Source organism: Variovorax sp. J22R115 (assembly GCF_030317005.1).
Lineage (GTDB): Bacteria > Pseudomonadota > Gammaproteobacteria > Burkholderiales > Burkholderiaceae_C > Variovorax.
In genome coordinates, this window is record NZ_JASZYM010000008.1 from 1 (window position 1) to 55958 (window position 55958).

Consider the following 55958-nt stretch of genomic DNA (forward strand, 5'->3'; position numbering starts at 1 on the left):
AACGCCTCAGCGCCGATGATAGTGCGGGTTCCCGTGTGAAAGTAGGTCATCGTCAGGCTCTTACAGCCCAGAAAAGCCCAGCCCCTCAAAGGCTGGGCTTTTTTGCGTTTGCGACATAGACAGCCAGTGCATTGCTGTTGATCGCTGCGGTTGCGCTGTCGTTCGCGAAGCACTTGGCTGCGACCTGGTCACGGCTTTTTGGCACCCGCCCGTCCAGCTCAGCGCCAGGCCGATCGACGGCGCCCCTGCAAACAGGGTTCACCGCGACAGCATCCCGAACCTCCCAAACCTCCCAAACCTCCCGTCCAGCTGCCAGGGCGGTAGGGGTTGCGCCGTCAGCTGGAAGGCCGTCCTTCGATCGGGATCCTCTGGCGATCAAAGAAGGTCTTGCGCCAAGTCAGGATCTGGATCGCGCCGAACACGCCGCCCGTGGTGAAGGGGTCTTCGCCGACGAAGCGCTCCGCGGCGGCGCGATCTTCGGTGTCGACGATGATCATGCCGCCGATGGACTTGCCGTCTTGATCGAGCAGGGCGCCGCCCGCCAGCATCTGGCCCTTGCGAGCCGAAAGGTAGGCGAGATGCTCCGATCTCAGCTTGGCCCGCAGGCGCTCGGAGTTCGGCTTGTCGTGCGCAAGGATGATGAAGGGCATGGCGGCCGGTGCGCTCTCTCAGGTGGTCGTGATGTCGGCCTTCTTGATGATCGTGCCCCAGGTGTCCATCTCGCGCGTGATGAAGGTCCGAAATTCCGCGGGCGTGCTGCCAACCGGCTCGGCGCCATTGGAGACCAGCGCCTCGCGCGTGACGGGGATCTGCAGCGCCTTGCGTACTTCGGCGCCGAGTTGCTCCACGATCGAAGCGTCGGTGCCCGCGGGCGCGAGCAGGCCGGTCCAGGCGCTCACGTCGAAGGGCTTGCCCGTGATTTCAGCGACCGTGGCCACGTCGGGCAGCGATGGCGAGCGCCGCTGCGTCGACGTCGCAAGGGCACGCAGCTTGCCCGACTTGACCAGCGGCGCGGCCGCGACCACGTTGGCAAACATCAGGTCGACATGGTTGCCCATGACATCGGAGAGCGCCGGGCCGGTTCCCTTGTAAGGCGCGTGCGTCATCGAGATGCCTGACTCCAATGCCAGCAGTTCCATCGCCAGGTGATCGGCCGTGCCGCTGCCGGTGGAGGCAAAAGCCAGCCGCTTGGTCTTCGCCAGTGCGATCACGTCGGCCAGCGACCGAACCGGCGACACCGCAGAGGTGACCATGATGAACGGCGACTGCACCGCCAGGCTGATCGGGGCGAAGGCCTTGAGCGTGTCGAACGGCAGCGCCTTCATCAGCCACGGATTGGTCACGTGCGGCACGCTGGCCACCAGCAGGGTGTAGCCATCGGGCTGGGATTTGGCCACGTACTCGGAGCCGATCACGGTGCTCGCGCCGGGCTTGTTCTCGACGAAGAAGGTTTGACCGAAGGCCTCCGAAAGACCGGTGGCGAGCGCTCGCGCGACCACGTCCGTGCCTCCGCCGGCGGTGAACGGCACGACCACCCTCACCGGTCGGACCGGGTAGCGTGCCGCAGCGCGCGAAGGCAGCACGACACCCGACAGGCATCCGCCTGCCAGCAAACTCACCAGCTCGCGACGATTCATGCTGATCTCCTCGGTGGCTGCTCTCGACAGCCTGTGTGGTTGGGCGCCCCTCTAGGCGTTGAAGTGGAGTCGCTGGCCGCCGTGCGGCCAGGGCAGGGAGACCAGTTGCCCGCTGCCGGACAAGGTGACGAACGCGGTCTTGAGTTCGGGCCCGCCGAAACAGATGTTGGTCACGTACGTGTCCGGGAACGCGACCTGGGACCGCAGTTCTCCGCTCGTCGCGATGACCGAGATCGCCCCTGTGATCAGCGTCGCCACGCAGATCTGTCCCTTGGCGTCGAGCGCCAGGCTGTCGAAGCGCTGGAAGCCTGGCAGCCCGCACACCAGGCGCCCTCCGTGCGGCGAAGGAAAGGGCTGCTTTCGGATGCTTCCCGCTTCGACGAGGTCGAACGCCCACAGGCGGGCGGTCTCCGTTTCAGCCACATAGACCGTCATGCCATCGGGCGAGAGGCCGACGCCATTGGGGGCCAGCAAGGGATAGGCGACCTCGACGATGCGGGAACCATCGGGCAGCGCGTAATAGAGGCCACCGTGGTCCCGCGACCGTGCGTGCTTCTTGCCGAAATCGGTGAAGTAGAAGCCGCCGTGCGCATCGAACACGAGGTCGTTGGGCGACGATAGCCGATGGCCATCGCAATGGGTGTAGAGCACATCGCCTCGGCCGCTCGCGAGATCGAACTTCCGGATGCTGCCGCCGTCGTAGCCGGGTGCCGGACCGATCGAGGTGAAGCGCCCCGGCCTGTAGGCACTGCCGCCGTTGTCGCAGACATACAGAGCCCCATCGGGTCCGATGGCAGCCCCGTTCGGCCCGCCGCCGCACTCCGAGATCAGCTCGATACGACCCTCTGGCGTGACGCGGATGATCCTGCCTGCGCGCAGTTCGACGAGCACCACCGAGCCATCGTGCAAGGCGACGGGACCCTCAGGAAACTGCAGACCCTCGGCAAGGATTTTCATGAGCTTCGTGCGACCTGTCCCGACGCCGCGCGTCGGAAGAAGGCTTCTGTCTCCAATGAACTTGGAGCCGACGATATCGAAGTGTCCGCCGAGTCTCAATCACAATTAAGTCATGCGAGAAATGAGCAAAGCTCATCCATGCGGGTCCTCGGCCAACCCGGCCTCGGCGGCGATCCACGCTTCGAAGTCGCTCACGCGCTTCGGAACCGGCCGGTCGGCACGCCAGGCCATGAAATAGCCGCCCTCGGTGTCCACGCGCAGATCGAAAGGCGCCACCAGTCGGCCGCTCGCGAGGTCGTCCTGCACGAAGGCGAGCAGCGCCACCATGACGCCCAGCTGCTCGGCCGCCGCCTGGTAGGCCATGGCCGCGTTCTCGAACTTCAGGCCGCGATTCCCGTCGATGCCGTGCGTCCCCGCGGCAGCCAGCCAGGTCGGCCAGTCCTGCGGCCGGTTGAGAGAACACAGCAGCGCATGGTGCGCGAGGTCGGCGGGCTCGCGCAGCGGCGGGCCGCGCAGCAGCAGGCCCGGCGCGCAGACCGGCAGCAAGGTCTCCCGGAACAGGAGCCGGAAGCCCGCGCCGGTCGGCGGACGCGGCTCGGAATGGATGCTGACGTCCACGTCGTCGCGGTCGAAGTCGGCCGGCTTGTGCGAGGTAGTGACCTGCACATCGATCTGGGGATAGCGCGCGTGGAAGCGCGCCAGGCGCGGGATCAGCCAGCGAATCGCGAACGTCGGCGGCACCTTGATGCGCAGCAGCGATTCGTCCGGGCTCTGTAGCAACTGCCGCGTGCCGTGCTCGATCTGGTCCAGCGCGACGCGCGTGCTCGCGAAGTAGCTCTGGCCCGCGGGCGTGAGCCGGATGCCATGCCGTCCGCGCTCGAACAGCGCGACCTTCAACCAGCCCTCCAGCGTGGCGATGTGACGACTCACGGCGCCCTGCGTGACGCAGAGCTCCTGCGCAGCGCGCGTGAAGTTTCCGCAGCGCGCCGCAGCCTCGAAAGCACGCAAGGCGTTGAGCGGAGGCAGGCGGCGCGTCATAGGGGTTGAATTTTACTCATGCCTGGCATGCCTTAATTGTGTTTGCCGCACCCACTCTCCGTGCATAGGATTGCAGCCAGCTACCGACAACCGGAGACAAACATGATGAAGAAACTGCATGCCTGGCTGCTCGCCTCCAGCCTGCTCGGAGCGCACGCCGCAGCGCCGGCGCAGGACGCGGCAGCGTCCTATCCGAACCAGCCCATCAAGCTGATGGTCCCTTGGCCGGCGGGGGGCGGGGTGGACACCACGGCACGGATCGTGTCGGATCTCCTGAGTCATCGTCTCGGCCAGCCCTTCGTGATCGACAACCGGGGCGGCGCCGGCGGCAACATCGGCACCGAGCTGGCGGCACGCCAGAAGCCGGATGGCTACAACCTGCTGATGTCTTCGATCAGTCCCAACGCGGTCAACATCAGCCTCTACGGCAAACTGGGGTTCGACCCGGTCAAGGACTTCGAGCCGATCATCTACGTTTCGGCTGTCCCCAACATCCTCGTGGTGCCTGCGAGTTCGCCGTTCAAGACCGTCAAGGACGTGATCGACGCGGCGCGGGCCAATCCGGGCAAACTCAACTATGCATCCGGCGGCGTCGGCTCCTCGCAGCATCTGGCGGCGGTGCAGTTCGCGCAAGCTGCCAAGCTCGACATCGTTCACGTGCCCTACAAAGGGACCGCGCCGGCGGAGGCCGACGTGGCAGCGGGTCACGTTTCGCTGATGCTGGACACCACGACCTGCCTGCCTTTCATCGCCGGCGGCAAGATGCGCGCGCTGGCGGTGGCTTCCAAGACGCGCAACCCAGCGCTGCCCGATGTGCCCACCTTCGACGAAGTGGGACTGCCCGGCGTGTACGCCTCATCGTGGTACGGACTGTCGGCGCCCGCCGGCACGCCGCGCGCAATCATCGACAAGCTCAATGCCGAGGCCAACGCGGTGCTGAAGTCGCCCGAACTGCAAAAGCGCATGCTCGCGTTCGGTGCCGAAGTCGGCGGCGGCACGCCCGAGGACTTCGGCCGCTTCATGGCCAGCGAAACCAAGCGCTATGCCGAGATCGTCCGCATCTCCGGCGCCAAGCTCGACTGAACTCTCTTGACCCGGATCCTCACTTCCATGTCACCCGATTCCGCTGCACGCACGCTGTTCGACAAGATCTGGGAGCCGCACGTCGTCATGCAGCGCGACGACGGACAGAGCCTGCTGTATGTCGATCGCCACCTCGTGCAGGACGGCTCTGCACCTGCCTTCGAGATGCTGCGCCAGCGCGGCCTGAGCGTGCGCCGGGCGGACCTCGCCTTCGCCACGCCCGATCACTACGTGCCCACCGGCAGCCGTGTGCTGGCCGACGTCGCCGACGCGGAAAAGCGCGCCATGGCGCAAGCGCTGCAGGACGACAGCACGGCGGCGGGCATCCGCTTCTTCGGCATCGACGACGAGCGCCAGGGCATCGTGCATGTCGTCGGGCCGGAGCAGGGGCTCAGCCTGCCGGGTGCGGTGATCGTCTGCGGTGACAGCCACACCGCCACCCATGGGGCGCTGGGCGCACTGGCCTTCGGCATCGGTGCCTCCGAGGTCGCGCACGTGCTGGCCACGCAAACCATCTGGCAACGCAAGCCGCGCACGATGCGCATCGTGATCGATGGGCGGCTGGCCGAGGGCGTGTCGGCCAAGGACATCATCCTCGGCGTGATCGCGAAGCTCGGTGCCGCAGGCGGCACAGGCCATGTCCTCGAATACGCTGGCGAAGCGATCAGCAACCTCTCGATGGAGGGACGCATGACGGTGTGCAACATGTCCATCGAGGCGGGGGCACGTGCCGGCCTCGTGGCGCCCGACGACACCACCTTCCGATGGCTGGCAGGCCGTCCCCACGCGCCCAGCGGGCCGGAATGGGACACGGCGCTGTCGCGCTGGCAATCTCTGCGCACCGACGACGGCGCCGTGTTCGACAAGGAGGTCCGGCTGCATGCCGGCGAGATCGCGCCGATGGTCACCTGGGGCAACAGCCCCGAGGATGCGCTGCCGATCACGGGCCGCGTGCCCGACCCGGCGGATGCCTCGACCGGCGAGCGGCGCGATGCCTTGCAGCGCACGCTGGCCTACATGGGTCTCACGCCCGGTCAGTCGCTCACGGAGCTGCCGGTGGACCGCGTCTTTATCGGCTCCTGCACCAATGGCCGCATCGAGGACCTGCGCAGCGCTGCCGCCGTGGCGCGCGGGCGCCGCGTCGCCGATGGGGTGGAAGCCTGGGTGGTGCCCGGTTCGGGCCTCGTGAAACGCCAGGCCGAGGCCGAGGGTCTGGACGCCATCTTCCGCGCGGCCGGCTTCCAGTGGCGGCATGCGGGTTGCTCGATGTGCCTGGGCACCAATGGCGACCAGGTCGGGGCGGGCCAGCGCTGCGCCTCCACCTCGAACCGGAATTTCGTCGGCCGCCAGGGTCCGGGCTCGCGAACCCACCTGATGAGCCCCGCCATGGCCGCGGCCGCGGCCATCGCCGGGCGCCTCGCCGACGTGCGCGAACTGCCGCCCACACGCTGAAGACGAAGCCAACGGATCCGCCCACCCATGCAAGCCTTCAGACCACTCGAAGCCGTCGCGGCGCCGCTGGCCCAAGCGAATGTCGACACCGACCAGATCGTGCCCGCGCTCTACCTGCAGAAGCCGCGCTCGGAAAACTTCGGCAACTACCTGTTCCACGACGTGCGCCACGATGCGCACGGCGGTCGCCGGCCCGAATTTGTGCTCAATGCCGCCGTCTATGCAGAGGCGCGCATCCTGGTCGCAGGAAGCAATTTCGGCTGCGGCTCTTCGCGCGAACACGCGGTATGGGCGCTCCACGATGGCGGCTTCCGCGTGGTGATCGCGCCGAGCTTCGGCGACATCTTCTATTCCAACGCGCTGAAGAACGGCCTGCTGCCGGTGCGTCTGCCCGAGGCGTGGGTCGAGAGCATGCTGGCAACGCTCATGGCCGCGCCGGGCACCCGGCTGCGCGTGGACCTGGAAGCCCAGACTGTCACCGACCCGCAGGGCCGCGCCGAACCGTTCGTTATCGATCCGTTTGCTCGCCATTGCCTGCTCGCGGGCCTGGACGAGATCGACTACACGCTGACCCAGCACGCGCGCATCGAGGACTACGAGCGCCGCCATGCGCTGCGCTGACCCTGTCTCCCACTCATCCAGAAAGGTTCCCGAGATGAAGATTGCAGTGATGCCCGGCGACGGGATTGGCCGCGAGGTGACGCAGCAGGCCGTCAAGGTGCTCAAGGCGGTGGTGGGCCACGCCCAGCCGCTGGAGCTGGTGGAGGCCGCGATTGGCCAGGCCGGCATCGACGCCGCCGGTGATCCGCTTCCCGCCGCCACGAGCGAGATCGCACGCAAGGCCGACGCGATCCTGTTCGGCTCGGCCGGCATGCCGGGGGACGAGGCCGTTCCCTTCATGATGCGTCCCGGCGCCAGCCTGCTGCGCCTGCGCAAGGAACTCGGGCTGTTCGCCAATTTCCGGCCGGCCTTCCTGTTCCCTGAACTGCTCGGTGCCTCCACCCTCAAGCCGGAGGTGGTGGAGGGGCTGGACCTGATGATCCTGCGCGAGCTGACCGGCGACGTCTACTTCGGCGAGCCGCGCGGCTTCGGCGTCAATGCGAGCGGCGAGCGCGAGGCCTTCAACACCATGCGCTATGCCGAGTCGGAGGTCGAGCGCATCGCGCACGTTGCATTCCGAACGGCGCGCTCGCGGCAGCGCAGGCTGTGCTCGGTCGACAAGGCCAACGTGCTCGAGGTCATGCAACTCTGGCGCGAGGTGGTCACGCGCGTGGGCCGGGACTACCCGGATGTCGAACTCACGCACCTTTTCGTCGACGCGGCGGCCATGCAACTGATGCGAGCGCCCAAACAGTTCGACGTGATCGTCACCGGCAACATCTTCGGTGACATCCTGTCCGATGCAGCCGCCATGCTCACGGGCTCGATCGGCATGCTGCCTTCGGCATCGCTGGCGGCGGGCAGCTTCGGGCTCTACGAGCCAGTGCACGGCACGGCGCCCGACATCGCCGGCAAGAACCTGGCCAACCCGCTGGCGTCCATTCTCTCGATGGCGATGATGCTTCGCCTGTCGTTCAACCAGCCGGCCAACGCTGAGCGCGTCGAACGCGCCGTGCGCCGCGTGCTCGCCGATGGCCTGCGGACCGGAGACATCTTCCAGTCCGGAAGTACGCGCGTGGGAACCGAGGAAATGGGCGCAGCGGTGGTGGCGGCCCTGGACGCGCGCTAGGAAGGCCCTGAGCCTGTGGACTCGGGCCGACGGTACCGCAGTCAGTCGAGACAACGGCCCTCAGAGCGCCATCACGCGTGATGTGGGGCGGGGACGAAGTCCTGCTCCTGCTGCTCTTTTCGAGTCCAGAAGAGCTCGTGGAAGAAGAATGCGACGGTGTTCACGCACGGCTCGATGAGCGCTACCGCACCTGAAACGCGCCAGTCGCCTGTCAGCAAATACGTCACGGCGAACGCGACGCTGAAGTGCAGGGCAGCAAAGCTGATGGTCTTTTTGAGGTGGCGGTTCATGGCGACTCCTTGCATTCATTGTACCAACGAATGAGAGTCATTCGCATTGGCATGCGCTATCGAACCGATAGGGCAAGGGGGCTGCGGACCAAGTTCACGAACTCAACATTTGGGCCCAAGGTTCCGAACGAGCGGCCGGTCGGTACGGCCTGGTCGGAAAGCGGCCGCGCCCCCATTCATACTGTCGTTCGTTTCATCCTGAAAGGACGCCACATGAGCCGTTTCCGTTGCCCGAGGTTGAAGCTTGCCTGCACTACAGCTTTGATGCAGTTGCTTTGCGCATGCGCGGGTGCACCGGCCCCCGCGCCAGCGAGCCCGCCCGGCCTCGTTCATGACTCGCCCGACACAAGCAAAGGCTGCCAAGCTGACCGAGTGCCGGACGCAGCCCTTGTCGGGAAGACGGAAGCCGACGCTCTGGCCCTGCTCAAGGGTTGCCCTTGGCGCATCGGAGAACGGGACGGCCAGCAATTTCCCGGCACCATGGACTTCGAACCGACGCGGCGGACGTTGGGGATTGCCGCTGGCAAGGTGACTTGGGTTCGGCGCGGATAGTCCGGAGACGACCGCAGGATGCAAGCGCGAGCGGTGCGCAAACCGAGGTTGATAGCGTTGGCGGCGCCGTAGACCCGCAGGCGGGCATCAGCAGACGTTCGAAGCCCTGCCAGAATTCCGGCCTCAATTTCGCCTGGTTTCAGACCGCCACCCATGCGACGCGTGCTCTTCATCTGCAGTAGAAACAGGCTCCGCAGCCCGACCGCGGAGAACTTGTTCGCTGGCCCTGGTGTCGCGACGGATTCCGCTGGGCTCGCGCCCGACGCGGAATGCGTACTGAGCGCCGAGCAGCTCGAGTGGGCGGACCTGATATTCGTGATGGAGAAGCAACATCGGGTCAAGCTCAAGCAAGAATTCGCGTCGTCCTTGCAGGGCAAGAGAGTCGTGTGCCTTGATGTCCCTGACCGGTACCAGTTCATGCAGCCTGAACTCGTCGAGTTGCTGCGGCAGAAGGTCGGTCAATACCTGCGGTAGTCGGCCCCACACGTCCGTACAGGGAATTCTGTCGCGTACCGGCGGCATTCGGCCGCCGGAGCGAAACCGTTCATCGATGGCGCTGACACTGGCCGAGCGCCATCCACCATCAGCCGCGAGATCAAGCGAAATGCTGGTCCGGGATGCTATCGGGCGACCCAGGCCGACCAGGCAGCCTGGGATCGGGCTCATCGACCCAAGCCCTGCACGCTGCCTGAGAACCGGGACTTGGCGCGCATCGTCACGGAGCTCCGACTGCAATGGTGTGACGTCCGCTTCCCGGCGGCGTCGCGAACGTCGGCTTGTGGCAGCCGACAACGGCAGTTGGAATCTACCCCTGGTTGAGCGTCACAACTAATTCCTGCGCAGCCAGGCCAACGAATCGCCGACCGGGATTCGTTCCAGCAATCCAATCCTCGACGGGGAACAGGTCGAACAATCCGACCTCGATGAGCGTGGGTACCGAGAACTCGAGCTCCTTGTCGACCTCGCCTCTCTCACCACTGTAGCGAGCACAACCTGTGAAGAGGCTACCTTCTTCTTGAAGACCGGCCCGGGATCAACATGGATGGCAAGGGGACGGGGTGCCTTGTGAGCGACAGTGGTGTCACTGAACGAGGCAACGACGAACGCCATAGTCGCAACGGAAGCAGGCGTTCCCTGCAGAATGCCGAGCTTAGGCAGTCGGCCAGGGAACGGGCTTCCAGCTACAGGCGAGGATTGCACCACAAGGCAGACATAGGACGAATCCAACGTCACCTGGGGGAGTTGATGACCCGATCGAATCGTCTAGCACAGGTTTGTGTGTTGGGCAGTGCCGAGCCAGGCTCGCGCGCCTACGAATTGGCCGGTGAGGCCGGTGAACTTCTTGCCCGATTGGGCATTTCATTGATCAGCGGATGCGGCAGTCCGGCCACAAGGGTGGCGGCCGAGCGAGCCTTGGCTGCCGGTGGTTTGGTCATCAGCATCATTCCTAGCGGGGAGATGCCCGATCCGGACTGGCCGGCAACAGTCGTCATTCCCTCCGGCATGGGAGATGCGCGCAATCTCCTGATGGCGCTGGCCGGAGACGCCTGCATCGTGATCGGTGGCCGCGCCGGGACCATCTCGGAGGTCTGCCTGGCCTGGTTGCACAAGCGCCCGTTGCTACCTCTGGTGGGCTGTGGGGGTTGGTCCGAGGGCCTTCCCGACAATCCCCCTGACGAGCGGCAGAACTCGCCGATCTTGGCGTGGAGTTCTGCCGCTGATCTGCAGGCCCAGTTGCGATCCCTCGGGCTTGCACCTCCGGTGGTTGGGACGTAGCCCCATTGGTCGGGGGCGCACGAGCGATGGCTCGGCAAGATCGGCAGCGGCCGCTATGTCGGGCGCGGCGTATCGGGTTGGTTGGCAGCCGGACACTGCCGATCCGCACGGAGAACATGGACGGGCGTTGCGGCCACGCTCCGTGCGATCGCACGGATCGAACGCCGTCTTCTGCGCGCAATGCCGCGGCCTATGCGAAAACCGGATCGGCGAGGAATGCTGCAGGCGACCACCACGGCAGTGCGCGAGCAAGGTTGCGCTTTGGTGTTCGACTCGTTCGGCGAAGTCGGCGTGGCCGGCTTTGGAATCGCTTTCCGGATGGGCGAGCACGGCATGGGCGCGATCAGCATTGCCACGCTGACCGCGCGCTTTGCAAGATGCGCCAGATGTTCGAAACCGAACTGCGCGGCCTGGGTCTTGGCGCCTGACCCACGGCGCCGCCGAAGTCTCAGCCGGCGCGCAACGGACGGTAGAAGGCGCGGATCTCCGCCGCCAGTGCGTCCGGCTCTTCCATCGCCGCGAAATGGCCGCCGGCCGGCATCACGCTCCAGCGGCGGATGTCGGTGAAGGTGCGCGCGGCGAGCGAGCGCGGCGGCCGAACGATCTCCTTGGGGAATTCGCAATAGCCCATCGGCACGTTGACGGTTTCGCCGTCCGGAATCGGCCACGGCCCGTGCTGCCGCGCGTAGTACGGCCAGAACGATGACCCGATGGCGCCCGTGAACCAGTACAGCGAGACGTTGGCAAGAATCTCGTCCTTCGAGAATGCGGATTCGATGTCGCCATTGCAGTCAGACCAGGCGCGCATCTTCTCGACGATCCATGCGGCGAGCCCCACGGGTGAATCGGTCAATGCGAAGGCCAGCGTCTGGGGCCGGGTGCCTTGTTGGGTGCTGTAGCCGGTCTCCTCGCTGAGCCAGCGCTTGAGATCGATCCGATACTGACGCTCGGCGGCGTCGTCGCCTGTCAACGCCGCGGGATCGCGCCGCAGCGGCAGCAGATTCAGGTGCACACCGATCGTTTTTTCCGGATGCACCAGCCCCAACCGTGCCGACACCGATGCCCCCCAGTCCCCGCCCTGCGTGGCGAAGCGACGATAGCCGAGGGTCTCGCTCATCAGCGTCGCGAAAACGTCGGCGATCTGCTCGACCGAGAAGCGCGGCTGTCCGGGTGCGAAAGACAGGCCGTAGCCGGGCAGGCTGGGGGCCACGACCGTGAAGGCATCGGCCGGGTCGCCGCCGAAGCGCGCCGGGTCCGTCAGGTGCGGGATCATTTCCATGAACTCGAACACCGAGCCCGGCCAGCCGTGCGACAACAAGAGAGGCATCGGACGCGGGCCGACGCCTTGCACATGCAGATAACGCAGGTCGATGCCCGCCAGCGGCACGCTGAACAGTGGCCAGGCGTTCAGCCGCGCCTCCTGTGCACGCCAGTCGAATTCGTGAAGCCAGTAGGCGGTGAGCCCGCGCATCCACGCAAGGTCTGTCCCGTAGGCCCAGGGTTCGCCCGGCGCCTGGTCGGGCAGACGCGTGCGCGCCAGCCGCTCGCGAAGGTCAGCGATCGCGGATTCCGGTATGTGCAGGTGGAAGGGGGTGGGGGTCATGGCATCTCCGCGTTTGCTCTTGCCGTGGACAATCTTCCGGATCCGGGCCGCGTGCGGCCGCCAAGTTCGGCAATGCCCAGTATGTGAACTCCGGAGATTCCCTGGCAAGTCTGCGCTTCGCGGTGTTGCCGAGCATGCTCGTTTCCAGTTGTTGTCAAACCGGTGCTCCAGCGAGGCAAAGTAGGTCTGAGCGGTCGAATCCCAGCGCGCCCAATCGGCCGCGGTGGACTTCGAGCGCTCTCAGTTGGAGCGAAACCCCTCGCTGTACCAGACGGGCAGGCCGCCCCACATGGGGCCTCACTCATCCACACTTCCTGGGCCAGGTTTCAAAAAACTTGCCCTTGAGCTCCAGCCCTTGCTGCACCAGGTGGGTTGGCGCACAGGGCAAAGCGAATTCTGGTCTCTTGTCGTGATGGCTTCAAACACCTCGGCGCTCTCCCAGTAGGTCTCGGGAGCGGGCGGTGCCCATTTGTCAGAGGTTGTTTACGGAATCCAGCCTGCGTGGGCGGCTCGCGGGCGTCGAATCCGATCCTCTTGCCGGGTCCTCCGCTCCGTAGGCCAAGGGAAGGGCGGGCCCCTGAGGGACATTAAGCGAAGCCAGGAGGAACCGAACGATGAGCACGGTCCGGGACTCGCCCGGATCAGGAGGTCCAAGATCATGCTTTCGCGAGCCCCCGAACATCGTCAAAGTATGGTTTCCGCAACCCCCAGGAGATTCGACATGTTCAAACGCATTCTTGTGGCTACCGATGGTTCCACGCTTTCCGAACAGGCCGTTGCCAAGGCTATCGACCTGAGTTTGCTGACCGATGCGGAACTGCATGCGATCACTGTGGCACATCTAGAACCACACAGCTATTTCGAAGGTTCGTCCGTGCTGAGCCAGCGGCAAGTCGAGGAGTCGCATCAGCGGTCAGTCGCGGCGGCGCAGGCTTTGGTCGATGCAGTCAAGGGTATCGCGCTCGCAAAGGGCGTTCGGCGTGCGGAGGCCGTTGTCGCGAAGTCGAACCACGTGGCTGAATCGATCGTCGACTTCGCGAAGACTCACGACTGTGACCTGATCGTCATGGCGTCTCACGGGCGCCGGGGACTCACGCGACTGCTGATGGGCAGTGAGACCCTGCACGTCCTGACCCATTCGCACACGCCTGTTCTGGTGCTACGTTAGTGGTAGCAGGAGCCCGGCCGCTTTTCGGTTCGGCATCCCAGCGTGTGTTGATAGGGATCGGCACACGCGTGCCTGCACCGGATCCTTGCATAGTCCTCAAATCGGCAGACCGATGAAGGCGACCCTCCGCCGTGGGAACGAGTTGCGATGACAGCTACGCTGACGTTAGGAGACCCCGTTGCATCAAGGTCGCGGTGGACTGCTCAGCCACCGGCGTTGAGCACGCCTTCGAAGAACACCCGTGCCGACTGCATGCAATAGGCCGGCACGAGTTGCCCGTGGTACGCGAGGGCCACGGACTGGTCCTTGTCGGCGTCGGTTCCGGGCGAGGCTGCCCGCTCTTGCGCTTTGGCCTGCGCAAAACCCGCGCGCGCTGTGGCGTACGCATCGTTGACACCCATCGATTCCAGGTCCACCACGGTGAGCGACGACGCGGCCATGCCGCGCGCGCGGAAGTAGCCGGCCGTCGCCAGGCTGCTGTTGAAGTTGACCGTCGGGTCATTGGCACCGCCGCACATCAGCACGGGCCGCGTCGGCAGCCAGTTGCGCAGGTCGTTGGCCACGGCCGCCTTGCGCACGCCGGTGGTAGGTGTGCAGTCGAGCGGCGAAGTGGTGTTGAGCGAGGCCGCCGTCGCGGGCAGCGCATTGCCAGGGCAGGGGCGAGCCTTGACGTCGTCAGACCAGGTCGTCAGGTAGCTCTGGCGCACCAGGTGGTCTGCGCCGTAGTTGATGGCCACGCTGGCGTTCACGGGACCGGGTGTGGCATTCGCCGGAAAGAACGCGTACTTGGGCAGCTTGCCTGAGGAGATTAACTCGTCGCTCGACAGATAGCTCGGCAGCAGCGTGTCGATGCCCGAGGCGTACTTGTCTTCGTAGATGTCGCTCGGGGTCGCGTAGACGCTGCCGAACTGCTTCTGCCAACTGGTCGTGATCATCGGGAAGAACACGGTGCTGCCGAGCTCCGGCAAGCCGGCCGCGGAGTAGTCGATCAGCAGGCTGATTGCCGACGGCGCGGACAGCGGGGCCGAGGCCGTCACCGGCATCCCTGTCGCCTGCATCTCGCGATGCGCCGCCAGCGCCGCGTAGCCGCCTTCCGAATATCCGGTGACCAGCAACGTGCCACCATCCGTTGCCGAGATCGCGGCCAAGGTCGAGCGCGCAGCCCTCAACGCGTCGATCATCTCCTTGCCCTGCTGGTCGGCATTCAGGAAGGGGTGATACGGCAGCGGCGACTTGTCGTAGCCCGCGTAGTTGGGTGCCACCACGATGTAGCCCTGCGCCGCGAACATGGCCGCCACCACCACGCCTTCCGCCGCGGCCGGCTGGTTGGTGTTGGTCAGGTTGGAGATGTCGTAGTTGCGCTCGGTGGCCGTGCCGTGACCGTACAGCACCATGGGGCGCGGTCCGTTGCATGCCGGGTCGGTGCCGGCGGGAAGCATGATCGCGGCGCTGGCGGGGACCGACTCGCCTTGCGCGCCGACGGTCTGGTACTGCAGGTAGCGCACGTCGATGCCGCACTTGGGCACGCCCGCCGCGTTCAGAAGGGTCTTGCCGGTCGAATCGACGTCGAGCACGGTCTTGAATTCATCCACCGACCAGCGGACGACGCGCTCCGGGGCGGCCGTGAGCGCGGTGCCACGAGGCGGCGTCGTGACCGAGCCCGCAATGGCCGTGGCCAACGCGTTGCCGCCGCCGCTTCCGCCGCCGCAAGCCGAGAGCATCAATACGCCTGCAACGGCAAGAGTGGAGGCAAGGAAGTCGACGGTTCGGTTCATGGGCTACGGGTCTCCAGCAAAAAGGGTTGAATCGCGCGAGGATGCCCGCAACCACCCTTGCTGCCGTGCCAGCGACAGCCGACTTCGCGTGAAGCGTCGGGCCTACAGATGCCCAGGTTTTCCCGAGCAAGGGCTGGACGTTTCCAAACGCCCGCAACGAGCCAAAAGCGCAACGGGGTCTGCATCGATGTTCCGCGCGCAGTGCTGTTTACGGGATCAGACGCTCAGCGGCGACATGGGCCGAGGCAACCGCCATCGCTGGCGAGGCCATGGCGATGCAGTGGCGATCGGCGCGGGACCTACTTCGTAGCCGAGGCCGGTACGGGGGTGACCTTTTCGCGGATCAACCCTCCGCCCATCACGCTCCCGCCGGTAGTGCTGCCCGCACCGCCCCGCACGCGCGCTTCGCAATCGGCCTGGTCCGCGGCCGGTTGCTCCTTGCAGCGTGCCATTGCGTTGGCGTCGTAGTCCGCTGCCGGCGCGCTGGTGAGGCCGCCGCGGGCCGCCTCTTGTCGCGCGGCGCCGGCCTCGCGCAGGCATGCCGCCTTGTCCTGCTGCACGCCGTCGCACGTTGCGCGTTCGCGCTGTGCGCGGGCGTCGGCGCCGGATGTCGCCGACTGAGCCAAGGCCGGGCCGGCCAGGAGCATGGAGATCAGACAGAGGTTGGCGGCGGCGATTCTGTTGTTCATTGGTTCTTCCTTGTTCGATCAGACACCGCCAATGTGGCCGCAAGACCGCGCAGGGTCTGTCGGCCGAGACGCTTTCCGTCCCGTTCGCGCTCCGAAGGTAGAAAGCCAGCGATCCGGCAAGCGCCAGCAGCCAGCCGCGCACGAGCGGTCTAGCCACAGCATCGTCCGCCGGCGCAGCAACCTCACGGCGTAGCCCAGCATCACCGCAAAGTCCAGGGCCGCGAACGCAAGGCCGATCGCGACGTGCCGCGGCCATTGCGGCGCCGGTCGCATCGATGATGCGGCAGCAAGGCCGAACAGAACAGATAGCGCGGGCGGCGTGCTCATGGGCCGACTGGCCAACCGCGCCGCGTCCGCGACCCAACCCGTCACCTCACGGACCGGTGTGGCGAAATCTATGGAGGCGTGATGCGTCCCGGCGCTGCGAAACCGGTGCTTCTCCCAGCCACTTCTGCCGATGGGCGCGCTCACGCCGGTCCCTGCGCCACTGCTTCTTCCCCAGTTGAACCCACCTATGCCGATGGACGCGCCAGCGAAGCCGCCGCCGCCCACGACGCTCGGCATGAGCGCCACGACCACGACCGTTCGGGCGCCTGCGCTCGCGGCGTCGGCCTAAGCCTTCAGCAGTGCTGAGCGGAGCGCGCTCAGAGCGCCGCCGCGATGGCACGCGCGAGGAAATCGTAAACCGCGCGAATGCGGCGGTTGCTGCGGATCTCGCGATGCACCACCAGCCATACCGGCAGCGCCGGGATGTCGAGCATCGGCAGCAGCGGCTCGACCTCCGGATCCGTGCGCAGCATGTAGTTGGCGACGAAGCCGATCCCGAGCCCGGCACGCACGGCCTGCCAGTAGGCGTTGAGATCGTCGCTGCGAAAGGCGAACTGCTCGCGCGCGAAGGGAAGGCCCATCGCCTCGAAGCCGCGCAGGATGCTCTCGTCACGATCCAATCCCACGAGCTCGTGCCCCGCGAGGTCGCCGGGCTGGCGCGGAATGCCGCGCCGCCGCACATAGTCGCGGTGCGCGCAGGCGCTGAAGCTCACCTTGCCCACCCGCTTGATCACCAGCGAAGCCTGATCCGGCTGCACCATGCGCACGGCGATGTCGGATTCGCGGCGCAGCAGGTTCGTCACGCTGTTGCTGGACACCAGCTCGATCTGCACGGTCGGCAGCGCCTGGCGCATTCGCGCGATCAGCGGCGGCATCAGGTTCACCGCAACAGGCTCGCTCGCGCTGATTCGAACGGTGCCCGAGGCGAGCGCGTCTGCGCCTGAGACTTGGCGGGTCAGCGCGTTGGCCGCGGCTTCCATGGCACGCGCGTTGCCGGCCAACTGCAGCGCCATCGGCATGGGCAATAGCCCGCGGCCGGTGCGTTCGAAGAGCACCGTGCCGAGCTGCGATTCGAGCTCGGCGATATGGCGGCCCACCGTTGGCTGGCTCGAGCCAAGCGCACGGGCCGCGCCGAGCAAGCTACCGCATTCGAGCGCTGCGAGGAACGAGCGCACCAGGCGCCAGTCGAAATCCGGGTGCATTGACGAAACGGTGCTATTCAAAAATGCATAGCTGTTATGAAGACTCAGGCAATTGTGATGAGCGGCCGCGCTTCTGACAATGGGCATCACCCGCAACCTTCTAGCCCCGAGGAGCCTTCCATGATCCAGCGCCGCACGTTCGTTCGTCTACTCGGCGGTGGTATGGTCACCGCCACCGGTGCCGGCTCGCTGGCCCTGTGGTCGCTGTCCCCAGAGTTCCCCGCCGAGGCGGTCGAGATCTGGCGCGGCCCCGGCAGCGAACCCGACGTGCGAAAGCGCGCAATCGCGTATGCGGCGACTGCGCCCAACCCGCACAATCGCCAACCCTGGATGGTCGATCTCCGCACGCCCGACACGATCACGCTCTATTGCGACGTCGAGCGTCTGCTTCCGCAAACCGATCCTTTCGGCCGCCAGATCCTGATCGGTCACGGCGCCTTTCTCGAGCTGATGGTAATGGCACTGGCCGAGCAGAACGTCCGGGCGGAGGTCACGCTCTGGCCCGAGGGCGAGCTGCCGCGCACGCTCGCGCAATGGTCGCGCCGGCCGATCGCGCGACTCAGGCTCATGCCCGGTGCGCAACCGGACCCGCTGTTCGCGCAGGTGCTGTCGCGACATACGCCGAAGATGCGCTTTGACATCACGCGTCCCGTCACGGCGCAGACGCTTCAGCAGGTGGTCGCCGCAGGCGCCGCAGTCGACGTGACCAGCCGCGGAACAGTCGACATGGCGCTCGTGCAGCCCCTTCGTAAGCTGTGCCTGGACGCGGCTCGCGTCGAGCTGCTGACGCCCGCGACAGTCATGGAAAGCCTTCGCCTCATGCGCGTGGGGCCTGACGAGATCCTGAAGTACCGGGACGGCATCTCAATCAACAGTCGCGCGGCGCGCGTCTTCTCTGCATTGGGGCAGTTCGACCGCGGCCGGCCGCCCGCCGCTGACAGCCCGGCCTTCAAGCAGGCGTTGCAGATGTTCGACGACTACAGCAGTACGGCCATGGGCTTCGTCTGGCTGGGGACTGCGCGCAACGGGCGCACTGACCAAGTCCAGGCGGGGCGCGCCTATGTGCGCCAGCAGCTGCAGGCCACCGCGCTCGGGCTCGGCGTGCATCCGATGAGCCAGGCGCTGCAGGAATTTCCGGAAATGGCGGTGCCCTACGCGGCGGCTCATCGCTCGCTGCTGGATGTAGCGGCACCGCGCGGCGCTGAGGACCCGACACTTCAGATGATGTGCCGAATCGGCTATCCGGTCGCGTCGGTCCAGGCAACGCCACGCCGCCCGCTCGTGCAGTTCATCATCGGCAGCGCCGCGGCCTGATCAGGCGGGCCGGCGCTCCGCTTGAGACCCATGGCTGCAGGCGCGTAGCCTGCGCCCGGCGATTCCGCGTCACTCACCCGGCAGCCGGCCGTGCCAGGTCCGGGGTCGACATAGCCGGGCTGGGTCAGCGCCTTGTTGACGTTGATCGATCTGCTGTTGACAGGTCAGTGCGAGGTTGCCGCAGACTAGATGCGGCTGCATCCTTGGGATGCCGCAAGGGAGAAGGATTCATTGACCGCAATGAAGAGGGTCGGACAGCCGGGCTCCCGCACAGGGTATCGGTGCGCAAGATCCTGGCGGATTCGGCGTGGCCTACGATTCCACCCGCCGCGCGGTTCCTGCCTGACAACACGCTTTTTGAGAACCTACATTGAACCGCGAAAGCGGAGTATCAGAGATCCACTGCAGCGGTGGCCCCTTGCTGCGCCTTCCAGGCGCCGAGCAGCAGCACACCCCCGGAATTTCCAACCGACAGTTGCGCATCCGGGGACACCCATGCCCGGCTGGCCCCTCGTTCGAACGCTGGGGCCCCGTACTTCTGCGTGAGGGCACTCTGGACATGCACCCAATCGCCTGGGTCCTTCATGTCGATCCAGACGCTCACGAGCTTGCCGTTCTCGACTCGAAGGAAGGTCGCCTGAATCGGCCGAGAGGCCAGCTTGCCTCCATGCTGTATGCATGAGAAGCCAGCATCGTTGCGGTACTTCTGCCATTGAACAGGGCAGACGGCCATAGCCTGGCCGGGCGTGAACCCTTTCAGCGAGTACGGCTCGGCGGGAGCAGAGGTGTCTGCTAGGGAGGAGGCGAAAGCGACGGCTGCGCCCAGCAAGCCTGCGCCGAGCACGCCCCACCTGCAGCGAGGCAGTGCGAGGGACGACGAGGTGCGGAGACGGGGCTTCATGGGCCGGGATGGTAGGGCAGCAACAGCGCACCAGCAACAAAAGCTCCGGAAGATGGTAATAGTACCGGCCGGCCCTGCCCGCCGCCCCGCCCAAGGCGCCTACGAGACAGCCCGACGCCGGGCCGCCTGGGTCGATGGCAGCTTGGATACGCGACTCGGGTATGACACAGACCGCGTCGCCTTGGAAGGCCTACCGCCAGACGAAGCCCTGCATGCAGGTGTTCGGACCGTAGGGCCCGGATCCCGCAATACAAGCCTCGCGCGCGCATCTATCGGCATCCGAAAGAAGACTTTTATAGCGAAAGTCAAAAGGGTCGTGAAATACGCACGCGCGTCTCATTGCTAGTCCAAAAGTTGTCAATAGAATCGCGCCGCTTCCAACTCAGACAACCAAAGTATTCATGAGGCAACAACAATTGATCAGAACGCTCGTTGCTACTGCCGCCGTTCTGGCCCTCTCAGCCTGCGGAGGTGGCGGAGGCGGTGGATTCGCCGGCGTCCCTACCGGCTCCGCACCGGCCAACGCCCAGGCCCCTTCTTCCCCCTCGGGCCCGTCCGGATCTGAAGTCCCGACGCTCCCGACCTCAAGCAAGCTCAGCGGCCTGGCAGCCACCGGTGCGCCGGTGGCCAATGGAGACGTATCGGTGCGCTGCGCAACCGGCGCCGTGGCGACCACCACCAGCGATGCGAGCGGTGCGTGGTCGGCGACCATCACCGACCAGACGTTCCCGTGCCTGGTCACGGTCAGCGGCGGCAGCGTTCCCGCGGGACAGGGGCTTTACTCGCTGGCGCTGGACGCCACCCACCTCAATGTGACCCCGCTGACGGGCCTTGTGCTGGCGAGTGCACTCGATGCCGCGCCGTCAGCGATCAACGCAAGCAGTCTGAGTTCGTCGGTATCGACGGCACTCGCGCAAGGTCTGGCCAAGGTCAACGCCATCTTGACGGCATCGGGCTACAGGCCGACGAATGGCAATCCACTCACGGGCCCGTTCCAGGCGAACGCCGGCGACGAGCATGACGACTTGATCTCCACCCTTATGCGCTCGCTCGCAGATGAAAACATCGGCTATGACGCACTGCTCACGTCAATCGCGACCGCGGGCAATGGCAGCGTGCCCATTCCACTGACCCACGTCTACAAGGCGGCAGAGCTGACCCAGGCGGCCATGCCGCAACTGAACAACGCGAGCATTGCAGTAAGCAATGGCGTGCTGTCGATGGTGCTCGGCGGCTCAGGGGCCGCATCCAATGTCGGGGCCTACGTCGGGCCGGGGACAGGGAACAAGGCCATCCTTCAACTGCCAGGCCTGAACGGCGTGAAGCTGAGCACCTTCAAGGACATGACCCTGGACGTGAAGGGCGAGAGCAACTACTACAACGGCTCGGGACTTCCCAACCTCTACACCTACGTGAACTTCGTGGTCGATCTCCAATGCACAGGACAGCCTCTTGCAGCGGGCACGACGATCGATCAGGCGCGCGCCCAGCGACGGATCGTGATCTTTGATCCGTTCTACAAGTTTATCCAGCGGGACAACTCGATCTCGGCCACCGACTTCTTCAGTGCCAAGTTCGATTTCGGGACTGGCGGGTGGCGCGCTTCGGCCGGAACGTCGCTGGGCAGCGGCGTGTTCGTGCCCAACCTTCAGCCCCAGGGCTACAACGGAAGCGAGACGCTGCAGACCTTCGACTTCCAGACTTACCCCAACGCGTGCATCGTGGACGGCACCTCGGCCGATGGTGGCCTGTACCGCGACACCACCGACCCGCAGTGCGTGACCTCGGGTGGCTTGACCGGCAACATGCCAGCCAGTTGCGGGAAGGCCCACAGTGGCGCACTGGTCGTCCTGGGCGGCAGCACCATCCTGACGGTGAGCGATTGGAAGGTGAAGAAGGTTCGCTTCAACGGCACGAACGTGCGCAACTTCGTTTTCCAATAGGTCGACGCACCTCGAAATGAAGCCCCGGCGCTCGACGCGGGGGCTTTTTTTGTCCCGCAGCCGAAGTGACTTTGCCATCTCCACCACGGCCTGCTTGTCGAAGGCGTTGATCTCATCCACCCGTCGAGATCCAGTCTGGCTGTCACTCGCCAGGAACCACCCACGAGCAACGAATCGCAGACGATAGGCCAAGCCCGGCGGACAGGACCGCACGCGCATCAACATTCATGAGGACTTGAATTCGGGAGTGGTCAAGTGACTTCAATCATCGCGAAGCTGCAGGGCCAGCGTCGATAAAGTCCACCACGTCGTCGACGACGGGCGCCACCCAATGCAGCGGCCAGGCAAAAGCGCCTATCAGACTCGTGTGGCTCGCGCGTTCGTACAGCTTCAGCGTTGTCGGCACGCCCGCCGCCTCCAGCTTGCCGGTCAGCTGAAGCGTGCTGCGCCGCGGGCTGACCAGACGGTCGTCAGTGGCGGTCCCGAGGAAGCTTCGAGGTGCATTGGACGACGCGAACTCGATCGGCTGGGCCTGCTTCGGGTAGTTGGGATGAAAGAAGACCGGCTGTACCTCGGGGTTGTCGGTCGGAAAGAAGTCGTACGGCCCCGCCAGCCCGATCCAGCCGGCGAGCTCGGCCGGCGAATGGCCGGTCGCCCTCAGCCACCGCGGATCCAGCGCCAGCATGGCAGCGTTGTAGCCGCCGGCGCTGTGGCCCATGACGAATACGCGATTCGGGTCGCCCCCCAGGCTGGCAGCCTTTTCCAGGCCGTAGGCAAGCGCCTCTGCGCTGTCGCGCAGGAAATCCGGGTAGCGCACCGCGGGGTACAGCCGATATTCGGCGATCAAGGTCAGCACGCCACGCGCGGCCAGAGCCTTGCCAACGAAGCGGTAATCCGCGCGCGCCCCCGAATTCCACGAGCCGCCGTAGAAGAAGACCACGACTGGCCATCCGGCGTGCAGTGCGGGCGTCGTGGGGCGATAGATGTCCAGGCGCTGCGCGGGCAGGGCGCCGTAGGCCACATCCGCCTGAACGATGGCGGAACCGTCCGCAGACAAGGCGTTGAGCGTGCCGACCGCCGAGCAGCCGCCAATGCACAGGCCGAGCGCCGCCAGCGCCGCCGCATGCAAAAAGTTGTTCCCAATCAATGGCATCTCCACGAAGGGCGGTCGAGAAGAAGGCACCGCATCCTGGGCAGTTTCTCAGTTCGCAGCGCCAACCAGATCGGCTTGGAGCGCTTCAACAACAGGTGAAGTGAGATCCGCCCAGACGCGAACTTGCCGCCAACCGCCAAAGCGACGATTCGAAATGTTTGGTCTCTCCGGTGGCCGACGGCCAAGATCGGCGGGCGGTGAATTCGGAGGTCATCGCGGTGTCTGCAACGCGACTCATCTGGGCAGCCAGGCAGCCGAGGGATCGAGACCATCGGTGGGGTATGCAAACATCGAGGCTTCGGCGTTGATGCGCCACTCGAGCATGCGCTGTTTCATTCTCGCGAGTTCTTCAACGTCAACATCGCGCAGCGATGCCAGCTCTTTGGGGTCCTTGTCGAGGTCGAAAACCTCCATCGGCTCACGGTCGAAACTGTAGACGTATTTTCGATGGCCGTGTCGAGCACTCAAGAACGACCAGTCGATGCTGCTCGTGTAGAAGAGCTCCCGCTCCGGATCGACAGCGTGAAGCAGCGACTGGCCAGGCAGTTCCGCGCCTTCGATCTGCAGGCCAAGCAATTCGGCAATCGTCGGAAAGACGTCGATCTGCTGTCGTGGGCCGCGCACTCTGCCGGGCGCCAACGCCATGCCAGGCGCGTAGATCAGCGTCGGCACATGCAGGCCCTCTTGATAGATCGCGTTGTGGATCTGCTTGGCCCCGTGTTCGTCGAACATCTGTCCGTGATCGCCCACGAACACGAATATGGTGTCTTTCAACACCCCGAGCCGCCGGTAACCTTCCATCAGAGTCGAGAGCACGCCATCGATGTAACGCAGGCAGTTGTAATAGGCGTCCAGCTTTGGATTGGAAACACCTTCGAAGACAAGCTTTCGCCATGTCGAGGGCGTCTCGAAGTTGTGGTGGCCAACGTTGGTCATCACCGCAGTGAAGAAGGGACGCTTGGCGCGGACCTGGATCGCCGTCCAGTCGAGGATGGGCTGGACCATCCACTCGTCCGCGATGCCGAAATAGGTCACTCGTTCGGCCCCCGGGCGTGCGAGTTCCTTCTCGGTCTGGATGAATTCGAAGTTGAAGATGTCGACGACGTCGAGGTCGTTCTGGAAATGCAGATCCGTGGGCGTGAAGAAGCTGGTTGCATACCCCGCTTGGCGCAGTACCGACGGCAGCGAACGGATGCGAGGCTTTTTGCGATTCTCGCGCGCCCAGTTTTGGGTTCCCTCGTTGGCCAGTGGGTACTGTCCTCCAAGAATAGCGACCCACGCGGCAGCGGTGCGCGGAATGACCGCTGTCATGTCCTCGACCACGAGGCTGTCGCTGGCCAGAGATGCCATGAATGGGGTCGTCTGAAGCGTCGGCGTGTACATCGTGGTCGACACCGCGCGCATCGACTCCAACATCACGATCACTACGTTCTTGCGATCCGTAGCCTCCGTCTGTCTGGCCAGCATTTGAGCGCTATGCCAACGTGGCCTGCCGGTCCGCACAAACTCCGCGGCCACACTCAGCTGGATGTCATGCGCAAGCGTCGGGGCCGCGGTCTTGGCCAGCGTGATCAGCGTCCCCTCGGTGTGCCGCAACAGCGGCAGAAAGCCATGGGCCGGTGCCGGCAGGAGAATCCCCAGCGCAAGCGCCAGCGCCAGCACGCCCTCTCCCCACCCCTGCCGACCGGCGAGCATCGGCAGGGCAGCAAGCCTGCGATGGTGCCAAGCCCACCCTGCTGCGACGAAGATGCCGCCCCCGATTGCCAACGCGCGGAAGGAGGTCGCCTCCGGCGCAATAAGGGGAGCCACTTCCTTCACGTTCAGCGCCGCAAACAACAGCACCCTTGAACTCGTGGGCTGGCCGGTGGCGAGCTGATAGGCCAGATCGATGCCGACGAGGGCGCACAACGCGATCACCACCATTTGCAAAAGGAGCACCATGCCGGCCCTGGCCCGGGCGGGCGTGAACTTGAGGACCAGCCCCAGCGCGAATACGACGACGGCGATAGAGACAATGTCGCGCCACAAGCAAGCGACCAGCCCTGACACCTGGCCCGCAGCGGTGATGGTCCAGACCTGCAGCGTCCGAGCCACGGTGTGATCGTCGCCCGTCATCGGAAACATCAACGCGAGCAAGATCAGCACTGCGACAGAGATCGGCACAAACGTCCATCGGCGTCGTGGCAGAACAAGCCTTTGGATCGCAAGGCCCGCAAGCATCGCCAGGAGGAAGTGCAAGGAAGTAAACCACCAGAGCCATTGCAACAATGCGACCCACCGGAACGCGTCTTCCGGAGCGGCGAAGAGCGCGTTCATCACCAGGGCGGTCTTGGCGAGTCCCAGCCACAAGCCCAACGGAATCAGCAACACCCATGCGAGCCGCCACGGACCTTGAGCAGACCGAGGCGCTGGGGTAGAGCGGATCATGATGTCCGGCACTCTTCTCGAGCAGACAGCTGCTGCCCGTTCAGTGCCACAGAGTTTGTCAGATGCGCGCTCGGTACTCATAGCGGCGCTTTCGCCAGACTGCGGTGCGCTTCGCGCGAGTCGTTCTCGATGTTCTCGAAACGTGGCGCTTGAGGTCCGATTCTCTGACCAATGCAGAGGTTGATTTCCAAGCGCGGCCTTGTCCTTGACGTGCGCGTCAAGGGCATCGGAAGTTCGCCCTCGACTGCGAGGATGCCGCTGTCAATCTCGGCCAAGGTTCCGTGCGGCAGGACTTTCCAGTCGTGGTTCGGTTTGGGCATGGAAACTCCTTTCCGCTCGACATCGCCCCTTTCGTTGCGGATCGTGCCCACGGCGGCAACCAGCGAACAATAGGTCGCCTTCCATCGTAGGCGCGACGACCAATTGGAGTGCGAGTGTTTCCACTGTCAGCAAGTAGCTACTGGGACAGCATCAGGCCGTCGCCGACGCGGTTCCAAGGCCACCCCCCATTCGGCTTGTCTCGTGGGCTTTCCGGTCCAGCGCAGGGCGTCGATCCAGGTACGCGGGCGCCTGTGGTCACCCGCAGCGCAGGCGTGGAGGCTGCGCAGGCTCGCGATGGTCAGCGGCGATGCCTCGCGCGCTTCGGAGAGATACCGCAGCAGATTGCGCGGCAGCACGGAAAGCGGTCCATCGGCCGGCCGCAGGTACGCAGGGAACAGCACTGCAGCACGCCTGCGACCCTCCGGTCTGACCGGAACCGTTGGCGAATCGCCTCGACGTCACCGGTGCCGAACTGGAAGACCACGGAATGGAACGCGACCGACCAATGCCTTCGCGATGCCCTCCGCGGGCAGTAGACATACTCCTTCCTCACGCGCCGCGCAAGACGCATCCTAATGATGCTGGCACCACGCCCCAGTGCGATTCTTCCGATGGCTGACTTGCAGTCGACGGAGGTACCAAATGCTCAGATTTCCAATAGCAGTATTTGCGCTCGCTTTGGCGAGCCCGTGCTTCGCTCAATCCGAATTGGAGGGCGTCTGGACGGTCAAGTTCGCTGCGACCAATGGAACACAGCGAGAGGCCCGCGTTGCCATCAAAGGCGAGGAGGGCACCTGGAAGCTTGCTGCGGCCAGGACAAACCGCGAGGATCCATGCATTGGCTTGGCGATCCCCTTCACCGTTTCGAAGTCGGAGGAAGCGTACGCGCTTGCGATGTCGCCCTCCAAGGCGATGGCCGGCTGCGGCGCTGACTACACGTTGCGGGTTCAAAAGGTCGACGAAAAGACCCTGAAGGGCAACTTCCGCGATGGCCGTGAGTACGTCCTGTCCCGCCAGTGAAAAGCTTCGGCCTCGTGAAGCCTTGCCGAATCGCAGAACCGTTCAGTCCGCTGGCCGGGGACGGCGCGGTCGGCAACCTCAGGCGGTGACTCAGCCCTTGATTGCCTCAGTAGCGGTACGGGTTATCCGGACGGCGGTCGTAGCGGTCCGGCACACCATCGCGGTCGTAGTCACGCCGCTCGCCACGCGGCGGCGGCGGCGGAGCAGGGCGGCTGTAGTACGCGCCCGGCGGCGGCCCGGCGTCATAAGGAACGGCTACGCATCCCGCGAGGGCGGCACCGGCCAAGAGCAAGGGAATGAGTGCTTTCATATTGGCCAAGTTGCTCTTGTCCAAGCCGCGCGACCAGCGGCGCGTCCGCCCGTCTTCAAGTAGGCGCATGCCGCGTCAAGCCGCGTGTATGACGAGCACGCTAAGGCTTTTAAAGCGAAGTCCGATATCGGTGTCGCGCATCGACGGCGGCTGCGCCTCCCGCGCCCTCGGCCAATGCGCAAGTACTCAGAGACTCACGGGCGGTCCCGGCGGGCGCAGTCGCTGCTGGCGGGAAGGTCGCGTTCGTCGGCCAATCTTCTTCGGCCGCCTCGTCGAGCGCTTGGCCGGTGGCTTTTCGTCTTTCTCTTCGTAGGCTTCAGGCTGGCGCAGCGGAGGCGGTACCAATGTGGCGACTCATGATCGGCAAGGTAGACGCAGAAGGTCTGACGATGTAAGACTGAACCCGCTGCACTGCCCGCCAACTTGGTCAAGGTCGCATTGGAGTTGTCGAGGCCTCTTTGAGTCGCTGGCCAGTCAACTGCCCCACGCTGCTCAGGCTGGGCACGCCGGGGCTACCATGGACCAATAGCAAACCAGAAGGTAGGAAGGTAGAAATGTCCCACGACTCAATAGAGGCCCTGATCCTCGAGCAGGCGGCGGAAGCCATCATCTATGCCAATAAGGCGGGCGTGATCGAGCGGTGGAACGCCGCGGCAGTTGCCATGTTTGGCTACACCGCATCCGAGGCGCTGGGGCAGCACCTGGACCTGGTGATTCCCGAGCATCTGCGCAACGCGCATTGGCGAGGCTTCGACGCCGCGATGGAGAAGGGAAAGACCCGGCTGGGCGGGCGTCCGACGATGACGCGCGGGTTGCACAAGACCGGCCAGAAACTCTACGTAGAGATGAGCTTCGCGCTGGTCACAGACTCCACCGGTTCGGCACTGGGATCGGTCGCTGTGGCACGGGATGCGACCGAACGGGTCGAGCGCGACAAGGCGGCAGCGGCGGGCCAGCCGCGTTAATCAAGGCAATCCAGTGGCCGGCACGACCACCATGCGACTCGCGAGAAGCGGGGCCGGCGATTGGTAGCGAAGCCACCACTGAGCTTTCTCAACGATCTCGATGGGTCATTTGTGATGACAAGCGTTGCGTTGAGGTCCGCGGAGGTCAATGGGCTTACCGTCAGCTACAGGAAAACCGGGCAGGGTGCCGAGCTGGTGTTACTCCATGGATTCCTGTGTGATTCCCGTTGTTGGATGCCCCAACTCTCGGGGATGTCAGATTCTTTCACCGTCGTGGCATGGGACGCGCCGGGGGCGGGGGCGTCTTCGGATCCGCCGGACACGTTCACGACATCCGACTACGCCCGTTGCCTCGCAGGCTTCCTTGACACAATCGGGATCGATCGTGCGCATGTGGTTGGCTTGTCGTGGGGCGGAATACTGGCGCAGGAGTTCTATCGCCTGTATCCCGAACGTCTGCGCTGTCTCGTTCTGGCCGATACATACGCCGGCTGGAAGGGGTCGCTGCCCGAACCGGTGTGGAAGGAACGGCTGGCGGCCTGCCTCGCGGGCGCCGCCGGGCCGCCCGACGCACTAGTGGCCAAAGTCATGCCCAGCATGTTCTCCCATCTCGCCCCAGAAGACCTCCGGGCAGCGCTCTCGTCCATCATTTCCGAGTTCCATCCGGCTGGCTTCCGACTGATGGCCTCGTCGTCTGCGGAAATGGACACGAGGGACGTATTACCCCGTATCGAGGTGCCGACGTTACTGCTCTGGGGCGAAGAAGATCCTCGCAGCCCCATCCACGTTGCAGAGCAACTCCACGCCGCCATACCGGGCGCCGAGTTGGCGATCATTCCGAGCGCCGGTCACGTGAGCAATATGGAGCGGCCGGAGGCGTTCAATCTTCACGTTCGACGCTTCTGCACGGAGCACGACGCGGCCTGAAACGCACCCGAAACGCGCGATTGAACGCTCGCCGCCGGAGAGTATGTGGCGTCTGCGCCAAGGAGAAATATCTGCGCTGAACCTCGTTCATTCTTTGGACATTCGTGTTACCCACGTTGACCGTAGAAGAAAACCAGCGCCAACGCGCCCGAGGAAGAGAACCTCGCACTTATTGCCTGTGAAAGTTGTTCTCGGTTGCTGCTCACTGAGCCCGGGCCATTTGTCAAAGGACCCGCGACGGCCTTTAATGAAACGCATGGACAGCAAGCAATCCGCAGCAGGTGCGGAATGCTGATGCCGGCGTCGATCGCATAGCGCTCGAAGCGCAGGATGATCCACGCTGCACGGCGCGGCAGGAAGCGGTCGGACCACGCGTTGGTCACCCGCCCTCGTTCGTTCGGCCAAGTGAAGTGGCCGTACACCGACGGAATCGACTCGCGCAGTTCCTTGACCACCATGGGCACGACGGAGCGACTTGGCAGGCCCGCGCAGCAGATCTGGCGGATCCGCGCGAAGAGCCACGTGCCCACGCCGATAAGTCGCGTTTGATCACCGACGACAGCATGGCCATTCCGAGGAAGACCGCACCGCAAGGGCTGTATGCGGCGGAGGCAAAGTGACAAAGGTCACAACCGTCCTGTGCGTCACGTACTCGACCAAACAGAGGCGGATGCCTAAATTCCTTCTTACTGAAATTGCGCACCCGGCGCGATCCAGTCCTCGGGGAGCACTTGCCATGAAACTCTCTTCGCGTTGCCTGTTCTGGTTGACGAGCGCACTGTCACTGACGGCGATGGCCGTCGCGCTGCTTCAACCAAACCCCGCATTCGCGGCTGACCGCGCATACCTGAGCGAGCCCGATATCCGGGTCTTCCTTTTCGGCAAGAGCATTGTCGGAGAAGCCGCAGAGCCGGGCTAGGTCGCATTGAGAACTCGAAAGTAGCCGAGATGCTTGCATTTCGGTGCTGGATACCACGGCACACAGTGGGTCTTCGCGTGCGGCCCACTCAGCTTCGGCTGCCAAGCAGTCACCCTTACCAGGACGATTGCTCGCTGGCGTGCATTGCGCCTTCGGGTGATCGACTACTGCAGGATTCTGCAATTGCCGGTGCGTGCCCTCAGGTCGCTTTTACCGGCCATAGACGCGCATTGCCGCGTGTCGCCACCCAGGAGCAGGCATGAACTACCTCCGCATCTTCCATGTTCCAGTGCTCATGGCACTCGGTGCGATTGCCGCCGGGTGCGGCCAACAGAGCAACCAGCCGTCGGCGCGTTTACAGGCTGCAATCGCCAGTGGCGGCCAAAAGGTCGACGCGGGATTCGTTCATTCGAGAGACGCCAGGACAGCGGGCGAGCGCCTGGACGTGTACATCGGTGAAGTGTTTGCTCCCGAGCAAAAGGCCCTGTCCGTGAAAGACACAGAGCCGGATGCTCCGACCTTCTGACTCTTATGCGACTGGCCAGCGGCCATGCCATCTCGGTGAAAAGGTCACGCGGGAAAAGTGACGATCCATGACCGGTCCCTCCATTCAGGTTGAACACAGCGCCGGAGGCGTCTCCAGCGCTTGCGATCAACCAAGTAGGAACCGCCCATTCATCTTCAAGCCCCGCGCCATGCTATCCGCCATAGGATCGGCACAGGTCGAAAAAGGCTTCCAGTTCAGTCGACTTGTCAAAGACGCCATCCGCCCCGAGGGCTAGACACCTTCGGCGAATTTCGGCTGTGGGATAGTTGGTCAGGACGAGCATGTGTTGATGCGGAGATCGGTTCCTCGCGGCACGAAGAACGCTGAGCCCGGAGCCCTCCTTGAGGAAAAGATCCACGATCGCCAGATCCCATTCTTGCTCGTGCAAATCGAGTGCCTCAATGGCCTCCCCGGCCCCTTCCGCGATCGCGATCACGCGCGCGTTGGCCAATTCTGACAACGTCGGGACCAGATTCTCGCGAATCGTTTGGTTGTCCTCGATGAGGATGGTTTTGAGCGGCATCGTCGTGGTACGCCAGAGGCGCTCGGTCATAAGCACTCGCCCGCCAAACCTGCGGACGCCAGCGATTAGCGCAGCCGGTCCGCGGTCCGCCTGTAGGTCAACCACTCATATCTGCATGGTGCGGCGCCGACCTGCCATCCCGCCCTTCTTCAGTCGCTTTCTCGCCTTTCGCAACCTGCTCCAGGGATTCATTCACTTCGTCCAGCAGTGCTGCTGACTTGGTAAGCCGCTTCTCGAGTTCGCCCGCCTGCTCAACCGCCCGGTCGACCAGCTCCGTGGCACAGTCCAGCGGGGACTCTTCCTTCAGGACCGTATGGACCACCAGGAGGTCGTCAGCTACTCTCTTGACCTCCTCGGCGGCCTCTTTGTTCTTATCCAGAACTTCAACGATCGTTGCTGCTTTGGTATCACCCATCTTTCCTCCGTGGTACGGCTATGCGGCCGCGACGATCCGCGATCGGATTCCGACTGTACGCCAGATGCTGTCGGTCGGATCGGTGCCATCGGCTGCGCGCTGCGAAGCGCCGACCACAGCACCTGATGGGAGCCTGCAGGGACTTGACAGGGAGACCGACCTGCATCGCAGCGGACTCTGCCATAGGGCGTCCCCCCACCTCAGCCAAGCGGACTCACACCCGCGTAGGAAATACGCCTACATGCGGGCGCGCACGTCAACTCTCAAAGCGGTACTCCCAGTGACATAGATTCGAGCTTCACCCATTCGATACTGAGATGCAACCAGAGTGCCGTCGCCATGATGAGTCAACGCACCCCCCCGCAACCGCCGATTCTGGAGTGCACAGGTGTACCAGGCCTCGACGAGGTGCTGGCAGGCGGATTGCCCGCCGGCCACCTGTATCTTGTTGAAGGAACCCCTGGCGCCGGCAAGACGACTCTGGGCCTGCAGTTCCTTCTCCAGGGGAGGGCGCTTGGCCAGAAGGGCCTGTACGTCACGCTGTCCGAAACTTCCGATGAGTTGGCGCAGGGGGCGTTGTCGCACGGCTGGGACCTGGAGGATATAGAAATCTTTGATCTCGTGAGCGACGAGGGCCTGAGCGCAGACGCTGAGCAGAGCATCCTTAACCCCTCCGACTTCGAGCTGGGCGAAACGATCCGCAGCGTCATGGCGTTGGTGGAACGCGTGCAGCCAGAGCGGGTCGTTTTCGACAGCCTCTCAGAGCTGCGCTTGCTGTCCCAGAACCCGCTGCGCTATCGGCGGCAAATCTTGGCGCTCAAGCGCTTCTTCCTTACACAACGCTGCACTGTGCTCATGCTAGACGACAAGTCGGCGAGCGAGGGGGATATGCATCTGCACAGCATTGCGCACGGCGTGATCCACCTCGAGCAGAACACCCATACCTATGGCCCCGACAAGCGTCGGCTACGGGTGGTGAAGTTGCGCGGCGTGAAATTTCGAGAAGGCGAGCACGACTTCAATCTAGACCGGGGCGGACTCAAAGTCTTTTCGCGGTTGGTGGCCAACGAGCACGGTCGCGAGCATGCGAGCGCGACCGTGAGCTCCGGCAACGCAGAACTAGACCGGCTTCTGGGCGGTGGCCTCACGCCCGGCAGTAACCTGCTCTTCGCCGGCCCCGCCGGCGTTGGCAAGACCACGACCGCCGTGTGCTGCGCGCGCGCCGACATTCAGCGCGGTGGCAAGGCGGCATTTTTTCTTTTTGACGAAGGCATCAAGACCCTTTTGATGCGGTCGCGGGCACTGGGGCTCGACGTTGAACAGGACATCTCCGCCGGGCAGCTGATTCTGCACACCATCGACCCGGCAGAGATTTCCGCGGGCCAGTTTTCTCATCGCGTGCGCGATGCAGTGGAGCGCCAGGGTGTGAGCACGGTGATAATCGATACGCTGAACGCCTACCTGGTCGCCATGCCCGGCAGCAACTTCCTGATGCTGCAGATGCACGAGTTGCTCACATACCTCAATCTCCAGGGCGTGACGACCATCCTGGTGCTCTCTCAACATGGCCTTTCTGGCGACGTTCCAAACGATGTTGACCTGAGTTACTTGAGCGATTCAATGCTTCAGTTCCGGTACTTCGAGGCCCGTGGACGACTCCTTAAGGCGATGACGGTGATCAAGAGTCGCGCGAGCGCGCACGCCTCCACGATTCATCAGTTTCGGCTTGGCCCGAGCGGCCTTGAGATCGGTGAAGCGCTTACCGATTTTGAGGGCGTCATGGCAGGCCTGCCGCGCTATCGCGGCCGGACATCGCTGCTCGGCGACGCGGAACAGGCGTGACGGCGTGGAAAATCGAATACTCGTCCTGGCGCCATTCGGTCGCGACGCTCGAGTCATCCGCGAAGTTCTTGGCGCACGTCAGGTCATTGCACACATTTGCGAAGACGGCGATGCGCTGATCGGCGAAATTTACAAGGACTCGGCAGCGACGATTCTCACCGAAGAAGCGCTCGGCGATGGCATCTTGGACGCCCTGCGCGAGATGCTCGCAGCCCAGCCGCCGTGGTCCGACTACCCGTTTGTCGTCCTGGCAGCGCGCCAGACCGTACACCGTACCGATCGCGCTCGATCAGCGTTGCAGGAGCTCAGTAATCTGGTGCTGCTCGAGCGCCCGGTCAATCCCGACACATTGGCGAGCGCGGCCGAGTCCGCATTGCGCGCACGGCAACGTCAATACCTCACGCGCAAGCATCTTGCCGAGTTGGAAGCATCCAAGCTCAGCGTCGAGCAGCTCAACAACAAGCTGGAGACACGGATCGCCGAGCGAACCGAAGACCTTGCCAGCGCCAACGATCGGTTGATGCGCGAGATCCTGGAGCGCGAACGCGTCGAGAGTGCGCGCGTTCAGAACCAGAAAATGGAAGCGCTGGGGCGTCTGACCGGCGGGATCGCTCACGACTTCAACAACCTCCTGCATGCCGTCAACCTGAACTTGCAGTTGATCGAGCGGTCCACGGTCAACGAAGACCGCATTCGCCACTACGCGCGCCGGGCCAAGGAAGCCGTGGACCGAGGTTCGCGCCTGACCGGTCAGTTGCTGTCTTTTGCGCGCACGCAAAGCTTGGTACCCAAGCTGCACGACGTGAATGATCTCATCCGCAACATGGCGGAGTTGATTTCGATTTCGGTGGGCGCTCACGTCAAGCTCTCGCTGGCGTTGTGTACCGAGCCTGCCTATGTCATCGTCGACGCAGCCCAGATGGAAATGGCCATCCTCAATCTCTCGGTGAATTCGCGCGACGCCATGCCGCAGGGCGGCATGTTGGAGATCCACACAGAGATTGTGTCGGCCGACGCCGACGCCGACGCCAAGGCCGGTGCCGATGACCCCGGCTATTCATTGGGCTCGATCAGTGTCGCCGTGCGCGACACCGGTGAAGGGATCGCAGACAACCTGCTCGGCAAGGTTTTTGATCCGTTCTTTACGACCAAGCAGCACGCCGGCACCGGGCTCGGTCTGAGCCAGGTCTACGGATTCACGCGGCAGTCGGGAGGCAGTGTGGAGGTGCAAAGTGAGGTCGGCGCAGGAACGACGGTCAAGCTGCGCTTTCCGCTGTCGCCGGCGCCGAAGGATGCTGCTGAGGTCTCGCTTGGCGGGCAGAACGCCGCGATAGCTTGGCAGGCGGAAATCCTTGTTGTGGAAGACGACCCAGCCGTTCGCCGTAGCATGGTTGAGTGCCTTCAGGTGCTTGGATTCCACGTCCGCCAGGCAGCGGATGGCGCTGCGGGCTTGAGTGAGTTGAAGAAGGCGAAGCCGGATCTGCTGCTGGTCGACTACCTGATGCCACGCATGAATGGCGCGGAGCTGATCGCTCATGCACGCGCGATGTACAGCGATCTCCCGATTCTGATGGCGACGGGGTATGCGGACATGAACGCCGTCGAGCGTCTCATTGGCCCGCACTCGGTGCTCGCGAAGCCATTCGATCTCGACACTATGGGTAAGGCGGTGTTGGCGGAGCTTCGGCGCAACGTCTCGCCGCTGCCGTAGCAGCTCCTTGGATCCGTTTCAACACTATCTGCGCGGGCTAAGCTCGGGGAGCGGCCCGCGAGCAGTACCGGATGCGTCGCGTGGAAGGCGAGGCCAGGCCGTACCATTGCGGTCTGGAGTGAATCACCTTGGCGCGCATCAAATCAACGACCTTCGTCTTCCAGCCGGTTCAACTGGTGCGCCCCTGCGAGATCGTGGCGTTCCGGATCGCGGAAGCCATTCGCGCCGGCGATGTCAAGGTCGGTGAGCGGCTGCCTTCCGAACAGAACCTGTCGGACCAACTGGGCGTCAGCCGGCCGACGCTGCGCGAGGCCATCAAGCTGATGGTTCAGGCCGGCGTGCTGAATGTCAGGCCTGGGTCGTCGGGCGGTATCTTCGTCATCAGCCAGGCGGTGCCACAGGAACTGTGCGGCCTGCCTCTGCCCGAACTTCCGATGAGCGACATCGCCGGCGTGCTGGAGGCGCGCCGCCTGTTCGAACCGCACGTCGCGCGCATGGCGGCGACCTACGGCACCGAGGCCGACTTTCGGGCCATGCGCGACGCCGTGGCGCTGAGCGAGGAGACCGGCGCCCCCTATCGGCGCCGTCGCATCAGCCAGGAGGGTGTCGAACTCATGACCATCGCCAGCACGCGCTTCAACATCGCCGTCGCGCGCGCCACGCAGAACAGCGTGATCGTGCAGATGATGGAGATCCTGCTGCGGCGCATGGAACCGGTGCGGATGCTGGCCCTGAGCGAGCTGCCCGACATCACGCTGTCGACCCGCACCTTGGCCAATTCGCTGGCCGCCATCGAGAGCGGCGAGCCGGACCTGATCGACAAGGCGACGCTCGAACGCATCGGCTTGCTCGAGGTGGCCTGGGAACGTGCCACGGGCCGCCGGCTGCGGCGCCGGCCTCTGTTGCGACTGGTGGCCGACGAAGGCACCACACCTCCCCCAACGCCGAGCAGCCCGCCAAGGAAGCGCAGCCGCAGCCCGTGATGGTGCACGGCGCCTGAAAAAAGGCGGGCATGCATGTTGCAAGTTGATCGGTATCAAAATATACTGAATTCAGTTGGAATTTGGATATTTGGTTTTGGGTCCTCGAGGCCGAACAGGAGTCCGATACCGTGCTGGAGCTTGAAAATGTGGTTCGAACCTTCGGTGCGCTGCGCGCCGTCGACGGTGTCAGCCTGCGCGTCCGCAAGGCGAGCATCACCGGGCTCATCGGCCCCAACGGTGCGGGCAAGACCACGCTGTTCAATACCATCGCGGGCAGTCACGGACCTGATGCGGGCGTGATCCGCTTGAACGATGCGCGCATCGACGGATTGCGACCCGACCAGGTGTTCCATCGTGGCCTGGGCCGCACCTTCCAGATTCCGCGGCCGCTCGGCACGCTGACAGTGCTCGAGAACATGCTGCTCGTGCCGGTCAACCAGAGCGGAGAGAAGTTCTGGAACACCTGGCTGCGTCGCGGCTGCATCCGCGTGCAAGACGCCGCCAACCTCGAGAAGGCGCGCGAGGTGATCGACTTCGTCGGCCTGTCGCACCTGGCCAATGAACCGGCGCGCGTGCTTTCGGGCGGCCAGCAGAAGCTGCTCGAGCTGGCGCGCATCCTGATGGTCGACCCCTCGATCATCCTGCTCGACGAACCCGCCGCCGGGGTCAATCCAGTGCTGCTCGAAAGCCTGGTCGAACGCATCCAGGCATTGCACCAGCGCGGCGTCACCTTTCTGCTGATCGAGCACAACATGGACATGGTGATGCAGCTGTGCAATCCGGTGATCGTGATGGCGCAGGGCAGGGTGGTCATGGAGGGCACGCCCGAGGCGGTGCGCACCGATCCGCGCGTGATCGACGCCTACCTGGGAGACCAGCCATGAGCGCGGCCGGTGCCCATCTTCTGGAAGCCGAATCGGTCGTGGCGGGCTACGTGCCCGACCTGCCGATCGTGCACGGTGTGAGCCTGGGCGTGGCGACGGGAGAGATCCTCGTCATCCTCGGCCCCAACGGCGCGGGCAAGTCGACGCTGGTCAAATCCTTGGCGGGCGTGGTCCCGATGTTCGGCGGCCGGGTCCGCCTGGCAGGCGAAGAGATCACCGGCACGCCGGCGCACCGCCTGTCCGCGCGCGGCGTCGGCTTCGTGCCACAGACCGGCAACGTCTTCACCTCGCTCACTGTCGACGAGAACCTGCGCATCGGCGGCTACCTGCTCAAAAGCGGTCTGCGCGAGCAACTCGACGCTGCCTACGCGCGCTTTCCCGACCTGGCCCAGCGTCGTCGGCACGCGGGCCATGCCCTGTCGGGCGGACAGCGGCAGATGCTCGCGATCGCCCGCGCGCTCATGACGGCACCACGGCTGCTGCTGCTCGACGAGCCCAGTGCCGGCCTGTCGCCGCTGATGGTCAGCGAGGTGTTCGCACAGGTGCGCAAGATCGCCGACAGCGGCATCGCGGTCCTGATGGTGGAGCAGAACGTCAAGGCCGGCTTGCGCATCGCCGATCGCGGCCTGATCCTGGTGAACGGCCGAGCGGCCCATACCGGGGCGGCGGCGCAGTTGAGCAACGACCCGCTGATCGCCCAGCTCTACCTCGGCAAGCATGCGGCGCCTCCGGCGGCTCATGCAGCGGCGGGAGTGGCGTCATGATCGCGCAGGCCATCGTCGACGGCTTCCTGAGCGGCGCGGTGGTGGCGCTGGGCGCCATCGGTGTCACCTTCAGCCTCGCCATCCTGCGCTTCGCGAACTTCTCGCATGGCGATCTGCTCTCGGTGGGCGGGTATGCAGCGCTGTTCGTGCTGCTGATCACGGGCAGCACGTTGCCCGGCGCCACCGGCGCCCTGAGCACGCCCATCGGTCCGTTCTCCTTCGGATGGGGCTTGCCGTTGGCGGTCGTGTTCGGCATCGCCGTGGCGGTGTCCATCTCGCTGCTGCTCGACCGGCTGGTCTACCGGCGACTGCGCAAACGCAGTGCCGATCCGTTGACGCTGGTGTTCGCCTCGTTCGGCCTCGCGCTTGTTCTGCGCAACATCCTGCTGCTGCTCTTCGGACCCGACCCCCACAACTACAGCAGCGAAATCCAGATGGCACTGCGCCTGCCGGGTCGCGTGCTGGTGATGCCCGACCAGGTGCTGGTGTTCGGTGTCACGCTCGCCGTGCTGGCGGTGCTGTGGCTCTTCCTGCAGCACACGCGCTACGGTATCGCCATGCGCTCGGTGGCCGAGAACCCGACGCTGTCGAGCATTGCCGGCATCGACATTGCCAGCACCGTGCGGCTCACGTGGATCGTCTCAGCCGCGCTGGCCGCGCTGGCCGGCATCTTCTATGGCGTGACGGTGCAGGTGCGCCCCGAGATGGGGCTCAACCTGCTGCTGCCACTCTTCACCGCCGCCATCATCGGCGGGGTTGGCAGCGTCACCGGAGCGGTGCTGGGCGCGCTGCTCATCAGCCTCTGCGAAAACCTGTTCACGCTCGTGATACCCAGCACCTACAAGCCGATGATCGCCTTCGTGCTGCTGCTGCTGGTGCTCTACTTCCGGCCGCAGGGCCTCATTGCGCCCAAAGGGCAAAGGTAGCGTACCGCCATGCTGTCGTACCTGATCTTCTTCGTCACCGTGGCCTCGATCCTCTCGATCGCCACGCTGGGGCTCAACCTCCAGTGGGGTGTCTCCGGCCAGTTCAACGCGGGCGTGGTGGGATTCGTCGCAGTGGGGGGCTACGGGATGGCCATCCTGACCATGCCGGTGAGCGAGCAACTGCTGGTCCGTCTTCACCTGCCCTTCGGCGTCGGCCTGGCCGCGAGCCTGGTGGTGTGCGCCCTGGTGGCGCTCCTGGTGGGGTTGGCGACCTTGCGCCTGCGCAGCGACTATCTGGCCATCGCGACCTTCGGCATCGCCACATCCATTCAGCTGCTGGCCAACAACCTCGAGCCGCTCACCGGCGGCTCACGGGGACTGGTCGGCATCCCGCGTCCGTTCGAGAGCCTCGGGCCTCGCGGCTTCGCGCTCGGCTACCTGGCGATGGTGCTGGTGCTGCTTGCAGCGGTGTACGCGGGCTTGCAGGCGCTCCTGAATTCGCCCTGGGGCCGGGTGCAGCGCGCGCTGCGCGAGGACGAGACCGTGTGCGCCGCGCTGGGCAAGAACGTGGTGCGCTTCCGGCTCACGGCCTTCGTGCTCGGCGCCATGCTGATGGGGCTGTCGGGAGCGTTGTACGCGGGATTCGTCGGTACCACCAGCCCCTCGGAGTTCATGCCGATCATGACCTTCCAGATCTGGGCCATGCTCATCGTCGGCGGCAGTGGCAACAACCGCGGGGCCATCGCGGGCACTTTCGTCATCTGGGGTCTGTGGACCTTCTCGGGCATTGCCATCGTCTCCTTGCTGCCGCCGAATCTGCAGGCACAAGGCGGCGCGCTGCAGGCAATCTTGATCGGGTTGATCCTGGTCGCGACGCTGCTGCTGCGGCCACGCGGCCTGCTCGGTGCAAGGCACGCCACGTGACGGCGCGCAAGCAGGTTTCTTTTTCTCTCACAGCAACCCAGGAGTTCGACATGAACGCTCTCAAACGATGGTTCGCGACCGGCGTCGCCCTGTGCGCGATGCTCGGCGCTGCAAACGCCTCGGCGCAAGACTGCCCCAAGCTGGGCGGTGTCCTGGCCCTCACTGGCGCTCAAGGCGCGATCGGCAAGGTGATCGCGGACGCCGGGAAGCTGGCCGTCGACCAGGTCAACAAGGCCGGCGGCGTCAAGGGCTGCCAAGTCGACTTTGCCTTGCGTGACGACACGAGCCAGCCCTCGGTCGGCGTCGATGCGGCGCGTTACCTGGTCGACGTGCAGAAGGTCTCGGCCGTCGTCGGCCTGGTCGGCAGCGGCACGGCGCTGGCGGTCGTCAACTCGGTGTCGGTGCCCAACAAAGTGCCGACCGTCGCCTGCTGCGCCGTCACGCCGTCGCTCACCAAGATGGCGCAGGAAGGCAAAACCGACGGCTACTTCTTCCGCACCATCCCGACCGCGCGCACCATGGCGCTGGCGCATGCGCAAGCGGTGATGGACAAGGGCTACAAGAAGACGGTCATCATGTACATCAACAACGACTTCGGCACCGGCGTGGCGCCGGACGCCAAGAAGGCCATCGAGAAGCTCGGCGGCAACGTGGTCGGCATGGTGGCCTACAACGAGAACCAGCCGTCCTACCGCTCCGAAGTGAACAAGGCGCTGGCGCTGGAGCCCGATTCCCTGGTGCTGGTCGGCCTGTCGCAGGACGGCACCATCATCCTGCGCGAATGGTTCTCGCTGGGTGGCACGCCCAACGTGATCCTGCACAACACGCTGCGTTCGATGGACGTCGTCAAGGGGATCGGCGAGCGCTTTCTGACCAAGGCCGTGGGTGTGGACAACGGTCAGGCCTCGGGCCCGACGGCCGATGCCTTCAACAAGGATTTCACGGCCGCCTACAACCGCCCCGCGGTCGGCCCCGGCCTGCACACCATGTACGACGCGGTGGCAGTGACCCTGCTGGCGATGCAGGCCGCGCCGAAGCTCGACGGCCCTTCGATTCGCGACGCTCTGCGGGCCGTGCAGGACCCGGCGGGCCTCGAGGTCGGCCCTGGCGTCGAAGGCCTGAAGAAGGGTCTGGATGCGCTCAAGGCCGGCAAGAAGATCCGCTACGTCGGCGCGACCGGGGGCTTCCGCTTCGACAAGAACGGTGACGTGACCGGCCCGATGCTGATCTGGAAGATCAGCAACGGCGAGATCGTGACCGAGAAGACCCTCACGCTCGAAGAGATGAACGCGCTCGAACAAAAGGTCGGGCTCTGAGCCCGGCACAGCAAAGGCCTTCCATGACCATCGAAACCATCACCCTGGCGCCGGGCTACACGGTCTCGCGCGTCGCCAAAGGCAATTGGCAACTTGCCGCCAAGCACGGCGCACCCTACGCGCAGGACGACGCCGTCGAGGACATGCGCCGCTATGTGGAAGCGGGCATCAATGCGTTCGACTGTGCCGACCACTACGTCGGCGTCGAGGACACCATCGGCCTGTTTCGTCGGCGCTATCCGGAACTCGGCAAGGCGTTGCGCGTGTCGACCAAGTACACCCCCGACATCGAGCTGATCCCGCATCTCACGCGCAAGGACGTCGAGACGGCGGTCGACACCTCGCTGCAGCGCCTGGGCGTCGAGCAACTCGATCTGGTGCAGTTCCACTGGTGGGACTACGAGGTGCCGGGGTGCCTGCAAGCAATGCAGTGGCTGCAGGAGTTCCAGAAGGCCGGCAAGATCGCGCATCTGGGCACGACCAACTTCAACGTCGCGCGGCTGCGCGAGATCGTCGACGGCGGCGTCACGCTGCTCACCAACCAGCTGCAGTATTCGCTGCTCGACCGCCGGCCTGAGAACGGGATGGTCGAGCTATGCCGCGAGCACGGCATCCAGCTGCTGTGCTATGGCACGGTGGCCGGGGGCTTCCTTTCCGACAAGTGGCTCGGCCAGCCGAGCCCGCCACCGCCGTTCGCGAACCGTTCGCTCATCAAGTACCGGCTCATCATCGAGGAGTTCGGCGGCTGGGAGGCCTACCAGGCCTTGCTGCGCACGCTCGACACGATCGCGAAGAAGCACGGCAGCAACATCGCCGCGGTGGCGGCGCGCTACGTGTTGGACAGGCCGCAGGTGGCGGCGGCGCTGGTGGGCGCGAAGGACTCACGCCATCTCGACGACACGCTGGCGATCTTCAGCCTTCGCTTCGATGCCGAAGACCTGGCAAGCCTGAGCGCGCTCTCGGACGCTGCACCCGGACCCGCCGGCGACTGCTACGACATCGAGCGCGACAAGGATGGCACCCACGCCAAGATCATGCAGATGAACCAGAACACGCACGGTGCGCCCGCCCACATCGACATGTCGCCTCCGATCGCCGCCATCGGCGCGCGTTCTTGATCCGCAACCCGAAGGAATCGCCATGAGCTCACTGAAGCATGACCCGACGCAGCAGGATGAATTCGAACTCTTCGATCTGCGTGTGGAGGTGGTGGAATCCGACAAGCCTTTCATCATGCATGTGAAGAAGGGCGACTATTTCGATGTCATCGGCGGGCGCGTGGTGCTGCCGCCGGACAACCCGAGCTTCTCGCTCTACGGTCTGCTGGCGGTGTTGCCCTTCATACCCGCCAAGCAGCGACCCACGCACCCCAACGACTGGATGACCTCCGACTGTCTGATCGCCAGCACGGACCCGGCCTGCGGTGCGCGCTTCAAGATCACGCGACTCGGAAAGCGCTCGTTGCACCACGGCGATTTCAGCGTGGTGCCGCTGGGCGAAACGAATGCCTGACACCTTGGGCTCCGTGTGACTGAGGCCACGCTCCAACGCAAGGTCGGCTTCTGTGCGCTGTGTCGGTCGCGTTGCGGCGCGCAGTACCTGGTGCAGGATGGACAGCTGGTGGGCGTGGAGCCGTGGGCAGAGCATCCAACCGGCGGCGCGCTGTGCGCCAAGGGTCGCGCGGCTCCGGAGTTGGTGTACCACCCGCAGCGCCTGCGCAAGCCCCTCAAGCGCACGCGGCCACGAGGCGATGACGAGCCGGGCTGGGTCGAGGTCTCATGGGACGATGCGCTGGCCGACATCGCCGCGCGGCTCGACGCCATCAAGCGCGAGAGCGGCGCCCACGCTGTTGCCTTCTCGAGCGCATCGCCCGGTGCCACTGCGCTGTCCGACAGCCTCGACTGGATCGAGCGCCTGATCTTCGCCTTCGGTAGTCCGAATTTCCTCACAGGCGTTGAGATCTGCAACTGGCACCGCGACTACACGCACGCCTTCACGTTCGGCGCCGGCATCGGCATGCCCGATTACGCGCGCTCGGACCTGATCCTGCTCTGGGGCTTCAACCCGGGCAACGTCTGGCTGGCGCAGGCGAATGCCGTTGCTGCGGCGCGCGCGCGCGGCGCACAACTGCTGGTGATCGACCCGGCGCGCACGCGTCACGCGCGCGACGCCGACCTCTGGCTGCGCCTGCAGCCTGGCACCGACGCCGCGCTGGCGCTCGGCCTTGCGCGCGGCCTGATCGAAGGCGGCCTTTACGACGATGATTTCGTGCGGAAGTGGAGCAATGCGCCACTTCTCGTGCGCGAGGACAACGGCGCCATCCTGACCGAGCGCGACCTGAACCCCTCGGCGCCGACCGACCTGCCGCTCGGATGGAGCCTCGCCCACCGATGCACGGTCCCGATCGACACCGCTGCAGCACTGCCGGGCGATCTGGCGCAGCAGCTTGCCTTGCGCGGCCGCTTCGAGGTGCCGTCGCCCATCGGTCCGCTCGGCTGCAGCCCCGCCTTCGAGCACTATGCGGCCGCCTGCAGCGACTACACGCCCGAGCACGTCGAGCAGGTGACCGGCATTCCTGCCGCGCAGGTCGATGCAGCCATCGCGGCCATCGGCAAGGCGCGTCGGATCAGTTATTTCTGCTGGACCGGCATCAGCCAGCACATCAACGCCACGCAGACGGACCGCGCCATCGCGCTGCTGTATGCACTCACCGGCAGCATCGATGCGCCGGGTGGCAACCTGCTGCTGGAGCGACAGCCCGTCAACCGTGCCAACGACCGCTCGTTGCTGCCGGACGCACAGGCGCGCCTTGCGCTGGGACTCGCCGAGCGTCCGCTCGGGCCGCCGGCCTACGGCTGGACATTGGGACGCGACTTCCACGATGCCGTGCTGACCGGTCAGCCGTACCGGGTGCGGGCGCTGGTCGGCTTCGGCGCCAACCTGCTGATGTCGCAAGCCGATACGCCTCGTTCCCGCGCCGCCTTGCAGGCGCTGGAGTTCCAGGTCCATTGCGACCTGTTCGAGACGCCGACCGGTCGCCATGCGGACTACTTGCTGCCGGTCAACACGCCGTGGGAACGCGAAGGGATGCGCGTCGGGTTCGAGATCGACGGTGCGGCCGAGGAGTTGATCCAGTTGCGCCAGCCGATCGTTGCGCAGGACAGCGGCAACGAGGCGCGTTCGGACCTCGAGATCGTGTTCGCCCTGGCCACGCGCCTGGGTCTCGGTGCGCAGTTCTTCGACGGCGACATCGAGCGCGCCTGGGACCACATGCTCTCGCCGATCGGCCTCACGACCGCGCAGCTGCGGAGCCGGCCCGAAGGCATCCGGGTGCCGGTGGCGCAGCCGCCGCGCAAATACGCCGAGGCGCTGGCCGACGGGTCGGTGCGCGGCTTCGCGACGCCGAGTCGTCGCATCGAGTTCTATTCGTCGCAATTGCGGGCCAATGGGTACCCCGCGGTGCCGCACGCGCGGGAGCCGCTTCGTACGGTGGCGCTTGACGCCCGAGAGTTGCAGGACTTTCCGCTCACGCTGAGTTGTGCCAAGAGCGGCTACTACTGCCAGAGCCAGCATCGCGGCCTTGCGTCGCTTCGCCGGCGAGAGCCCGAGCCACATGCGCGCCTGCATCCGGCGCTGGCGGCTGTGCGCGGCTTGGCCGAGGGCGACTGGTTCTTGGTGCGCACGCGCAACGGCCAGGCGCGCTTTCGCGTCCGATTCGACGAAGCGCTGGAGCCCCGCGTGGTCATGGCCAGCTTCGGCTGGTGGCAGGCCTGCGAAGACCTGGGCCTTACAGGCGGCGATCCGCTGGCTCATGGTCACAGCCATTTCAACGCGCTCGTCAGCACGGAGCACATGGATGCGCTATCGGGCTCCATTGCGCTGCGTGCATTCCCGTGCCAAATCGAGGCGGACCGCTCCGTTCGGGGCCGCGCCTGGACGGGCTGGAAGGTCTTCGAAGCACGGGCGATCGGGCGCACGGGGGGCGATGTGCTTGAGCTCGAGCTCACACCGCAGGACGACAGCCCGTTGCCTGGGTACCTCCCAGGGCAGCATGTGCCATTGGTCTTCGAGACCGGGCCTCTGCGGCTCGAGCGCAGCTATTCCCTCATCGGTGCAGCAAACGTGGACGGGGTGCGCAGCTATCGCATCGGGGTCAAACGCAATTCGCTGAATGACGGGTTGTCGGTGCGCCTGCACGACGCGCTCGCCGACGGTACCGCCGCGTCGGTGACCGTGGCGCTCCAGACACCGCGCGGCCGCTTCCTGCTCCCATTGGCGCATTCGGTGCCGGTGGTGCTGGTGGCGGCTGGCATTGGCATCACGCCGTTTCTTTCGATGCTGGAGACGCTGGCGGCAAGCGGGGTTCCGCCGCAGTCACCGATCGTGCTCCTCTACGGCAGCCGCGACGGCGCAAACCACGCCTTTGCGTCCCGCCTGGCCGCGTTGGCAGAACTACTGCCGAACCTGCGCATCGTCAATGTCTACAGCCGGCCGCGCGAGGTGGATCTGGCAGGGCGCGATTTCGAGCATGCAGGCCGCATTGGTGCGTACCTGGTGCCGCCGTCGTTGATCGAGCAGCAAGCCCGCTTTTACATGTGCGGTCCCGAAGCGATGATGAGCAGCATGAAAGCCGACCTGCTGGCTCGCGGCGTGCAGCGCTTCGCGATCTTCCAAGAAAGCTTTCAGCCGTCCATCCTGCTCGATGCGCTGGCCGGACCCTTCGACGTTTCCTTCATGCGCACCGGTCTGACCGTGCAGTGGACGGCGGTCGACGGCAGTCTGCTCGACCTGGCAGCGCGGCACGGCCTGTCGTTGCCCCGTGGCTGCCGTGTCGGCCAATGCGAGAGCTGCATGCTGCGCGTAGTCTCTGGACTCATTCAGCATCCTGTCGACGTCGAGCTCGCGGAGGAGGGCACCTGCCTGAGCTGCGTCGCCACCCCCCTGAGTGACGTGGTCATCGATGCCTGAATACAAACCGCAGCCCGAACGGCGTCTCGGCATGATCGGGTTCGGCCGCATAGCATCGCCCGTCATCGATTGTTGGAACGACGGTGGCCTGCCGGGCTGGACTGTCGCCGGTGTGCTCGCGCGCCGATCGCGGCAGCGCGGCTCCGTATGGAGCACTGACGATGCGGATGCTTTCTTCAGCAAGCCCTTCGACCTGATCATCGAAGCGGCCGGCCCGTCTGCGCTGGCTGCTCACGGCGAACGGGCGCTGCGGTTGGCCGATGTATGGACCGTCAGTGCCGCGGCGCTCGCCGATGTCACGCTGTTCGATGCGTTGCACGTTGCCGGCGTCCGGACCGGCCATCGCCTGCGGGTGATGCCGGGCGCCATCGCGGGCCTCGACGGCGTCGCCATGGCCTCGGTGGACCCGGCGGCCGAGCTACGGCTCGACATCGACCTGCTGCCGGGGCCGGGCCCACGCGCGCTGGTGTTCTCGGGCAGCGTCCGCGAGGCTGCCATGCGCTTCCCCGACAGCGTCAACGTGGCCGCGGCCGCCGCGCTGGCCGGCCCTGGCCTTGATAGGGCGCAAATCAATGTCTACCACCCGGGTCCGGTGCCGCGACACCGTCTGACACTGAGCATCACAAGTTGCTTCGGCATCGTGCATGCGTCGGTCGAGCCGCTGCGCGGCCCCGGCGTTCACCCCGTTGCGGCCTGCCTGATCGCCGCCTTGCGCGCCGAGTCGCGGTCGATCTGGAGCGGCTGAGTCAGCTGTTCGCGTTTGGATGGTGGGAGATGGCTCAGGAGCGGACACTTGATACGCGGTGCCGCCAGCTTCTGAGCGCGCCTCGCTCCCCGTCGTCACGCAGCCGAGTCCAAGGTTTGGATTCGTGGGTAGCTGCGTGGGCGGTCGGCATTCGTAGGCCGAGGCGCCCCATGGGAAAGTCGACGGGTTCGTAGGCCACAAACAGACTGATTGCTGTCCCTCAATGCCGTTCGGTCCATGCGCATCGAGGGAGACCAGCGCCGTCGAGTGCTTCATGCAGACGAATCGACGCCGTTCCGGAGAGAGGGCCGCTCGACCTCGCCAAGACCCTTGTTCGTGGACGAGTGCCCGCACTACTCATATGACTCATGCAGCGCATGTAGGTGTTCGATGCATTTCTCGCGTTAGCACCATACCGCACCCCTATCGGGCCCGATGCACGCGCGACCCGCGCGAGGTCGGTCGGCCCGGCGCGAGCTCAGGACTTCAACCCGCTGGCGGTCGCCCGACGTTGTTTTTGCATGGCCTTCATGCGCTTGTCCGCGAAGACACCGAGGGCGGTCATGACACCCAATGCGGCGAGCTTGGGGAGAAGAGCGGAGAAGGCTCTGGACACGCGGAGGTCAACTTCTTGCTGCATCTCGGCGGAACGTGCCAAGCCCGCGTAATCGGGCAGCGGTGCCGATGGAAGTCGCTTCGCTTCTGCTTCAACCCGTGATTCCGGTGCAGTCGGTCCGGAGGCTGCCGATCCATGCTCCATCGCATAGACCTTGGTGAACTCTGCGCCCAGGAGAAATATCTGCGCTGCATAGTAGACCCAGGCGAGCAGCAACACCAACGACCCGGCGCCCGCGAATGAGTTCGCCATGCCGCTCTTGCCCAAGTACAGGCCGATCAGAGCCTTGCCGATTTCGAACAGCACAGCGGTGACGATCGCGCCCATCCAGACGTCGCGCCATTCGACTTTTGTCGTTGGCATGAACTTGAAGATCATCGCAAAGAGGACCGTGGTCACACCAATCGACACCACCATGTTCAGGGCCTGCAGGAGGATCTCCTGCCCCGGCACCAGTCCTCCGATGAAGTTGCCGAACGCCGCGAGGCCGGTGCTGACCAACAGCGACACCATCAGGAGGAAGGCGAGGCCGAGGATCAGTCCGAACGAGAAGACGCGCGCCCTCAGGATGCCCCAGATGCCACTGGGCTTCTGCGATTCAGGCACATGCCAGATGCGGTCCAGGGCACTTTGAAGTTCACCGAATACGCTCGTCGCACCGATCACCAATACCGCAATGCTTATCGCGGCGGCCAGAATTCCATCGCCACTGATGGCGGCGCTCTTGACCATTCCCTGCACCGCCCTGGCGGATTCCTCGCCGACCATGCCGGACAGCTGGCTCGCGATCTGCCCCTGGACGGCTTCCGCACCGAAGGCCAGACCAGCCACCGCAATCACAAGTACCAGCAATGGCGCGAGCGAGAACATCGTGTAGTAGGAGATGGCTGCGCCCATGCTCGGTGCGAAGTCGTCGGACCACGCCACCACCGCCTTCTTGCAGATACCGGCCCATTGGGATAGCTTCATTCAGAACTTTCGAGATGCCTGGTCAGCGGGCGAATGCCGCGCTGCGCATGGTGGTATACGCCGACGGGATCCGGGCGGGTTGCAAAGGTGATCGCAGGCACCATGCGGTTGATCGCTCGCTCAAAGCGAAGATGCTTCCGCTCACACCCATCCGGTGTGGGACTGCGCGCCGACCGAACCCCGGCGGTTGCAGTGGTCGGCTGATTTATTCAGGCCCGCAAAGGATGCGCCAAAAAGAATCGCAGCATCTCGGCGCTCGCATCAGCACCGGCGGGGTTGGTGTAGCTTCCTCGCGAGCTACCGCCCGACCAGGCGTGCCCCGCGTTGTGCAACTGCCAATATTCGGCTGTGCTTCGCCCGGCCTCGTCGGCGTAGACCGTGCGGGTGTAGCGTTGCCCCTTGCCGGAATGCCCCTCCGCGGTGCGCGCGGACGGCATCCTTCCAGTTGCCTGCCCGGTCGTCAGGCGGGCCGATTCGATGATCGCGGCGCCATTGCTGACGTGCACCGTGGCATCCGCATCGCCGTGGAAGACGATGGTCGGAGGCACTGAACCGCTGGATCCCCCGGCGGGCGCCGAGGCGCTGCCGCTGCGCATGGCGGCAAGTGCGGTCATGACATCTTTCGCTGAGCCACTGGGCAAGCCCGAATGGACCCCGACAGCAGCGAACACGTCCGGATAGCAGCGCCCGACGATGTCCGCCATGGCCCCTCCAGCAGACAGTCCCGCCACGAAGACGCGCGCCGCGTCAACGTGATGCTCAGCCGTGATCGATTGCGCCAGGGCCGCCAGCACTGCGGGCTCGCCCCGTCCGCGCTGCTGATGTTGTGGCTTGAACCAGTTCCAGCATTTCTGTGCGTTGGCATGCTGGGTTTGCTCGGGATAGAGCACGACGACCCCAAGGTCGCGCGCTAGGGCATTCATCTGCGTGCCCGCCGCGAAGTCGGCAGCGCCCTGTGTGCAGCCGTGCAGCATCAGCACCATGGGGCGTGGCGCGACTGTGCCGGTTGCGCCGGGCGGCAGATAGAGCTTGTACGCCAGCGTGCGCCCTTGGTGCGTGAAGCTGCCGTCGATCCACCGTTCTTCATGAGGGCTATCAACTTCGACCGAATGCGGGTCGACCTTTTCTTCCACCACGCCGCCGGACTGGCTGTCGGGCTGGGTCTGCTCCACGATCTCGGGAGGCGGGTCGATCACTCGAGTCAGACCGTCGAGTACCAAGGCTTCGCCCGACGGCATCGAGGCGCGCGCAGCGGGCGGAGGTGTCGCAGGGTCGCTGACACCGAACACTTCGGAAGCGCCTCCCCGCAGGGCGCGCTGGATCGCTTGCGTCGCCTCCTGGAGTTGCCCATTTCGGGTCAGTTCAGTCGCCTTGATCATCAGTTGTTGGAGCAAATCGTTCATGAGGTTCTTTCGTGGGTTTAGTGAATTCGGCCGGCGAGCGCAGTCTTGACAGCGCTGCTTGCCTGCAGCGCTCCGAGCACAGTGATGGATTCGATGGCAGCCAAGGCCAATTCGGGGGTCACGTCGTGACCGAAGCTTGCGAGACCGAGCACACGGATCTGCAGCTTCTGCCCCGAAGCTCGTGCGGCTTCGAGATCGGCCGCGGAGAAGTGTTGGAGGCCGAGCACCAGCAGCTTTCGGGCAACTGCCTGCTTGAGGGCATGGCCGTGTGCGGCCAGCTGGTTGCGAATGGCGGTGCGGATGAAATCCGTCCGATTCGCGTAGAAGCTCTCGGCGACCAGGAGGTCGATGTGACCGAGATCGACAAAGCCCAGGTTGATGGTGATCTTTTCGGAGTCGGCTACCTTGGTGGGAAGCCGAACGACAGTGTTTGAAGTCATGCCGCCATCCTAGCACCATCCAATGGGATGGTGTCAGGATGGTTTTGGGCTGGACACCTAATTCTGGCCAGGCTCGCGGCGAGCGAGCTCAGAAGCGAGGCAACGCGCGACTGAGTACTTCCGTGCCGCAGTAGGGCCCCGCGGCTCGCCCAGCGCCAGGTAGGCGTTCACGTCTGGTGTCGTGACTTTTCGACCTGCGCCGTTGATAAGGCGGGTTGCGTAGGCGCTCTTGAAAATTGGTGCGCGGTTCCTACTTCGTTGATCGGAAGCGCCGGAGACGCCTCCGGCGCTCTGTTCAACCTGAATGGAGGTACTCGCCATGTATCGATCACTTTTCCCGCGTGACCTGTTCGCCGAGATGGATCGCCTGCAGCGCGATATGCAGCAGGCCCTGGACCCGTCTCCCACCATTCGTGGCCTCGGTCGCGGCTTCCCAGCCCTGAACGTCGGGGGCACGCCCCAGACTTTGGAGATCTATGCGTTCGCCCCTGGCCTGGACCCGGATGCTCTGGAGGTCACACTCGACCGAGGTATCTTGACCATTGCCGGCAAGCGTGAACCCTTGCAACCCGGCGACGAAGCAGACGTTGCGGTTCATATCAGCGAACGGTTCGAAGGACCGTTCCGTCGGGTGATAGCCCTCTCGGAAGATGCCGACCCGGAGGCGCTCACCGCCACTTACCGGGACGGCGTACTGCGAGTCACCGTCCAACGCCGCGCATCGAGCCAGCCCCGACGCGTCGCCATTCAGTGAAAGGAGCCATCATCATGAACGACCTTGAAACCCGAAAGCCCGGCACCCTGGGTGCGATGGCAAGGGACACCTCTGCTTACAGCGCGGCGGCTCTGACGCCAGCCGTCGACGTGGTGGAAGACAGCACGGGCATCACGCTCCACGCAGACCTGCCAGGGGTGTCCAAGGACAAGCTGCAGATCCAAACCGAAGCGGACACGCTCACGATCGAGGCCGAACTCGATCTCCCGGTGCCGGAGGGCCTTCAATCCACTCATACCGAGGTGGCTTTGGGACGCTTTCGCCGAACGTTCAGGCTGAGCCAGGAACTGGATCCCTCCAATGTGACGGCAAAGCTCGTGCAGGGCGTGTTGATTCTGAAGATTCCCAAAGCTGAGCATGCGCAGCCAAGGCGCATCCACGTGGACGGGTAAACGGCAAGTAGGTCGGCCACCGACAACAACTTGTCGGTGGCGCCGACCCGAGCCGCGGCGAGCGCGCGATAGTCTTACGCGCGCTGATTCGAAGCATAAGAGGAGATGCCATGTCCGTTGAATTCTTGAGGCAGATTGCTGCCACGCCCCTTCCCAAGTCGTTCAACGTGGCCAAGGATATTGATGCGATCCAGATCCTGCGCGAGGCCGGCTTGGTGCTTGCACTAATGGATGAGCCCCCCGAGTGCGCCGCCAGGGTCCTTGCGATTACGGCGAAGGGCCGCGACGAGCTCATGCGGTTTCACTACCCTGACGACCACCGCCCGAGCCAAAGCACCCCCAAGGGCAATTGGCTGCTTCTGGCCGCGCAGCGCGCGCGACAAGCCATGAAGCGAGCGGACTCGTCCGGCAGACGCGGCGCCTCCTAGGACTGTCGACCACTGAAGACGGCCTCAGCCCAACCCTTGCAGCTGATGGCGAACCTCGCCCCGATGACGGATGTTTCGACTCGCGACGGCGCAGTGGGCCGCGGGGCGCCGGCGCTTGCGCCGGATCGATTTCCTGTCCTGGAACTGCTGATGGCTATCGTGCAATTGATGGGTCCGACCGCAATTCCGAGGCTGCTCTCGCGATCGCTTCATCGGGAGGGGCATCGCGTTAGGGGTGCGAGAACCTCATCGCGTGCGCCACCCAAGAACCGGAAGGGGGTCCCGAGGTCGGCTGCGTTCTCGTCAACACCGATGTCCCCGAAAACCTGAAGGCGCTTCCCGGCTTGCTGGCGTACGCCGCCACCCACGGGGTCGCCGCGGTCGTCCTCGCGACGCGCCCGGGCCCTGCCGACAGCATCGCCGCGATGAACGTTGGCGTCTCGGACTTCCTGATCAAACCCGTCGCGGAACCCGTGCTGCGCGAGGCCGTCGAGATGGCTCTTGTGAGCGGTCGCAGGCAGCACAGCAGGGCGTCCAGAATTGCCTTCCTAAAGGAACGATATGGATCCCTGACCCAACAGGAACGGGTGGTCGCGCGATTTGTCTGGGAAGGCCATCGCAACAGGGACATCGCAGAAAAGCTCGGCGTTGCCGAGCGCACCATTAAGAACCATAGGTTGGCATTGCGGAGACTGGCCGTTGATTCCGTGCCCGATCTGGTTCACGCCTTCTCGCTACTGGACTTCGACGACCCGCCTTGCGGCGCGTCGTTCGCAGGAGCCAACGTTCAAGATGGATAGCAGGGTCGACGCCACCGACGATGGATCGCTTCCGCTGTCCCACCTGCCGTCGACTGGAGTCGACGACTGACAGGAGGGCCCGCAGCGGTCCTTGCGACTGCTCCGAAGCGCCGCCGCGCTCGCGTCACCGATGCAGCTTGCGGCAGGATGCAGTCCCACTTGCCCTGTGCTCGACGAAGGGCGCTTGCCATGCGCGAGGAGGTGCGGAGCCCGCGCGACACCGAAGCAGGGCGATTCGTGCTCCGCCTGTTTTCGGAAGAACACGTCCGCGCTCCGCGCGGTGCCTGAGGGCCTTCTCAGGTCTTCGCCGACTTCTTCGGCGCTCTACTCGCTGCCTGCAGGGCTGCCGCCTGCGCAGCGTGCTTCTCGGCACGCGAGGGCCTATGGGCCTTGCCAGCCTTGGCCTTCTTGGCCTCCTTGGGCTCCTTCTGTTCCTTGGGCTTCTCCTTGGCCTGAGGGTGGTGCGTCCTCACCAGCTTGTCGACGGCCTTCGCCCTCGGCTGCTGCGCTTGCGCTTGGCGCTTTGCACGCTCCTCTTTGAGCAGGCGGCGCTCCTCGACCAGCGCCTGTTCGGCTTCGGACGGCTCATGGTCCGCCCCCAGCGAGTGGACGCGGTCCATGGTCGCCTGGTGAAGCTTCGCGCCGTTCCTCGCGATGCGGTGGGTCAGCGATGCGATGCGAATAGGCATGTTGCGATCCTCGTGGTGGGTGGAAGACCAATGTAGGCCAGCCAGCCGCGTCCTGCCAATCGATTTGTATGGCTTCGACCCTGCGGCGGCAGTGAATTTCTGCTGCCGGAGCAAGGGCTGTTGCCAATGCCTGCTTCTGGCCCCGACAGTTCCGGTTTGCGGGCCAAGTTCGAGGTCGCCTTCTGCTGCTGCACAGCTGCGGTACGACGGGCGCTGTCGAACGGCAGGGCAGGGCAGCGGATTCAACCGGTCGATGCAACACATTCGCCGAACATCTACAGCGGGTGTTTGGAAGCCGAGCGTCTTGCGCGGCCTCTCGTTCAATTGTCTCGCGATCGCGTTGAGTTGAAGCTGTGAGAACCCGGAGATGTCCATGCCCTTCGGCATGTACCGCCCGAGCAATCCATTCGTGTTCTCGTTGCTTCCGCGCTGCCATGGTTCCGGCCAAGGCAAGCGTGGCCACAGTGGATAAGCCGGCGATCAAGCTGCTGCCTCGCGGCCACCGTCAGAAGCCGATCGCCGCCAGCGCTTAGACCGCAGTGGACGGGAACGGATGGCATGCGGCTGCTGTGCCTCGGATACCGGCGCAGATCGAGCTGAACCGTCGGGAGCGCCTTCGCCTTCGATCCCGGGCCGAGCTTTCCGCCGGACCGCGATGGGTCTGGAGGTTGCGGACAGGTCAGTGCAGGGGCGCTGGAAGAGGTTCGCAAGGCCTACGCCGCCCACCCGGCGGAGGCGAAATAGCTTCGCGACTCGCCGCGCGACTGCGCACCATGGCCACGGGAAACGGGGTTCTCCTCCCACACCTTCCCGACCTGCGTAACGGTGCCGCAAGCCACGGCCTACAAGACGAAGTCGCCCCTGCACACACGGGCTTCGGTTCAAAGCTGTCATGATGAGGCTCTCGTTGCCGCGCGATCTGAAGGTGCTGGCATACGGGCTCGATGCCCTGAGCAAGCCGCGCAGCATGCGCCGCTTTCGATTGGTTCCCGATAACAAGTCGCACCTCTTCCACCATGTCCCACCTCGAAATCGTCGAACCCCGAGAGGCTAGCGAAGAAGTGTGCGCACTCTACCTAGACTTCCAACGTCGCATGGGATTTCCCTCCGCGCCGAACTTCATCAAGGTCCAAGGCCACTCCCTGGCCGCGGCGAGCGGAACCTGGGGGCTCGTTCAGAACACACTCGTAGGCGGGTCGCTTCCACGCACCCTGAAGGAGATGGTCTTCGCTGCTATCTCCGCCGATCGCAAGTGCCAGTATTGCGAAGCTGCCCACCTCGCATGCTGCCGGATGCTCGGAGTCGACGAGGAGACGCTCGAGAAGCTGTCGACCAACGTTGAAGACGTCGATCCCGTCAAGGCACGTGACATCATCAAGTTTGGCATCAAGTGCGCCCGCCAACCTCAGGCCCTGACCAAGCTTGACTTTGACCATCTCCGCTCCCACAGCTTGCGGGAGTCGGAGATCATGGAGCTCATCTCCATGTCCGCCCTGGCGGTCTACGCGAATATCGTCGCCGACGCCACCGCCGTGCCGCCTGACGAGATGTTCGGTCAGCTCTAAGTCGTGGACAAATTGCGCGAGATCACCCGGCTGAATCTTGCGCTCGAGCTGGTCTCCGAGTGCGCAGGGCTCGTCGACGCCGACGCGGTTGCTCGCGTCGTTGGCGAGCGGATGCGCTGGCTCTTCGACTTCGACGCTTGCGTGCTTGCCCTGCGGGTTGGCGGCGCGGATCGTTGGCTTTCGATGCGCTCCGGCGACGAGGGACTGGCCGTCATGGCGCATGATCACATTTGCCCAACTCGCGGCCTGGCTGAAAAGGCCATGGCGTCGGGTTCCCCGGCCGCATCCGGCCAGCCCATGTTTGCTCTCGCCTATCCCCTTGGAAATGTGGCGCAGCCGCTAGGGGCGCTATGCATCGAAGGCTCGAGTGCCTATTCGAATCGCGACTTGCGCTTTTTGCACCACGTGTGCTCCGGCCTGGGAACGGCCCTCGTGCGCATCGAGCAGTCCGATCATTTGGCTTCCGTCCAGGCACTGACCGCCGCCCGCGACCGGGCAGCGAGCGACGAGGCGCGGGCCGCCAATGACGCCAAAGACACCTTCCTGGCCATGCTGGGGCACGAGCTGCGCAACCCTCTGGCGCCGATCCTTGCTGCCGTCGAACTGGTCCGTCGCGACCCCTCGGGCCCGACGCTCGCACGCGTCGAAATCGTTGAACGGCAAGCGCGCCATCTCGACCGCCTCGTCGGCGACTTGCTCGATGTGTCTCGCGTCACCTCCGGCAAGATCAACTTGCGGCGCTCGGCGGTCGACCTGCGCGACGTGGCGGCGAAGGCAGCTGAGATGGCTCGGCCTCGGATGTTGGGCAAGAGCCAAGATTTGACGATGGATATGCCGGAGTTCCCTGTGATGGTCGACGGTGACGAGGCGCGCTTGACCCAAGTTGCCTGCAACCTCCTCAACAACGCATCGGCCTACAGCCCGAAAGGCGCACACGTCGAGCTGCTTCTCCGGAACGGCGTCGGAGAGGCCCTGCTGGAGGTGCGGGACGAGGGCATCGGCATTGCCCCCGAACTCCTTGGCAGCATCTTCGAGCTGTTTGTTCAGGGTGGTCGTAGCAAAGAAGTGGCGCCCGGCGGCCTCGGGTTGGGACTCGGGGTGTCCCGCGCGCTCATCAACCTGCACAGAGGCACCATCTCGGCGTCGAGCGAGGGCGAAGGTCTCGGCAGCGTGTTCCGGGTCGCTTTGCCGCTTCTACCTGTCCGCGCACCGGAGCTCGCGCCGGCAGCTTCCGAGATGGGTGAGCCGGCGCCGGCGGACGTATTGCGAATCCCGCGAAGAATCCTGCTGGTTGATGACAATAGGGACGCGGCTGACTCGACCGGCGAGTTGCTGAGAGACTTCGGTCACGAAGTGCTCGTCGCCTACGGGCCGGTCGAGGCGCTCGCCTCTGCAATCGCCTTCGCTCCGGAGGTCGCAGTCCTGGACATCGGCTTGCAGGTCATGGATGGCTACGAGCTCGCCCGGGAGCTGCACAAGCGCCTAGGCTCTGGCGCGCCAGCGATGATCGCGCTTTCAGGCTACGGCCAGGAGCGCGATCGCAAGCGATCCGCCGAGAGCGGTTTCGCGGCCCACTTGGTGAAGCCCGTGGGCCTGTCCGAGCTGCTCGCCAACATTCAGGGCGCTCGCGCCCGCGCGGCCTTCTGAAGGTATGGCGCAACTGCCGCGATACCGGCATCGATTCCGGACCGCTGCGCCGTGTCGAGTGGCTCAGGCGGCGGCCTCGCTTTCCACACCCTGTACACCTGCCAGCATCGCGTTGAGCCGCAGCGCGTCGCCGGCGGACTCGCCGGCTGCGGAATTGTCGAAGATGCACCAGCAGTGTTCGGCGCCCGCCGCCGCCGCCGCCAGCCGC

54 protein-coding genes and 3 pseudogenes (1 of these 57 running past the window's edge) are annotated in these 55958 nt (G+C 64.9%); 34 read left to right on the top strand and 23 right to left on the bottom strand.

The features are described from left to right. Positions 1-335: 335 nt before the first annotated feature. The 4 genes from QTI04_RS15090 to gcvA form a co-directional block, all read right to left on the bottom strand. The gene (locus QTI04_RS15090; RefSeq protein ID WP_286616318.1) at positions 336-650 is read right to left on the bottom strand and encodes a YciI family protein; all 315 of its coding nucleotides are present in this window, start codon (positions 648-650) and stop codon (positions 336-338) included. A gap of 18 nt (positions 651-668) precedes the next feature. Beyond that, positions 669-1637, bottom strand: coding sequence for a tripartite tricarboxylate transporter substrate binding protein (locus QTI04_RS15095; protein ID WP_286616319.1), 969 nt, complete (start codon positions 1635-1637; stop codon positions 669-671). Between the two features lie 51 nt (positions 1638-1688). Continuing rightward, the gene (locus QTI04_RS15100; protein WP_286616320.1) at positions 1689-2594 is read right to left on the bottom strand and encodes an SMP-30/gluconolactonase/LRE family protein; all 906 of its coding nucleotides are present in this window, start codon (positions 2592-2594) and stop codon (positions 1689-1691) included. A gap of 132 nt (positions 2595-2726) precedes the next feature. Beyond that, the gene (gene gcvA / locus QTI04_RS15105) at positions 2727-3632 is read right to left on the bottom strand and encodes a transcriptional regulator GcvA (RefSeq protein WP_286605833.1); all 906 of its coding nucleotides are present in this window, start codon (positions 3630-3632) and stop codon (positions 2727-2729) included. 102 nt (positions 3633-3734) lie between these two features. On the opposite strand from gcvA, the gene QTI04_RS15110 reads away from it, so the two are divergent. The 4 genes from QTI04_RS15110 to leuB are packed head-to-tail and all read left to right on the top strand — an operon-like array spanning position 3735 to position 7896. Then, entirely contained in the window at positions 3735-4715 is a 981-nt protein-coding gene (locus QTI04_RS15110) for a tripartite tricarboxylate transporter substrate binding protein (RefSeq protein WP_286616321.1), read from the top strand. A 27-nt stretch (positions 4716-4742) separates the two neighbouring features. Further along, positions 4743-6167 (top strand): 3-isopropylmalate dehydratase large subunit, encoded by a 1425-nt coding sequence (gene leuC / locus QTI04_RS15115; RefSeq protein ID WP_286616322.1) that lies wholly within the window; start codon positions 4743-4745, stop codon positions 6165-6167. Between the two features lie 27 nt (positions 6168-6194). Next, positions 6195-6788: a 3-isopropylmalate dehydratase small subunit gene (gene leuD, locus QTI04_RS15120; RefSeq protein WP_286616323.1), complete on the top strand. Its 594-nt coding sequence runs from the start codon at positions 6195-6197 to the stop codon at positions 6786-6788. A gap of 34 nt (positions 6789-6822) precedes the next feature. Continuing rightward, the gene (gene leuB / locus QTI04_RS15125; protein WP_286616324.1) at positions 6823-7896 is read left to right on the top strand and encodes a 3-isopropylmalate dehydrogenase; all 1074 of its coding nucleotides are present in this window, start codon (positions 6823-6825) and stop codon (positions 7894-7896) included. Between the two features lie 71 nt (positions 7897-7967). Here the strand turns inward: leuB and QTI04_RS15130 are convergent, their stop codons facing one another. Continuing rightward, entirely contained in the window at positions 7968-8186 is a 219-nt protein-coding gene (locus QTI04_RS15130; RefSeq protein WP_286605825.1) for a DUF2061 domain-containing protein, read from the bottom strand. A 264-nt stretch (positions 8187-8450) separates the two neighbouring features. On the opposite strand from QTI04_RS15130, the gene QTI04_RS15135 reads away from it, so the two are divergent. The 4 genes and pseudogenes from QTI04_RS15135 (at position 8451) to QTI04_RS15150 (ending at position 10514) form a co-directional block, all read left to right on the top strand. Continuing rightward, positions 8451-8738: a hypothetical protein gene (locus QTI04_RS15135; protein WP_286616609.1), complete on the top strand. Its 288-nt coding sequence runs from the start codon at positions 8451-8453 to the stop codon at positions 8736-8738. Between the two features lie 153 nt (positions 8739-8891). Then, positions 8892-9212: a low molecular weight protein tyrosine phosphatase family protein gene (locus QTI04_RS15140; RefSeq protein WP_286616325.1), complete on the top strand. Its 321-nt coding sequence runs from the start codon at positions 8892-8894 to the stop codon at positions 9210-9212. 1 nt (position 9213) lies between these two features. Then, a pseudogene (locus QTI04_RS15145) lies at positions 9214-9476 on the top strand (IS30 family transposase); the annotation flags it as partial. Positions 9477-9983: 507 nt separating this feature from the next. Next, complete coding sequence (locus tag QTI04_RS15150) at positions 9984-10514, top strand: Rossmann fold nucleotide-binding protein (RefSeq protein ID WP_286616326.1); 531 nt, start codon at positions 9984-9986, stop codon at positions 10512-10514. 448 nt (positions 10515-10962) lie between these two features. On the opposite strand, the gene QTI04_RS15155 is transcribed toward QTI04_RS15150, so the two are convergent. After that, positions 10963-12117: an epoxide hydrolase family protein gene (locus QTI04_RS15155; RefSeq protein ID WP_286616327.1), complete on the bottom strand. Its 1155-nt coding sequence runs from the start codon at positions 12115-12117 to the stop codon at positions 10963-10965. 721 nt (positions 12118-12838) lie between these two features. Between QTI04_RS15155 and QTI04_RS15160 the strand changes: the two genes are divergently transcribed. After that, positions 12839-13285 (top strand): universal stress protein, encoded by a 447-nt coding sequence (locus QTI04_RS15160; protein ID WP_286616328.1) that lies wholly within the window; start codon positions 12839-12841, stop codon positions 13283-13285. 203 nt (positions 13286-13488) lie between these two features. Here QTI04_RS15160 and QTI04_RS15165 read toward each other — a convergent pair whose 3' ends face one another. The 3 genes and pseudogenes from QTI04_RS15165 to QTI04_RS15175 form a co-directional block, all read right to left on the bottom strand. Then, positions 13489-15060, bottom strand: coding sequence for a S9 family peptidase (locus tag QTI04_RS15165; protein ID WP_286616329.1), 1572 nt, complete (start codon positions 15058-15060; stop codon positions 13489-13491). A 227-nt stretch (positions 15061-15287) separates the two neighbouring features. Next, positions 15288-15707: pseudogene (locus QTI04_RS15170) on the bottom strand (hypothetical protein); the annotation flags it as partial. Positions 15708-16393: 686 nt separating this feature from the next. Next, positions 16394-17278 (bottom strand): LysR family transcriptional regulator, encoded by an 885-nt coding sequence (locus tag QTI04_RS15175; protein ID WP_286616330.1) that lies wholly within the window; start codon positions 17276-17278, stop codon positions 16394-16396. 57 nt (positions 17279-17335) lie between these two features. Here QTI04_RS15175 and QTI04_RS15180 point away from each other — a divergent pair, with 57 nt between their 5' ends. Continuing rightward, on the top strand, positions 17336-18592 hold the full coding sequence (locus QTI04_RS15180; protein WP_286616331.1) for a twin-arginine translocation pathway signal protein: 1257 nt from the start codon (positions 17336-17338) through the stop codon (positions 18590-18592). 391 nt (positions 18593-18983) lie between these two features. Here the strand turns inward: QTI04_RS15180 and QTI04_RS15185 are convergent, their stop codons facing one another. Then, positions 18984-19493: a hypothetical protein gene (locus QTI04_RS15185; protein ID WP_286616332.1), complete on the bottom strand. Its 510-nt coding sequence runs from the start codon at positions 19491-19493 to the stop codon at positions 18984-18986. 644 nt (positions 19494-20137) lie between these two features. Here QTI04_RS15185 and QTI04_RS15190 point away from each other — a divergent pair. Continuing rightward, positions 20138-21436 (top strand): hypothetical protein, encoded by a 1299-nt coding sequence (locus tag QTI04_RS15190; protein WP_286616333.1) that lies wholly within the window; start codon positions 20138-20140, stop codon positions 21434-21436. Between the two features lie 265 nt (positions 21437-21701). Here QTI04_RS15190 and QTI04_RS15195 read toward each other — a convergent pair whose 3' ends face one another. The 3 genes from QTI04_RS15195 to QTI04_RS15205 form a co-directional block, all read right to left on the bottom strand. Further along, positions 21702-22565, bottom strand: coding sequence for an alpha/beta hydrolase (locus QTI04_RS15195; RefSeq protein ID WP_286616334.1), 864 nt, complete (start codon positions 22563-22565; stop codon positions 21702-21704). Between the two features lie 258 nt (positions 22566-22823). Next, complete coding sequence (locus tag QTI04_RS15200) at positions 22824-24956, bottom strand: sulfatase (protein ID WP_286616335.1); 2133 nt, start codon at positions 24954-24956, stop codon at positions 22824-22826. Positions 24957-25093: 137 nt separating this feature from the next. Further along, on the bottom strand, positions 25094-25336 hold the full coding sequence (locus QTI04_RS15205) for a hypothetical protein (RefSeq protein WP_286616336.1): 243 nt from the start codon (positions 25334-25336) through the stop codon (positions 25094-25096). A gap of 844 nt (positions 25337-26180) precedes the next feature. Here QTI04_RS15205 and QTI04_RS15210 point away from each other — a divergent pair. Then, positions 26181-26357, top strand: coding sequence for a hypothetical protein (locus tag QTI04_RS15210; RefSeq protein ID WP_286616337.1), 177 nt, complete (start codon positions 26181-26183; stop codon positions 26355-26357). Positions 26358-26463: 106 nt separating this feature from the next. Here QTI04_RS15210 and QTI04_RS15215 read toward each other — a convergent pair whose 3' ends face one another. After that, positions 26464-26691 carry a hypothetical protein gene (locus QTI04_RS15215; RefSeq protein WP_286616338.1) on the bottom strand — a complete coding sequence of 76 codons (228 nt, stop codon included), beginning with the start codon at positions 26689-26691 and terminating at the stop codon, positions 26464-26466. 530 nt (positions 26692-27221) lie between these two features. On the opposite strand from QTI04_RS15215, the gene QTI04_RS15220 reads away from it, so the two are divergent. Both QTI04_RS15220 and QTI04_RS15225 read left to right on the top strand, forming a co-directional pair. Continuing rightward, positions 27222-27632, top strand: a complete 411-nt coding sequence (locus QTI04_RS15220; protein WP_286616339.1) for a PAS domain S-box protein — start codon at positions 27222-27224, stop codon at positions 27630-27632. Between the two features lie 114 nt (positions 27633-27746). Further along, positions 27747-28559: an alpha/beta fold hydrolase gene (locus QTI04_RS15225; protein WP_286616610.1), complete on the top strand. Its 813-nt coding sequence runs from the start codon at positions 27747-27749 to the stop codon at positions 28557-28559. Between the two features lie 107 nt (positions 28560-28666). Here QTI04_RS15225 and QTI04_RS15230 read toward each other — a convergent pair whose 3' ends face one another. Further along, complete coding sequence (locus QTI04_RS15230) at positions 28667-29089, bottom strand: hypothetical protein (RefSeq protein ID WP_286616340.1); 423 nt, start codon at positions 29087-29089, stop codon at positions 28667-28669. Positions 29090-29295: 206 nt separating this feature from the next. On the opposite strand from QTI04_RS15230, the gene QTI04_RS15235 reads away from it, so the two are divergent. Continuing rightward, entirely contained in the window at positions 29296-29478 is a 183-nt protein-coding gene (locus QTI04_RS15235) for a hypothetical protein (protein ID WP_286616341.1), read from the top strand. Between the two features lie 259 nt (positions 29479-29737). Continuing rightward, the gene (locus QTI04_RS15240) at positions 29738-30004 is read left to right on the top strand and encodes a hypothetical protein (RefSeq protein WP_286616342.1); all 267 of its coding nucleotides are present in this window, start codon (positions 29738-29740) and stop codon (positions 30002-30004) included. Positions 30005-30176: 172 nt separating this feature from the next. Here the strand turns inward: QTI04_RS15240 and QTI04_RS15245 are convergent, their stop codons facing one another. Both QTI04_RS15245 and QTI04_RS15250 read right to left on the bottom strand, forming a co-directional pair. Next, positions 30177-30548: a response regulator gene (locus QTI04_RS15245; RefSeq protein ID WP_286616611.1), complete on the bottom strand. Its 372-nt coding sequence runs from the start codon at positions 30546-30548 to the stop codon at positions 30177-30179. Between the two features lie 97 nt (positions 30549-30645). Beyond that, positions 30646-30963 carry a hypothetical protein gene (locus tag QTI04_RS15250; protein ID WP_286616343.1) on the bottom strand — a complete coding sequence of 106 codons (318 nt, stop codon included), beginning with the start codon at positions 30961-30963 and terminating at the stop codon, positions 30646-30648. Positions 30964-31302: 339 nt separating this feature from the next. Here QTI04_RS15250 and QTI04_RS15255 point away from each other — a divergent pair, with 339 nt between their 5' ends. The 12 genes from QTI04_RS15255 to QTI04_RS15310 all read left to right on the top strand — a co-directional run bounded on the left by QTI04_RS15255 (position 31303) and on the right by QTI04_RS15310 (position 46026). Beyond that, entirely contained in the window at positions 31303-32805 is a 1503-nt protein-coding gene (locus QTI04_RS15255) for an ATPase domain-containing protein (RefSeq protein ID WP_286616344.1), read from the top strand. Between the two features lie 4 nt (positions 32806-32809). Continuing rightward, positions 32810-34516, top strand: coding sequence for a response regulator (locus QTI04_RS15260; protein WP_286616345.1), 1707 nt, complete (start codon positions 32810-32812; stop codon positions 34514-34516). A gap of 128 nt (positions 34517-34644) precedes the next feature. Continuing rightward, complete coding sequence (locus QTI04_RS15265) at positions 34645-35499, top strand: FadR/GntR family transcriptional regulator (RefSeq protein ID WP_286616346.1); 855 nt, start codon at positions 34645-34647, stop codon at positions 35497-35499. 128 nt (positions 35500-35627) lie between these two features. Then, on the top strand, positions 35628-36383 hold the full coding sequence (locus QTI04_RS15270; RefSeq protein WP_286605608.1) for an ABC transporter ATP-binding protein: 756 nt from the start codon (positions 35628-35630) through the stop codon (positions 36381-36383). Beyond that, positions 36380-37147 carry an ABC transporter ATP-binding protein gene (locus QTI04_RS15275; protein ID WP_286616347.1) on the top strand — a complete coding sequence of 256 codons (768 nt, stop codon included), beginning with the start codon at positions 36380-36382 and terminating at the stop codon, positions 37145-37147. The genes QTI04_RS15270 and QTI04_RS15275 overlap by 4 nt, the downstream gene beginning before the upstream one ends. Beyond that, entirely contained in the window at positions 37144-38073 is a 930-nt protein-coding gene (locus QTI04_RS15280; RefSeq protein WP_286605610.1) for a branched-chain amino acid ABC transporter permease, read from the top strand. The genes QTI04_RS15275 and QTI04_RS15280 overlap by 4 nt, the downstream gene beginning before the upstream one ends. Positions 38074-38082: 9 nt before the next feature. Beyond that, positions 38083-38997, top strand: coding sequence for a branched-chain amino acid ABC transporter permease (locus tag QTI04_RS15285; RefSeq protein WP_286616348.1), 915 nt, complete (start codon positions 38083-38085; stop codon positions 38995-38997). 50 nt (positions 38998-39047) lie between these two features. Then, on the top strand, positions 39048-40313 hold the full coding sequence (locus tag QTI04_RS15290; RefSeq protein WP_286605614.1) for an ABC transporter substrate-binding protein: 1266 nt from the start codon (positions 39048-39050) through the stop codon (positions 40311-40313). Positions 40314-40336: 23 nt separating this feature from the next. Further along, complete coding sequence (locus tag QTI04_RS15295) at positions 40337-41431, top strand: aldo/keto reductase (protein ID WP_286616349.1); 1095 nt, start codon at positions 40337-40339, stop codon at positions 41429-41431. 22 nt (positions 41432-41453) lie between these two features. Further along, positions 41454-41825: a TIGR04076 family protein gene (locus QTI04_RS15300; RefSeq protein WP_286605617.1), complete on the top strand. Its 372-nt coding sequence runs from the start codon at positions 41454-41456 to the stop codon at positions 41823-41825. A gap of 15 nt (positions 41826-41840) precedes the next feature. Continuing rightward, the gene (locus QTI04_RS15305; protein ID WP_286616350.1) at positions 41841-45281 is read left to right on the top strand and encodes a molybdopterin-dependent oxidoreductase; all 3441 of its coding nucleotides are present in this window, start codon (positions 41841-41843) and stop codon (positions 45279-45281) included. Next, the gene (locus tag QTI04_RS15310) at positions 45274-46026 is read left to right on the top strand and encodes an aspartate dehydrogenase domain-containing protein (protein WP_286616351.1); all 753 of its coding nucleotides are present in this window, start codon (positions 45274-45276) and stop codon (positions 46024-46026) included. Before QTI04_RS15305 ends, QTI04_RS15310 begins: the two co-directional genes overlap by 8 nt. A gap of 478 nt (positions 46027-46504) precedes the next feature. On the opposite strand, the gene QTI04_RS15315 is transcribed toward QTI04_RS15310, so the two are convergent. The 3 genes from QTI04_RS15315 to QTI04_RS15325 all read right to left on the bottom strand — a co-directional run bounded on the left by QTI04_RS15315 (position 46505) and on the right by QTI04_RS15325 (position 49454). After that, positions 46505-47569: a YihY/virulence factor BrkB family protein gene (locus tag QTI04_RS15315; protein WP_286616352.1), complete on the bottom strand. Its 1065-nt coding sequence runs from the start codon at positions 47567-47569 to the stop codon at positions 46505-46507. 251 nt (positions 47570-47820) lie between these two features. Next, entirely contained in the window at positions 47821-48900 is a 1080-nt protein-coding gene (locus QTI04_RS15320; RefSeq protein WP_336621891.1) for a PHB depolymerase family esterase, read from the bottom strand. Positions 48901-49031: 131 nt separating this feature from the next. Beyond that, the gene (locus tag QTI04_RS15325; protein ID WP_286616354.1) at positions 49032-49454 is read right to left on the bottom strand and encodes a CopG family transcriptional regulator; all 423 of its coding nucleotides are present in this window, start codon (positions 49452-49454) and stop codon (positions 49032-49034) included. Between the two features lie 319 nt (positions 49455-49773). Here QTI04_RS15325 and QTI04_RS15330 point away from each other — a divergent pair, with 319 nt between their 5' ends. The 4 genes from QTI04_RS15330 (at position 49774) to QTI04_RS15345 (ending at position 51849) form a co-directional block, all read left to right on the top strand. Beyond that, positions 49774-50208, top strand: coding sequence for an Hsp20/alpha crystallin family protein (locus tag QTI04_RS15330; protein ID WP_286616355.1), 435 nt, complete (start codon positions 49774-49776; stop codon positions 50206-50208). A 14-nt stretch (positions 50209-50222) separates the two neighbouring features. Then, positions 50223-50621, top strand: a complete 399-nt coding sequence (locus QTI04_RS15335) for an Hsp20/alpha crystallin family protein (protein WP_286616356.1) — start codon at positions 50223-50225, stop codon at positions 50619-50621. 110 nt (positions 50622-50731) lie between these two features. Beyond that, positions 50732-51049 (top strand): hypothetical protein, encoded by a 318-nt coding sequence (locus tag QTI04_RS15340; RefSeq protein WP_286616357.1) that lies wholly within the window; start codon positions 50732-50734, stop codon positions 51047-51049. 344 nt (positions 51050-51393) lie between these two features. Beyond that, a complete protein-coding gene (locus tag QTI04_RS15345; RefSeq protein WP_286616358.1) occupies positions 51394-51849 on the top strand; it encodes a response regulator transcription factor in 456 nt (151 codons plus the stop codon). 296 nt (positions 51850-52145) lie between these two features. Here QTI04_RS15345 and QTI04_RS15350 read toward each other — a convergent pair whose 3' ends face one another. Beyond that, positions 52146-52538, bottom strand: coding sequence for a hypothetical protein (locus QTI04_RS15350; protein ID WP_286605761.1), 393 nt, complete (start codon positions 52536-52538; stop codon positions 52146-52148). 242 nt (positions 52539-52780) lie between these two features. After that, positions 52781-52976: pseudogene (locus tag QTI04_RS15355) on the bottom strand (transposase); the annotation flags it as partial. A 656-nt stretch (positions 52977-53632) separates the two neighbouring features. Between QTI04_RS15355 and QTI04_RS15360 the strand changes: the two are divergent. After that, the gene (locus QTI04_RS15360; RefSeq protein ID WP_286605763.1) at positions 53633-54103 is read left to right on the top strand and encodes a carboxymuconolactone decarboxylase family protein; all 471 of its coding nucleotides are present in this window, start codon (positions 53633-53635) and stop codon (positions 54101-54103) included. 3 nt (positions 54104-54106) lie between these two features. After that, entirely contained in the window at positions 54107-55750 is a 1644-nt protein-coding gene (locus QTI04_RS15365; RefSeq protein ID WP_286616359.1) for a hybrid sensor histidine kinase/response regulator, read from the top strand. 63 nt (positions 55751-55813) lie between these two features. On the opposite strand, the gene QTI04_RS15370 is transcribed toward QTI04_RS15365, so the two are convergent. Then, positions 55814-55958, bottom strand: partial view of a DUF72 domain-containing protein gene (locus QTI04_RS15370; protein WP_286616360.1) — the 3' portion only. The gene runs 659 nt beyond the window's last position; only the last 145 of its 804 coding nucleotides appear in the window; the start codon falls outside the window, past its right edge — the gene reads right to left on this strand; the stop codon is at positions 55814-55816.

Excerpts from the sequence above, each read along its gene's own strand:
- QTI04_RS15090 (WP_286616318.1), bottom strand. The coding sequence starts at position 650 with ATGCCCTTCATCATCCTTGCGCACGACAAGCCGAACTCCGAGCGCCTG.
- QTI04_RS15095 (WP_286616319.1), bottom strand. The coding sequence starts at position 1,637 with ATGAATCGTCGCGAGCTGGTGAGTTTGCTGGCAGGCGGATGCCTGTCG.
- QTI04_RS15100 (WP_286616320.1), bottom strand. The coding sequence starts at position 2,594 with ATGAAAATCCTTGCCGAGGGTCTGCAGTTTCCTGAGGGTCCCGTCGCC.
- gcvA (WP_286605833.1), bottom strand. The coding sequence starts at position 3,632 with ATGACGCGCCGCCTGCCTCCGCTCAACGCCTTGCGTGCTTTCGAGGCT.
- QTI04_RS15110 (WP_286616321.1), top strand. The coding sequence starts at position 3,735 with ATGATGAAGAAACTGCATGCCTGGCTGCTCGCCTCCAGCCTGCTCGGA.
- leuC (WP_286616322.1), top strand. The coding sequence starts at position 4,743 with ATGTCACCCGATTCCGCTGCACGCACGCTGTTCGACAAGATCTGGGAG.
- leuD (WP_286616323.1), top strand. The coding sequence starts at position 6,195 with ATGCAAGCCTTCAGACCACTCGAAGCCGTCGCGGCGCCGCTGGCCCAA.
- leuB (WP_286616324.1), top strand. The coding sequence starts at position 6,823 with ATGAAGATTGCAGTGATGCCCGGCGACGGGATTGGCCGCGAGGTGACG.
- QTI04_RS15130 (WP_286605825.1), bottom strand. The coding sequence starts at position 8,186 with ATGAACCGCCACCTCAAAAAGACCATCAGCTTTGCTGCCCTGCACTTC.
- QTI04_RS15135 (WP_286616609.1), top strand. The coding sequence starts at position 8,451 with ATGCAGTTGCTTTGCGCATGCGCGGGTGCACCGGCCCCCGCGCCAGCG.
- QTI04_RS15140 (WP_286616325.1), top strand. The coding sequence starts at position 8,892 with ATGCGACGCGTGCTCTTCATCTGCAGTAGAAACAGGCTCCGCAGCCCG.
- QTI04_RS15150 (WP_286616326.1), top strand. The coding sequence starts at position 9,984 with ATGACCCGATCGAATCGTCTAGCACAGGTTTGTGTGTTGGGCAGTGCC.
- QTI04_RS15155 (WP_286616327.1), bottom strand. The coding sequence starts at position 12,117 with ATGACCCCCACCCCCTTCCACCTGCACATACCGGAATCCGCGATCGCT.
- QTI04_RS15160 (WP_286616328.1), top strand. The coding sequence starts at position 12,839 with ATGTTCAAACGCATTCTTGTGGCTACCGATGGTTCCACGCTTTCCGAA.
- QTI04_RS15165 (WP_286616329.1), bottom strand. The coding sequence starts at position 15,060 with ATGAACCGAACCGTCGACTTCCTTGCCTCCACTCTTGCCGTTGCAGGC.
- QTI04_RS15175 (WP_286616330.1), bottom strand. The coding sequence starts at position 17,278 with ATGCACCCGGATTTCGACTGGCGCCTGGTGCGCTCGTTCCTCGCAGCG.
- QTI04_RS15180 (WP_286616331.1), top strand. The coding sequence starts at position 17,336 with ATGAGCGGCCGCGCTTCTGACAATGGGCATCACCCGCAACCTTCTAGC.
- QTI04_RS15185 (WP_286616332.1), bottom strand. The coding sequence starts at position 19,493 with ATGAAGCCCCGTCTCCGCACCTCGTCGTCCCTCGCACTGCCTCGCTGC.
- QTI04_RS15205 (WP_286616336.1), bottom strand. The coding sequence starts at position 25,336 with ATGCCCAAACCGAACCACGACTGGAAAGTCCTGCCGCACGGAACCTTG.
- QTI04_RS15220 (WP_286616339.1), top strand. The coding sequence starts at position 27,222 with ATGTCCCACGACTCAATAGAGGCCCTGATCCTCGAGCAGGCGGCGGAA.
- QTI04_RS15225 (WP_286616610.1), top strand. The coding sequence starts at position 27,747 with ATGACAAGCGTTGCGTTGAGGTCCGCGGAGGTCAATGGGCTTACCGTC.
- QTI04_RS15235 (WP_286616341.1), top strand. The coding sequence starts at position 29,296 with ATGAAACTCTCTTCGCGTTGCCTGTTCTGGTTGACGAGCGCACTGTCA.
- QTI04_RS15240 (WP_286616342.1), top strand. The coding sequence starts at position 29,738 with ATGAACTACCTCCGCATCTTCCATGTTCCAGTGCTCATGGCACTCGGT.
- QTI04_RS15245 (WP_286616611.1), bottom strand. The coding sequence starts at position 30,548 with ATGCCGCTCAAAACCATCCTCATCGAGGACAACCAAACGATTCGCGAG.
- QTI04_RS15250 (WP_286616343.1), bottom strand. The coding sequence starts at position 30,963 with ATGGGTGATACCAAAGCAGCAACGATCGTTGAAGTTCTGGATAAGAAC.
- QTI04_RS15255 (WP_286616344.1), top strand. The coding sequence starts at position 31,303 with ATGATGAGTCAACGCACCCCCCCGCAACCGCCGATTCTGGAGTGCACA.
- QTI04_RS15275 (WP_286616347.1), top strand. The coding sequence starts at position 36,380 with ATGAGCGCGGCCGGTGCCCATCTTCTGGAAGCCGAATCGGTCGTGGCG.
- QTI04_RS15280 (WP_286605610.1), top strand. The coding sequence starts at position 37,144 with ATGATCGCGCAGGCCATCGTCGACGGCTTCCTGAGCGGCGCGGTGGTG.
- QTI04_RS15285 (WP_286616348.1), top strand. The coding sequence starts at position 38,083 with ATGCTGTCGTACCTGATCTTCTTCGTCACCGTGGCCTCGATCCTCTCG.
- QTI04_RS15290 (WP_286605614.1), top strand. The coding sequence starts at position 39,048 with ATGAACGCTCTCAAACGATGGTTCGCGACCGGCGTCGCCCTGTGCGCG.
- QTI04_RS15295 (WP_286616349.1), top strand. The coding sequence starts at position 40,337 with ATGACCATCGAAACCATCACCCTGGCGCCGGGCTACACGGTCTCGCGC.
- QTI04_RS15300 (WP_286605617.1), top strand. The coding sequence starts at position 41,454 with ATGAGCTCACTGAAGCATGACCCGACGCAGCAGGATGAATTCGAACTC.
- QTI04_RS15310 (WP_286616351.1), top strand. The coding sequence starts at position 45,274 with ATGCCTGAATACAAACCGCAGCCCGAACGGCGTCTCGGCATGATCGGG.
- QTI04_RS15325 (WP_286616354.1), bottom strand. The coding sequence starts at position 49,454 with ATGACTTCAAACACTGTCGTTCGGCTTCCCACCAAGGTAGCCGACTCC.
- QTI04_RS15330 (WP_286616355.1), top strand. The coding sequence starts at position 49,774 with ATGTATCGATCACTTTTCCCGCGTGACCTGTTCGCCGAGATGGATCGC.
- QTI04_RS15335 (WP_286616356.1), top strand. The coding sequence starts at position 50,223 with ATGAACGACCTTGAAACCCGAAAGCCCGGCACCCTGGGTGCGATGGCA.
- QTI04_RS15340 (WP_286616357.1), top strand. The coding sequence starts at position 50,732 with ATGTCCGTTGAATTCTTGAGGCAGATTGCTGCCACGCCCCTTCCCAAG.
- QTI04_RS15350 (WP_286605761.1), bottom strand. The coding sequence starts at position 52,538 with ATGCCTATTCGCATCGCATCGCTGACCCACCGCATCGCGAGGAACGGC.
- QTI04_RS15360 (WP_286605763.1), top strand. The coding sequence starts at position 53,633 with ATGGGATTTCCCTCCGCGCCGAACTTCATCAAGGTCCAAGGCCACTCC.